Source organism: Pseudomonas sp. ICMP 10191, assembly GCF_001467335.1.
Taxonomy (GTDB): Bacteria; Pseudomonadota; Gammaproteobacteria; order Pseudomonadales; family Pseudomonadaceae; genus Aquipseudomonas; species Aquipseudomonas cerasi.
Window position 1 is genome coordinate 55,827 of the sequence record NZ_LKGW01000179.1, and the last position, 56,364, is coordinate 112,190.

The following is a 56,364-nucleotide window of genomic DNA, read 5'->3' on the forward strand; positions in this document are numbered from 1 at the left end:
AGGTCTTGAAGAGCTGAGTCAGCGCTACAAGGGGCAGGGGCTCGAGGTGTTGGGCGTGCCGTCCAATGATTTCAAACAGGAAGCCAAGGATGGTGAGGAGACCGCCAAGGTCTGCTACGTCAACTATGGCGTGACCTTCACCATGACCGAGCCGCAGGCGGTACGCGGTGACGATGCGACCCACTTGTTCAAGGTGCTGGCCGAGCAGAGCAGTGCGCCGCGCTGGAACTTTTACAAATACGTGGTTGATCGCCAGGGCAAGGTCATCGCCAACTTCTCCAGCATGACCAAGCCGGATGATCCGGAGCTGATCGCAGCCATTGAGAAGGCGATTGCGTCGAAGCCTTAGGGGGCAAAAAAGGGCGGTTTGAGTCTTGTCTGAATCGACCTGGCATCGCAAACCCTTGTGTGACGCGGAGCGCCACAAAGAGGACGCAGAGCGCCCAGAACTGCATGCCGACGTGGAGCATCGGCACGCTAGTCAATCAATGCAGGTCTGAGCGCTCCAGGCACGCAATAAAAAAGCCCGCAACCATCACTGGTTGCGGNTGGCAGTTGCTATCAGAAGCGATAGGTAACCGAAGTGCCCAGGCCGTGAGCGGTGTTGCGGTAGTCGGCGCTGTACGAGCCTTTAGACGGGCTGCTGTCGCGGATCTTGGTTTCGTCTTCACGCAGGTACGAATACGCCACGTCGATGGTCAGGTCGTCGGTCGGGCTCCAGCCTGCACCGAAGCTGATGATCTTGCGATCGCCGGTCGGGATGCGTGGGGAGCGGTTGACGTTGTTGGTCGGCGACTGATCAACGGAGAAGCCGGTGCGCAGCGTCCACTCTTTATTGACCTTATACGACGCACCGATGGCGTGTGCCCAGGTGTCGTGCCAGTTCTGTTCTTCGGTGATGGTGCCGATTGGGCCTGCGGAACCGCCCAGCAGGGCAGGGACGCCATCGTTGTTGACGGTGATGTCTTGCAGGCGGCTCCAGCGAGTCCAGGTACTGCCGGCGTAGACCGTCCAGTTCTCGTCGATCTGCTGGGTGATGGAGAAGTCCACGGACTCAGGCGTGGAGATGTCCAGCGAAGCGTCATACTTCTGACCGCCGAACGGACCAAAGCCCGAACCTTCGATCTTGGTCTTGCCCTTGAGCTTGTAATCGACCTTGGAGTGGTAAGTCAGGCCCAGGCGGGTGGTGTCGGTAGCCTGGACCAGAATGCCGGCATTGAAGCCGACTGCGGTGTCATCGCCTTCGATCTTCACCTTGCCGTCGTTACGGCCAAGCGAGCTAGTATTCAGGGTCGCAGAGGTCAGCTCGCCGTCGATACGGTTGATCGTCGGGCCGAAACCGATGGAGACCTTGTCGTTGAATGCATAACTGACGGTCGGCTGGAAGGTCACGACCTGGACGTGACTCTTGTCGCCAAAATAGCGGCCAGCGAAGCCTTTTTCGTAATCAGTGACCAGGCCGAACGGTACGTACACGCCCAGACCAAATGCCCAGTGATCATCGATTGGTTTGACGTAGTAGCCCATGGGTACGCCGACCACCGGAACCATATCGCCGTCGTTGCTGCCGCCAAATGTGCCACGACCGTTGTCGATGTCGGTCTTGGCGATCACGGCAGCTGCGCCGACGCTGATTTGTTCGCGTTTGATGCGGGACATACCGGCAGGGTTGCCGAATACGGTGCTTGCGTCATCGGCTGACGAGGAGCGACCTGCAAAGCCGGTGCCCATGCCGCTGATGCTTTGTTCGTTGAGGGCAAAGCCGGCAGCGAGCAGTTGAGAAGAGGCCAGACCCAATGCGAGTCCAAGCGTTGTCCGGTTCAGTGCTTTTGTCATTATTTTCATTATTAGAACTCCTTGTTGTTCACCGGTCGAAAATTACCAACATTTTCGACGGCGCGCTATAGGCTGAGGAGCCCGATTTAGAGCTATTCTTGTAGGACAATCCCATCAAGGGAGTAGGAATTGCAATTTAGAGCAAGTTCCAGTGCTGCAGGCATTGTGTGATGCAGACGATACAAAGCGCGCATAAAAAAAGCCCCGCCTTTGCAGTGCGGGGCTTTCGGCTTGCGGTGCAGCGTTTTCGTCAGGCGATGAGGGCCTGACGGGTACGCTCGATCACGGCCTGCAGCGGCTCGGCGCTGGCGTACTGATCGGGGTACAGGCGTTCGCTGTGGCGGGCGATGCCGTGTTCATTGACGATGGTGAAGCTGAAGCAGCCTTTGCGAGCGGCCATGATCAGGCAGTTCATCGGGGCAAAAGCATTGGTCAATGTGTGAATTGCATGTTGAGTCTGAGTATTCATATTCAAGGTGTTTCCTGAAGCAACACGGAACAATACCGTGCAAAAATAAAGATTCCAGTAAACGCGGGCCGACATTTGATACAAAAGCCTGGCTGGGCGGAGAACCTGACTGGAACAAAGACAGGCAGTTGAAGCGCGCTTTATCGTATGGCGCTCTGGCTGACCGGTAGGTACTTAGGAGGGCAGGCAACACAACAGGAGCAAAGGTTCTACGCTCCGGGTGAAGATCCTGATCAATTGCAGGCTGGTTGAAGCAGACCATGAGAGCCATGACTGCACTGTCACCCCAAATGGTGCATCAGCGCGAGAGGTTCATGTCTGGAAACCATCGAGGTGGTCGATCCCTTGTTGCCAACATTCTCGTCGCATGGAGGAGTGTCTGTCGGGGGACTTGTCGACCGGAATTGATTTTCAGCTTGGTACTAACGGCGGCGATATTACCCGCCTCATCGGAACATTGCAAGTGGCAGTGAATGAATCTTCACCAGTGCCCGACCAGTCGATAGATCAGTACGGTAACCGATGCAACCATCGAGCAGCCCAGCAGGTAGGCGGCTACGGTCAGCCGTAGTGACCTGCGGCTTTCGATGGCGCGCATGATATCGCCTGTCGCGTTGATACGCCCGTTGCTCAGATCGCTGCAGATGATCAGCATCAGGGCAATCGCCGACAGCAGCACGCTGTAGGCGAACACGCCGCCGTCCGGGGGTGGCAGTACGATACTGACTGCCAGGGCGACGAGGCAGACGGCCAACAACAGCAGGAAGAACCTGGCGATCTCCTTCATGGATTCCTTCACTGAATCGTTGGTGAATTAGGGTGAGGTGCATTTTTGCCAGTGCTTGGACCGCGGGTTGTGCAATTTGTCGCCTGCGTCGCTTTCATCGCCCCGAATAATGCTCGAAATGCGTCGTCAGCCCTGTCGATCCAGCACCTGAAAACCTGCTGAAAGCCTTGTATTCATTGAGAATACGTTGCAATTGAGCAAACATTACATGACGCGTGAAATGATGAAAAAGGGGCATGCTCATGAGTTGTGCACATTAGCGGCACAAGCTGCCACATCACTGTCACAACCGAAGCTAAGGGTTTGATTTATGATGGTGAATTATTAAGTCAATGAAAAACATCGTTTTTTTTAGCTGGTGAAAAAATCGTCAGTTTGAGCGCAGGCCCCATGCTGCTTGCGTTTGCGGAAGTTAAAGGGGGGTTGTCCACTGAGTTATCCACAGCTTCTGTGGATTGTCCCGCGCAAAATGTCCCCCTAATAGGGGCTGTGTGCCGCGCTGAAAACGCGTACAATCCGTTCCCCCGATTTACCCCCGCCTGTTGATCCCGTCTCACCCGAGACGATGTTTCTGCTGCACTATCACGCTCTACCCAAACTGCCGCTGGCCCTTATTATTCAGCCCGCATGGAGTCTTTATGGCACTGGACCTGAACAGCCTGTTACTGGGGCTTGGCGCAGCAGCATTGCCCTTGCTGGGCCTGCTCTGGCATTTGCAGCGCCGTCTGGCCGCTCGCCAGGCTGAGAGCGCCCTGCTCGACGAGCGTCTGAGCATGGCGCAAATGGCGCAGGAGGGTCTCAATGCCCAGCTGGATGCGTGCCGTGACGAGGTCAGCGACCTCAGTCAGGCCAATGCGGCCAAGCAGGCTGACCTTGCGGCATTGCGCCGCGAGGTCGAGTTGCTGCGCCAGGAAAGCGATAACGCGCGCGAAACGGCGCAGGACTGGAATCATGAACGTGCCGCCAGAGAGGCGGAGTTGCGCCGTCTTGATGCGCAGTGTGCCGCGCTTAACGCTGAGTTGCGCGAACAGCAGGATGGCCATCAGCAGCGCCTGAACGATTTGCAGGGTTCCCGGGATGAACTGCGCGCGCAGTTCGCCGAACTGGCGGGCAAGATTTTCGATGAGCGCGAGCAGCGCTTCGCCGAGACCAGCCAGCAGCAGTTGGGCCAATTGCTCACGCCGCTCAAGGAACGTATCCAGTCGTTCGAAAAGCGTGTCGAGGAAAGTTACCAGAACGAAGCGCGCGAACGCTTCTCCCTGGCCAAGGAGCTGGAACGTCTGCAGCAGTTGAATCAGCGTTTGAGTGATGAGGCGACCAACCTGACACGCGCCTTGAAGGGGCAGAAGACCCAGGGCAACTGGGGCGAGTTGATCCTGGAACGCGTGCTGGAGCATGCCGGGCTTGAAAAGGGCCGTGAGTACCAGACGCAAATCAGCCTCAAGGGGCCGGACGGTGAGCGCTTTCAGCCTGACGTGCTGATCATGTTGCCGGGCGACAAGCAGGTGGTGGTCGACGCCAAGGTCAGCCTGACGGCCTACCAGCAATATGTGTCTGCCGATGACGAGGTGATTGGACAGGCTGCGCTGAAGCAGCACGTACTGTCGTTGCGTAACCATGTCAAAGGCTTGTCGGGCAAGGATTACAAGCGTCTAGAAGGGCTTCACAGTCTGGATTTCGTTCTGCTTTTCGTGCCGATCGAAGCGGCTTTTTCTGCCGCCTTGCAGGCCGAGCCGAATCTGTTTCAGGAAGCCTTCGACCGCAACATCGTGATTGTCAGCCCCACGACCCTGCTGGCCACGTTGCGGGTGATTGACAGCTTGTGGAAGCAGGAGCGTCAGAGCCAGAACGCCCGTGAGATCGCCGAGCGGGCAGGCTGGCTATACGACAAGTTCGTATTGTTCATTCAGGATCTGGATGAGGTAGGCAACCGCCTGCAACAGCTGGATAAGGCCTATTCGGCAGCGCGCAACAAGCTCACCGAAGGGCGCGGTAACCTGATCAGCCGCAGCGAACAACTCAAACTGCTCGGTGCGCGGGCCAGCAAGAGTCTGCCCGCCGATTTACTGGAGCGGGCGATGACCGATAATGATGGCCTGATCAGCCCGCCGGACTGAGCTGCTCGAATCGTCGGCGTAATGTTCAGTAACAGGCCGTCCGTCGCAAAGACTAGAAGCGATCCTGCACAAATGTCACATTGGCTCCATCGGGAAAATTGTTTCTCGTTGCACTCGGCTAACAGTTCATTTGCTTCTATGATCTCTAGTGAGTGATGAGTACGGATTGACTGCCGGGTATTTCCCTCAAGGGGGCTCTATGAATAGCAAACTGCAAGAATGGCTCCACGATGTAGGCGTTGCACTGGGTCTGATAGAACGCCCAAAACTGCAACCCATTCCGGTTCGTGCCGATGACGATCGTCGCCGTCAACGCCGGTAAGCTTCTCGCCTGATCCTGGCCACAGGGTAGTGCGCATGTTGAGTTTCGTCGGGGCGCACAGGGCGTCCCGATACAAGAGCCGGCGCTAATGCTGATGCCCGGGCTCGTTCTTCGGCTCTATCGAGCCCTTTTCCGTCTCCTGCAATAAAATCAGTCCTATGATCCTGTGCAACGCAAACTGTCCGGGGCTGGCGATCACCGCTGTCCTGATGGTTTCCGTGAGTGTGAAGCCGAGGGCTTCCTTCAGTTCGAGGAAAAACAGCTCGATATCATCGTCATCAAGGGCCAGATCGGCGAGCGTGGCGTCATCCTGAATCGCGCTCTTGTCCACTAGAATGATGCCTAGGGCGTTGAATACCTTTTGCCTGATCTCTTCGCGATTCATGAAAGCCCCTGATGTGGATCTTGTCAGATACAACAGGCGTACTTCATTTCTCCAGCCCAGACCCATGAGGCTAGCTCAAATCGCCGTTGCGGCTGTGGATTGCCCCGCCGTTACGGTGCCGATTTGTTTAAAATGCAGGGCTGTTCGACAGGCGGTTGGTGGCAACGCTGATTCGTTGTGCCGTGCAGCACCTTTAACCTTGTGAGATTGACCGAGTACTGATCCATGTCCCGCGCCCGTTGTGAGCGTTGTCTGCGTCCTGCCACGCATTGTCTGTGCGCCCTGATTCCGCAGCTGGACAGCCGCACGCGAGTGTTGATCCTGCAGCATCCCGATGAAGTCGGCCATGCCTTGAACACCGCCCGACTGGCCGCGCTCGGTCTGGTCAACGCGCAGTTGTTGGTGGGCGAAGTGTTCGACGATCTGCAGCAGATTCTGAATCCGCCCGGCTATCAGCCTCGATTGCTGTTTCCGGGTGAGGCTGCGCAGACGCTGACGCCTTATGCGCAGGATTCACTGCCCATGCTGCTGGTCGTGCCGGATGGCACGTGGCGCAAGGCGCGCAAACTGCTGCACCTCAACCCCTTGCTCGCCGAGCTGCCAAGGGTGACGCCGGGCGACGTGCCTGTTTCGCGTTATCGCTTGCGCAAGGCGCCGGGCCCGGAAGCCTTGTCGACACTTGAGGCCATCGTGCATACCTTGCAGATGCTGGAAGCACCCACCTCGTTCGAGGCGTTGCTCAAGCCGTTCGATGCGTTGATCGAAGGTCAGATTCAGGCCATGGGCAGTGAGACCTACCAGCGCAATCACGGCGGCCAGCGGTAAGGAACACAATTTGCGCCGTTAACTGCATCCAGCTGTAACTGTTGCTTTGCCGATCAGCGCCTAGAATGAGTGTTCTGTTCTATCTCTTGCGGAAGTTGCGATGCACATCTCGTCTGGTCGCTGGGTCTATGGCCTTTGTCTGTCACTGTTGACCGCGCTGCTGTGGGGGATTTTGCCGATCAAGCTCAAGCAGGTGCTGCAGGTGATGGATCCGGTGACCGTGACCTGGTTCCGTCTGGCTGTGTCCGGGGCGCTGTTGTTCATCTGGCTGGCGTCGGTCAAACGCCTGCCCAGTTTCAAGGTGCTGGGACGCAAGGGCAGGGTGCTGGTCGGGCTGGCCGTGTTCGGTCTGGTCGGCAACTATGTGCTCTATCTCATTGGCTTGCGGTTGCTGAGCCCGGGTACCACACAATTGCTGGTTCAGGTCGGTCCGATTTTTCTGTTGATCAGCAGCATCTTTCTGTTCAAGGAGCGTTTCAGTCTGGGGCAGGGCATCGGTCTGGCGGTGCTGCTGGTGGGCTTCGGGTTCTTTTTCAATCAGCGGCTGGTGGAGCTTTTCACCTCGTTGGGCGATTACACCCTGGGCGTACTGGTGGTGCTCCTGGCCTCGACCATCTGGACGTTCTACGGGTTGAGTCAGAAGCAGCTTCTGACGGTATGGAATTCGCTGCAGGTGATGATGGTGATCTACCTGTTTTGCGCCCTGTTGCTCACGCCGTGGGCGCACCCTGCCGAGGCGTTGTTGTTAAGCCCGTTGCAGGGCTGGCTGCTGCTGGCCTGCTGTCTGAATACGCTGGTGGCTTACGGTGCCTTCGCTGAAGCGCTGGCGCACTGGGAGGCCTCGCGGGTCAGTGCGACGCTCGCGCTGACGCCCTTGGTCACGCTGACCGCCGTGGCGGTTGCCGCCTGGCTGTGGCCGGACTACGTGCAGGCTGAAGAGTTGAACATGCTGGGTTATGGCGGTGCGCTGCTGGTGGTGGCAGGGTCGGCGCTGACGGCGCTTGGCCCCTCGCTGGTCGCCGGGCTAAGGGCACGCAAGGCGCGGCTGGCGCAGGCCTGACGTGCGGGTGGTGGGGCAGATCAGCGTCTGCCCAGCCCCTGCGCCTGAATAATCCACTCCTGACGCTGCTGTTCGCTGGCGCTGTGTACCGGGGCAAACTCGGTCAGACGTTTGGTCTTTATCCCGCAAAAGCCGAGTATGGTCCGCACCATCTGCCGGTGAGCCGGCGCGCCGTATATCCAGTGAAAGTAGCGTGGCGGCGTGTCCATGGCGACCATCAGCTCCGCCGTCCGGCCTCGGAGCAGCTCATTGGATGAATGCTTGCGACCATGCACCTTGAACGCAAAACCGGGTGTCAGCACCCGGTCGAAAAAGCCCGTCAGTAATGCCGGCAAACCGCCCCACCAGACCGGATAGACGAAGACCAGATGCTCGGCCCAGTGGATCTGGCGCTGGGCTTCGAGCAGGTCGGGCTCAAGTGTCTGAGTCTGATCGTAGCCGTTGTGCAGAATCGGATCGAAGTCCAGTTCGCCGAGCTTGATAACCCGCACTACATGCCCTTCGCCCCGTGCCGTCTGCGCATACGCGTCACCCAGCGCGTGGCAGAAACTGATGGCCTTCGGCGTGCCGTAGACCATCAGGATTCGTTTGCCATTGCCCTCCAGAGGCGTTGCGCCGCTTCTGGCATCAGCCATTACTGCCTGCCTCGAGCATTTTGTCCGGCCGCACCCAAGCGTCGAACTCTTCATCGGTCAGGTAGCCGAGGGCCAATGCCGCTTCGCGCAGGGTCAGCCCCTCGGTGTAGGCTTTCTTGGCAATCTGCGCCGACTTGTCATAGCCGATATGCGGATTGAGTGCGGTGACCAGCATCAGGCCGCGCTCCAGGTGTTCAGCCATTTTTTCGCCATCCGGCTCCATGCCCGCGATGCAGTGCTCGTTGAAATTGCTGCAGCCATCGGCCAGCAGGCGAATCGACTGCAGAATGTTATGAATGATCACCGGTTTGTACACGTTGAGTTGCAGGTGACCCTGACTGGCGGCGAAACCGATGGTCACGTCGTTGCCCATGACCTGGCAGGCCAGCATCGACAAAGCCTCGCACTGGGTCGGGTTGACCTTGCCGGGCATGATCGAACTGCCGGGCTCGTTGGCGGGCAGTCTGACTTCTGCCAGCCCTGCACGCGGGCCTGAGCCCAGCAGGCGCAGATCGTTGGCAATCTTCATCAACGTACCGGCCAGCGTCTTCAGTGCGCCGGACAGCGCTGCGAGCGGCTCATGACCGGCCAGCGCGGCGAACTTGTTGGGCGCCGTGACGAACGGCAGACCGGAGAGGGCGGCGAGTTCTGCTGCAATGGCCTCGGCAAAGCCCTTGGGCGCATTGAGTCCGGTGCCGACTGCTGTCCCGCCCTGAGCCAGCTCGTAAACGGCGGGCAGGGCGGCGCGAATGGCTTTTTCCGCGTAATCGAGTTGCGCGACAAACCCGGACAGCTCCTGGCCGAAGGTGATCGGCGTTGCGTCCATCATGTGCGTGCGCCCGGTCTTGACCAGCTTCATGTGCCGCGCGGCCTGTTCGGCCAGCCCGCTGGACAATTCGGCGATGGCGGGCAGCAGCTGCGCCTTGACCGCCTGAGCTGTGGCGATGTGCATGGCCGTCGGGAAGCAGTCATTGGAGCTTTGCGAGCGATTGACATGATCGTTGGGGTGGACCGGCGACTTGCCGCCACGACCCTGGCCAGCCAGTTCGTTGGCGCGGCCTGCGATCACCTCGTTGACGTTCATGTTGCTTTGCGTGCCACTGCCGGTCTGCCAGACCACCAGCGGAAATTGCGCGTCATGCTGACCATCGAGCACTTCATCGGCGGCCTGTTCGATCAGGCGGGCGATGTCGGCAGGCAAGTCGCCATTTCGATCGTTGACACGTGCTGCGGCTTTCTTGATCAGGGTCAACGCGTGCAGGACGGGCAACGGCATTCGCTGGTCGCCAATCGCAAAATTGATCAGTGAGCGTTGGGTCTGCGCGCCCCAGTAGGCATCTTCGGGGACTTCGATCGGGCCAATGCTATCGGTTTCGGTGCGGCTCACTGGTCTTACTCCTTTAAGTGCGTTGCAGGGTTAGGTGTCCATATGCCCACAGGGTTCCCGCGCAGTGCTTTTTAACCGCTGGGTGAACCGGGGGTTGAGCCAAAAGCCCAGATAAGCGCAGAATGGTCGGCCCTGGGGTAATGCCTCGTTTGCTAGATAAGGAAACTCGATGACCCGTCTTCGTGCCATTTGTACCGCGGTAGCCCTGGTCTGTGCCAGCGGCCAGGTCTTCGCCGACACCGCCAGTCACAACGCGAGCGCCGAAACGTTCCTGAAGCTTGCCAACGCCGATCGCCTGGGCGCTCCGGTCTACGCTCAGGTTCAGCAGATGTTCGCTCAGCGTTTTGCTGAAACCAAGGCACCTGCATCGAAAAAAGCCCTGCTTGAAACCTATCAGGCCAAGGCCAACACCGCTCTGGACCAAGCCATTGGCTGGAACAAGCTCAAGCCCGAGATGGTCAAGCTGTACACCGCCAACTTCACCGAAAGCGAGCTGAAGGATCTGGTTGCGTTCTACCAGTCGCCACTGGGCAAGAAAGTGATGACCAAGATGCCTGAGCTGGCTCAGCAGTCGGCCCAGTTGACCCAGAGCAAGCTGGAAAGCGCTGTTCCGGTCGTCAACAAGCTGCTGGCTGACATGACTGCCGAACTGGAACCTGCCAAGGCAGCTGCTCCGGCTCCGGCCAAAAAGCCCTGACAGGCGATTTCCATCATGACCATGCAACAACGAATCGAGTCGGCGCTTGCGCTGCTGCAACCGCATCATCTGCAAGTGCTCGACGAGAGTCATATGCACAGTCGTGGCCAGCAGACCCATTACAAGGCTGTTCTGGTCAGTGATCAGTTTCAGGGCTTGAACTCGGTCAAGCGGCATCAGAAGGTCTACGCCACGCTGGGCCCGCTCATGGGCGAGTTTCATGCGCTGGCGTTGCACACTTACACGCCTGAAGAATGGTCGAAGGTCGGTGCAGCGCCTGCTTCGCCGACCTGCGCCGGCGGGCACTGATCAGGGCTTTTTACTGATCCGGCCCCCTTGCCGGGGGCGATTGCCCCGCCGAGCTGTCTGCTGTACTCCGGTTTTTGCTAGAATCCGCACCGCGCCGCCTGGCCGGTGCGTTTTTTTGGTCCGCAATTTTTTACCCGGTAGGCCCTTTGCGAGGGTCGCCACTGGAGAGATACATGACTCAAGAGCCGATGACTCAGCCGATCGTCGTGGCCGCGCTGTACAAGTTCGTCACCCTCAGCGATTACGTGCAGCTGCGCGAGCCGCTGTTGCAGGCGATGGTCGACAATGGCATCAAGGGCACGCTGTTGATCGCCGACGAGGGCATCAACGGCACCGTGTCCGGCAGCCGCGAAGGCATCGATGGTCTGATGGCGTGGTTGAAGAACGACCCGCGTCTGATCGACATCGATCACAAGGAATCCTACTGCGACGAGCAGCCGTTCTACCGCACCAAGGTCAAACTCAAGAAAGAGATCGTGACCCTCGGTGTCGAAGGCGTCGACCCGAACAAGAGCGTCGGTACTTACGTCGAGCCCAAGGACTGGAACGACCTGATCAGCGATCCCGAAGTGCTGCTGATCGATACTCGCAACGATTACGAAGTCTCGATCGGCACCTTCGAGGGCGCCATCGATCCGAAGACCACGTCGTTTCGAGAGTTTCCGGAATACATCAAGGCGCATTTCGACCCGGCAGTACACAAGAAGGTCGCCATGTTCTGTACCGGCGGCATCCGTTGCGAAAAAGCCTCGAGTTACATGCTTGGCGAGGGCTTCGAAGAGGTCTATCACCTCAAGGGCGGCATTCTCAAGTACCTGGAAGAGGTCCCCGAGCAGGAAAGTCAGTGGCGCGGCGAGTGTTTCGTGTTCGACAATCGGGTCACGGTGCGTCATGACCTGACCGAAGGCGATTATGATCAGTGCCACGCGTGTCGCACGCCCATCAGTGCCGAGGACCGCGCCAGCGAGCATTACTCGCCTGGCGTCAGTTGCCCGCATTGCTGGGATTCGCTGAGCGAGAAGACGCGACGTAGCGCCATCGACCGGCAAAAGCAGATCGAACTGGCCAAGGCACGTAACCAGCCTCATCCGATCGGTCGCAACTATCGTTTACCCTCCGAGGCCTGAGCCATGTCTGCCCGCCTGATCTATGTCATGGACCCGATGTGCTCCTGGTGCTGGGGTTTCGCCCCGGTTGCCGACGCGTTGGTGCAACAGGCTCGGGCGGCGGGTGTGCCGCTGCATCTGGTCATGGGCGGTCTGCGCTCCGAAGGTGCTGCGCTGGAGCCGGCCAAGCGTCGTTACATTCTTGAGCACTGGCAGGCGGTCGAAGAGGCCACCGGCCAGCCGTTTCTTCGTGAAGGTGCGCTGCCGGAAGGGTTTGTCTATGACACCACACCCGCTTGTCTGGCCGTCACTGCAGCAAGGCAGCTGGACCCTGACCGCGCCTGGGCACTGGTCGGGCTCATTCAGCGTGCGTTCTACAGCGAGGCCCGGGACGTGACGCGTCCGTCAGTGCTGGCCGAACTCGCCGAGCAGACGGGGCTGTCGCGTCAGGCATTTGCCGATGAGTTCGAAAGTCCGCAGCGGCAGGGGGCCACNATCTGGGCATCGCCGGATTCCCCACCCTGCTGGCCGAGCGCAACGGTCAGTTGGCGCTGCTGACCAACGGTTATCAGCCACTGAGCAGCCTTTCGCCCTTGCTGGGTCGATGGCTGGAGCGTGCAGCCAGTGCATGATGAAGTGCCTGAGGCTGCCCGACAGTCGCACACCACGCGCAGCGATGCGCTGAGCTGGGCCGAGATCCGTCGTCTCGCCCTGCGGCATAAAAAAGCCCTGTGGCTGGCCAATGGTGTCGCAGTGCTGGCCACGCTGTGCAGCGTGCCTATCCCGTTGCTGCTGCCGTTGCTGGTCGACGAGGTGTTGCTGGGCCGTGGCGATGCTGCGCTCAAGGTCATGGATCACTTGCTGCCTGGCAACTGGCAAAAGGCGGCGGGCTACATTGGTCTGATGCTGTCGTTGACACTGGTGCTGCGGGTCGGGGCGCTGGTGTTCAACGTGCTGCAGGCGCGGCTGTTCGCCGGGCTGGCCAAGGACATCGTCTATCGTATCCGGCTGCGGCTGATCGAACGGCTCAAGCGTATTTCCCTGCGTGAATACGAAAGCCTGGGCAGTGGCACGGTGACCACACACCTGGTCACCGATCTGGATACGCTGGACAAGTTCGTCGGTGAAACCCTCAGTCGTCTGCTGGTGGCCACGCTGACGCTGGCAGGCACTGCAGGCATTCTGATGTGGATGCACTGGAAGCTGGCGCTGCTGATCATGCTGTTCAACCCGCTGGTCATCCTGCTCACGGTGAAACTGGGCAAGCGCGTCAAGCACCTCAAGAAGCTGGAGAACGACAGCACGTCGCGGTTCACCCAGGCACTGAGCGAGACGCTGGATGCGATTCAGGAAGTTCGGGCGGGTAACAGACAAGGCTTCTTTCTGGGACGCCTGGGCGTACGTGCGCAGGAAGTGCGTGATTACGCAATCAATTCACAATGGAAAAGCGACGCCTCGGGCCGTGCCAGCGGTCTGCTGTTCCAGTTCGGTATCGATATCTTTCGCGCCGCAGCAATGCTTACCGTGCTGTTCTCGGACCTGTCCATCGGGCAGATGCTCGCGGTGTTCAGCTACCTGTGGTTCATGATGACGCCAGTCGAGCAATTGCTGAACCTGCAATACGCCTACTATGCCGCAGGCGGTGCCCTGACACGCATCAATGAGTTACTGGCGCGCGCCGATGAGCCGCAATATGCCGGCGGTATTGATCCGTTCGAGGGTAAGGAAACCGTCGGGGTCGAAGTGCGTGGCCTGACTTTCGGTTATGGCGAAGACCTGGTCCTGGACCAGTTGAACCTGAACATCGCGCCGGGAGAAAAGGTCGCCATTGTCGGTGCCAGTGGTGGCGGCAAGAGCACGTTGGTGCAGTTGCTGCTGGGGCTCTATACAGCGCGCACCGGGGTGATCCGTTTTGGCGGTGTCAGCCAGCAGGATATCGGCCTGGAAACCGTGCGCGAGAACGTCGCCGTGGTACTGCAGCATCCGGCGCTGTTCAACGACACCGTGCGCGCCAACCTGACCATGGGCCGCGACTGCAGCGATGAAGCCTGCTGGCGTGCGCTGGAAGTTGCGCAACTCGATTCTGCGATCCGCGATCTGCCACAAGGTCTGGACAGCGTGGTCGGACGCTCCGGGGTCAGAATGTCGGGTGGCCAGCGCCAGCGCATGGCTATCGCGCGCATGGTGCTGTCCGACCCCAAAGTAGTGATCCTCGATGAGGCCACCTCGGCGCTGGACGCTGCCACCGAATACAACCTGCATCAGGCGCTCGCACGTTTTCTGCGCAGTCGCACGACGCTGATCATTGCCCACCGCCTCTCGGCCGTGAAGCAGGCCGACCGGGTACTGGTGTTCGATGGCGGGCGTATTGTGGAAGATGGTGACCATCAGCAGTTGATTGCCGATGGAGGTCTGTACGCCAAACTGTACGGACATTTGCAACAAATCTGATGCGCGAAGCCTCTATCAGCGCACAGGTTGGCTCGATTGCGGGAGAATCACCTGCCATCATGGGCGAATTTAGCCTAGTCTCTGCGCTAGACGTTTATTCAGGCATGTGGTGACGTGAAACCCATGAAGCAACCATGGATCTTCTCCAAGCCCCGTCTGTTGGGCATCGTATGGCCTTTCATTGCCGTCGCGCTGTTTCAGGCGTTGCTGGGATGCGTCAGTCTCTACACCATGTCTGCCGTGCGCAGCTATGTGGCGGGGGAGAGTCTCTGGTCCAAGGGGCAGAAGGACGCCATCCACTACTTGAGCCTGTATGCCAACCGGCATGATGAGCGTGACTACCTCAAGTATCAAAAAGCCTTCTCCGTCCCCCAGGGCGGCCATGCGCTGCGCAAGGCTCTCGATCAGCCCAATCCGTCCCTGGCCGAGGCCAGAAGTGGAATCATTCAGGGCGGCAATCACCCGGATGACGTAAACGGCATCATCTGGATGTACCTGAATTTCCACAACTTCAGTTTCATGAAGCAGGTCATTCATTTCTGGGAAGTGGGTGACGGCTACCTCATGCAGCTCGACGAACTGGCCCGGCGCATCCATGAGCGGGTCGGGCAGGGCGCTGTGAGCGCCGCCGAAGTCGATCAGTGGCGCGAGCAGATCAATGTCATCAATGAAGGCGTAACGCCTGCTGCGCGAGCGTTCAGTGATGCGCTGGGCGAAGGCTCCAGGCTGATCCTCAACCTGTTGATAGCGGTCAACCTGGTCACCGCTGTGGTATTGATTCTTCTGGCGCTGCTGCGTGTGCGTCGTCTGATCGTCCAGCGACGTGTGTTTGCCGATGCCCTGCAACTCGAAAAGGAGCGCGCGCAGATCACGCTGGAGTCCATCGGCGACGGCGTGATCACTATCGATGTGGCCGGCGCCATCGTCTACATGAACCCTGCCGCCGAGGGCCTCACCCACTGGAAAAGCACTCAGGCCAGCGGGCTTCCGCTGGCTGCGCTGTTCAATCTGCTGGATGAAAACGATCAGAAGGACCAGTCAACGCTGGTCGAGCAGATCATCACCGGCAAGCTCAAGGGCGGCAGCGCCAACAGCAAGCTGATCCAGCGGCTTGATGGCAGCACGGTGCCGGTCGCGCTGGTCGGCACGCCGATCTACACCGAAGGCGTGATCAGTGGCGCGGTGCTGGTGTTGCATGACATGACTCAGGAGCAGCAGTACATCGCCGATCTGTCGTGGCAGGCTGCCCATGATCCGCTGACGGGCCTGGTCAACCGCAGTGAATTCGAACGCCGCTTGCAGCGAGTGCTCGACGAAGACTGCGGTCAGGGCCGCAGCCACTGCCTGATGTTTCTCGATCTGGATCAGTTCAAGCTGGTCAATGATACCGGTGGCCATGCGGCGGGTGATGAACTGCTGCGTCAGCTGTGCCGGGCCTTGCCGCAGGGCTTGCGTGACGGGGATACGCTGGCCCGGCTGGGAGGTGACGAGTTCGGTGTTTTGCTGGTCGATTGTCCCGCCGAAACAGCGCTGGATATTGCCGAGGCGTTGCGCGAGGTGGTGCAGCATCTGCATTTCATGTGGAAAGGTCGGCCATTCATGACTACCGTCAGTATTGGCCTGGTGCACCTCGGCGACACGCCTGCTTCTCTGGAGGGGTCATTGTCTGCCGCTGACATGGCCTGTTATATGGCCAAGGAAAGGGGGCGCAATCGGGTTCAGGCCTACAGTGTGGATGATCTCACGCTGTCAATGCGTTTCGGCGAAATGGCCTGGATACAGCGGCTGCACATGGCAATGGACGAGAATCGCTTTTGTCTTTATGCGCAGGAAATCGCGTCGATAAAGGGCGAAGTGGGCGAGGTGAGGCACATTGAAATCCTCCTGCGTCTGCGCGATGAGTCTGGGCGAATGGTCGTACCGGACAATTTCATTCCGGCCGCCGAGCGCTACGGACTCATGACCACGCTGGATCGCTGGGTGGTACACAATGTGTTCAAAGTCATAGCCCAGTGCCAGAGTGATGATCGGCATCAGGTACCGCAGGCACTATGTGCTATAAATTTGTCTGGATCGAGTATCGGTGATGATACGTTCCTCGAATATTTGAAACAGCAATTCAGCACGTTTGCCGTGTCGCCCGGGATGATCTGCTTCGAGATCACCGAGACCAGTGCGATTGCCGACCTGCAAAGTGCGATCAGATTCATCAACGAGTTGAAGGGATTGGGGTGTCAGTTTTCCCTTGATGATTTCTGCTCGGGTATGTCGTCTTTTGCCTATCTCAAGCACCTGCCGGTGGATTTCCTGAAGATTGATGGCAGTTTTGTAAAGGACATGCTCGACAACCCGATCAACAAGGCGATGGTCGAGGTGATCAATAACATCGGCCATGTCATGGGCAAACGCACCATTGCAGAGTACGTTGAAACGCCGCAGATCGAATCTGCATTGCAGGAAATGGGCGTGGATTTTGCACAGGGCTATCTGATTTCCCGCCCTGAATTGTTCACTTGCGAGAGTCTTTATATTCAGCCCGTACGGCCTGACCCCCTGATGTTCGGCGCGCCAGGAACGCTACGTTAATCAGTTGAAACCCTCATAAGGAGATACCCAGTGATCGACGCTTTCGATAGAACCGGTCCGCTCATGGAAGCCAGCAGTTATCCGGCCTGGGCGCAGCAGTTGATCAAGGATTGCAGCGCTGCAAAAGCACGCGTGGTCGAGCACGAGTTGTACCAGCAGATGCGTGACGCGAAGTTGAGTCCGCAGATCATGCGCCACTACCTGATCGGCGGCTGGCCAGTGGTCGAGCAATTCGCGGTGTACATGGCCAAGAACCTCACCAAGACCCGCTTCGGTCGTCACCCTGGTGAAGACATGGCGCGCCGCTGGCTGATGCGCAATATCCGCGTCGAACTCAATCACGCCGACTACTGGGTCAACTGGTGTGCGGCCCATGGCGTGACGCTTGAGGACTTGCATGATCAGCGGGTAGCGCCCGAGTTGCATGCGCTGAGCCATTGGTGCTGGCAGACCAGCTCGTCGGATTCGCTGGCCGTGGCGATGGCGGCTACCAACTATGCCATTGAAGGGGCGACCGGCGAATGGTCGGCCGTGGTCTGCTCCAGCGGTGTATACGCCGAAGCGTTTCCTGAAGAGACCCGCAAGAAAGCCATGAAGTGGCTCAAGATGCATGCACAGTATGACGATGCGCACCCTTGGGAGGCGCTCGAGATCATTTGTACGTTGGTGGGTAACAAGCCGAGTGTGCAATTGCAGGCCGAGCTGCGTCAGGCCGTTACCAAAAGCTACGACTACATGTACCTGTTTCTTGAGCGTTGCATGCAGCTGGACAGGGTCAAGCCGCGAGGACGTGTTGCCGCGCTGGAGGCGTAGGGGCGGGCGAGAAGGCAGGAAGAGTGCTAGCTGGCCATGGCGATACGATTGCGGCCTTCGCGTTTGGCGACGTACAGGGCATTATCGGCACGGCGCAGCAGGCTGTCCGCTGTTTCAGTCGGCAGCAGTGTCGAGCAACCCAGGCTGACGGTCATGGTCAAGGCCGGGCTGAGCTCGCGAAACTCGAGGTTTCGCACGGCCTGGCACAGCCGCTGACCAATCAGTTCAGCGGACTCTGCGCCAGTGTTGGACAGAATCACTACGAACTCCTCACCGCCATAGCGGAATACCCGATCAATATTGCGCAGTTGCGCCTTCAGGCTCTGCGCGACAGTCTTTAGCACATCGTCGCCGGTGTGATGACCGTACTCATCATTCACTTTCTTGAAGTGGTCGATATCCAGCATCAGCAAGGACAGGGGCTGTTTGTGGCGACGTGAAATCTCGATTTCACGGGCCAGGCCCTGATCCATGGCGATGCGGTTGCCGGTGCTGGTCAGTGGGTCACGCAGGGCAGTCTGTGTGGCAATGCGGTACAGCAGCGCATTCAGCAGCGGGTACACCAGGCAGACCAGCAGCGACTCAAGGTCGCTCAGTTGTCGGGTGTCGAATGGCCTGGCGCCCTGAAACTCCAGTTCGCCGATGCACTTGCCTTCATGACGCAGATGAAAACTGGCGCTGTCGGATGACATCTCGCCCAGACGCAGATGCAAGTCGCTCTCGATATGCCGATACATCAAGCCGCTCAATGGCAGGAAGCGTTGTACGCCCTGAAAAAACAGGGTCAGTATCCGCTCGGCTTCCAGACTGGTCTGCAGTTGTCGCCCAAGCTGATAGACCAGCTCGGGCAGTGACGGGGGTGGAAGTACTGCGTCAGGTCGATTTCTAAAACCGAGGCGTTGCAGTTCAGCCGTATCGAAGTCGATTGCATGGGTCTGGGTAGGAAAATTCATCTCTTCGCTCCTCAGCACATATTGCTGGCTTGGCTGGGTTAGAGGGGACGTGGTGCCATTCGGTTCATTTTTGGCCAGACTTATTAAAATCAGTGGTTTAGCTGACGCCATCTCTCTGACAGTGGCGTCGGATCGGCAATTCCTTGACTTGGAAAGCCGCTCGAAACAGCCTTTTTGACGGTTTTCCGTCACAACGGCTTTCTCCCTTCACTGGGCATTCAACGCCTGTCCGTTGATGCCTTTGCTGTCCGGCCCCATCAGGTACAGATACACCGGCATGATAGCTTCTGGCGTCGGATTATTCTGCGGATTTTCATCCGGGTAGGCCTGTGCGCGCATGCCGGTGCGGGTTGCGCCGGGGTTGATGCTGTTGGCGCGGACCGTACTGACGCCTTCCAGCTCGTCAGCGAGGGTTTGCATCAAGCCTTCGGTGGCAAACTTCGACACCCCGTAAGCTCCCCACTGTGCGCGTCCCTTGCGGCCCACGCTGCTGGAGGTGAAGGCTATCGATGCATCCGTCGAACGCTGCAGCAGGGGCAGCAGTGCCTGGGTGAGCATGAAGGTAGCATTGACGTTGACGTGCATGACCTGCATGAAGTCTTCGCCTGGCAGGTGTTCCACTGACGTGCGCGGTCCGATGATCGAGGCGTTGTGCAACAGCCCGTCCAGATGGCCGACTGTGCGCTCGATCATGGTCGCCAAGTCGTGATACTGCGCTGGGTCGGCGCTTTCCAGATCGAAGGGTATGACCAATGGCTGCAGGTGACCTGCTGCCTTTATCTCGTCATGGACCTGAGCCAGGCTGGCCTCGGTCCTGCCCAGCAGCAGGACAGTGGCGCCATGCGCTGCGTAGGTTTTGGCGGCTGCGGCACCGATGCCGCGAGCGGCGCCAGTGACCAGAATGACCCGGCCCTCGAGGAGTTCCGGGTGCGCGGAGTAATCAAACATGTAAAGCCTCGTTCAGCAGCTGCACAGAGCGTTATCCAGCACTTTGCGCAATTCCAGCGGATGATCGACCACCACGTCGGCACCCCAATGATCGGGGTTGTCGTCGGGGTGAATATAGCCGTAGCGCACGGCGGCGGTTTTTGTGCCGGCGTCGCGTCCGGACTCGATGTCGCGCAGGTCGTCGCCTACGAACAGAACGCTGGCCGGGTCGAGGTCAAGCATCCGGCAGGCCAGAATCATCGGCTCCGGGTGTGGCTTGCTGTGCGTGACATGGTCAGGGCAGATCAGCAGCGCCGAGCGTTCCGCCAGGCCGAGCCGCTCCATGATGGGCTGGGCGAATCGCACCGGCTTGTTGGTGACCACGCCCCAGATCAGACCCGCCTTCTCGATGTCGGTCAGCAGTTCGTCCATGCCGTCGAACAGTTTGCTGTGAACGGCGCAGTCACGCTGATAGCGCTCCAGAAACTCCAGGCGCAATGCCTCGAATTGTGGATCTTCAGGGGACATTGCAAAGGTGGCCGCCACCATGGCTCTGGCACCGCCGGAAACTTCGTCACGGATCAGTTTGTCCGGTACCGCAGGCAGGTTGCGGTCGGCAAGCATTGCCTGGGCAATGGCGATGAAGTCCGGTGCGGTGTCGAGCAGGGTGCCGTCCATGTCGAATAAAACCGCTCTGAGGCGCATCTGTCATGCCTCCCGCAGGGTCTGGATCATGTAGTTGACGCCGACGTCGGAGGTCAGCTTGTAATGCTTGGTCAGCGGATTGTAGGTCAGGCCGATAACGTCCTTGACTTGCAGACCGGCGTCACGGCTCCAGGCGCCCAACTCGGAAGGGCGGATGAATTTCTTGAAGTCGTGGGTGCCGCGTGGCAGCAGATTGAGGATGTATTCGGCGCCGACCACGGCGAACAGGTACGCTTTCGGGTTGCGGTTGATGGTCGAGAAGAACACCTGGCCGCCTGGCTTGACCATGCGGTAGCAGGCGCGGATCACCGAGGAGGGGTCCGGCACGTGCTCGAGCATTTCCAGGCAGGTCACCACATCGTACTGCTCGGGCATTTCTTCGGCCATGTCCTCGGCGGTGATCTGCCGATACTCGACGCTGACACCTGATTCGAGCTGATGCAGTTGTGCGACGGCCAGCGGCGCTTCGCCCATGTCGATGCCGGTCACCGTTGCGCCGCGCAGGGCCATCGCCTCGCTGAGAATGCCGCCGCCGCAGCCGACGTCGAGCACCTTCTTGCCTGCCAGGCCGACACGCTCGTCGATCCAGTTGACGCGCAGCGGGTTGATGTCATGCAGCGGCTTGAATTCGCTTTCGCGGTCCCACCAGCGATGGGCCAGGGCCTCGAATTTAGCGATTTCTGCGCGGTCGACGTTGCTCATGGGTGTCCCTCTTGAACTCAAAATTCTTTTTCATCAGTCAGGCTTATAGATAAGCCTGACTGGCATGTGTTCGGTCCGAATCGAATTATTCGGCTTTACCGGAAATACGCTGGCCCCACGCAATCGCGGTGTCGCGCAGTGCGGGTTCATCCATGCGAGTCAGCCGGCGAGCGTCGAGCAATTGCTTGCCGGCCACCCAGACATGGCTCACGCAATCGCGGCCAGTGGCATATATAAGCTGCGATACCGGGTCGTAGATCGGTTGCTGGGCCAGACCCGACAGGTCGAACGCGACCATGTCCGCCGCCTTGCCGATCTCCAGCGAGCCGGTCTCGGCCTGAATACCCAGGGCGCGAGCGCCGTTCAGCGTCGCCATGCGCAGCGCGCGGTGTGCGTCCAGCGCCGTGGCCGAGCCGGCAACAGCCTTGGCCAGCAAGGCGGCGGTGCGGGTTTCGCCGAGCAGGTCCAGGTCATTGTTGCTGGCGGCACCGTCGGTGCCTACCGCAACGTTCACACCGGCCTGCCACAATCGTTCGACCGGGCAGAAACCGCTGGCCAGCTTGAGATTGGATTCGGGGCAATGAATGACGTTGGTATTGCTTTCCACCAGCAGCGCCAGATCGTCGTCGCTGATCTGCGTCATGTGCACGGCCTGGAAGCGCGGCCCGAGCATACCCAGCCGGTTGAGGCGGGCGAGGGGGCGTTCCTGGCGCTGTTCGACAGCCTGCTCGACTTCAAATGCGGTCTCGTGGACGTGCATCTGGATCATGGCGTCCAGCTCGTCGGCGATCACCCGGACCTTCTCCAGGTTTTCGTCGCCCACGGTGTAGGGCGCATGCGGGCCAAAGGCGATCTTGATGCGTGGATGATGAGCGAGGTCGTTGAACAGTTCGATGCCGTTGTGCAGGGCTTCAGCCGTGGTGTGGGCACCTGGAATCGGAAAATCCAGCACCGGGACGGTGATCTGCGCGCGCATGCCGCTGGCGTGGACACGTTCGGCGGCCACCTTGGGGTAGAAATACATGTCGGAGAAACAGGTGATGCCGCCCTTGAGCTGCTCGGCGATGGCCAGGTCTGTGCCGTCACGCACGAAGTCTTCATCGACCCACTTGCCTTCGGCGGGCCAGATGTGGTCCTGCAGCCAGGTCATCAGTGGCAGGTCGTCGGCCAGCCCGCGAAACAGCGTCATCGCCGCATGGCCGTGGGCGTTGATCAGGCCGGGGCTGAGCAGCATGCCGGGCAGTTCCTGCACCTGCACGGCGTTTTGCCGCAGCGCTTCGGCGCGTGGACCGATATAGACGATACAGCCATCGCGGATGCCGATGCCGTGGTCCTTGAGCACGACGCCTGCGGGCTCGACCGGCACCAGCCAGGCGGGCAGGAGCAAAAGGTCGAGCGGTGCTGTAGCGTTCGGCATGAGAAGGTTTCCATCGTTTATTACGTTGATGACGAAGTATACCCGAGCGTCTTCGCAGGCGGCTCGCTATAATCAGCGGCTTTTGATGCTGGGTTTCGGATGTTCAAGATGGAGTTGGCGATGCGCGATCGACTGTTGGCTGCGGAGAAGGTTAAGGCCATCGATTGGCGGGACGACGCTCTGTACCTGCTGGACCAGCGGGTACTGCCGTTCGAGGAAGTCTGGCACCGCTATACCACCGCCGAGGGAGTCGCCGAAGCGATTCGCACGATGGTCGTGCGCGGGGCGCCGGCTATCGGCATCAGTGCCGCCTATGGTGCGGTGCTGGGCGCACGTGCGCGTATTGCGCAAGGTGGAGACTGGTATCCGGCGCTGGAAGAGGACATGCAGTTGCTGGCCGATTCGCGCCCGACTGCAGTGAACCTGTTCTGGGCGCTGAACCGGATGCGTGATCGTCTGATGCGCGTGAAGGACGGCGATGACCCGCTGGCGGCCCTCGAGGCCGAAGCCGTGGCGATTCACCTGAGCGACCGCGAGGCCAATCTGACCATGGCGCAGCTGGGCGCCGACCTGATCCGCAAGCACCAGGGCAATCTGCAGACGGTGCTCACCCACTGCAATACCGGGGCGCTGGCCACGGGCGGCTTCGGCACGGCGCTGGGCGTGATTCGTGCGGCGCATCTGGAAGGCATGATCGAACGGGTCTACGCCGACGAAACCCGGCCCTGGCTGCAGGGCTCGCGGCTTACCGCATGGGAGCTGGCCAACGAGGGCATCCCGGTGACGCTGAACGCAGATTCCGCCGCCGCGCACCTGATGCGCACCAAGGGCATCACCTGGGTCATCGTCGGCGCCGACCGCATCACGGCCAACGGCGACGTGGCGAACAAGATAGGCACCTATCAGCTCGCCGTTGCCGCCATGCATCACGGGGTGCGCTTCATGGTGGTCGCGCCGAGTTCGACCATCGACATGGAAATGGCCAGTGGCGACGACATCATCATTGAAGAGCGCGACGGCCGCGAATTGCTCGAAGTGGGCGGCCAGCGGGTCGGCGCCGAGGTCGAGGCTTTCAATCCGGTATTCGATGTGACGCCGGCAGACCTGATCGACGCCATCGTGACCGAAAAGGGGATTGTCGAACGTCCCGATACCGCGCGCATGGCTCAATTGATGAGTCGTAAACACCTTCACTGAGGCCGACAGGCCCGACCCGTCGCCGCTGTGCAATGCGGCTGGACGGGCCTGTAAGCCTTTCTCAGGCGTGTTATGCGTGTGCGGCTCGCTTTCAGCGCCTGCAAAGGATGTGAGCGCCTCGGCGATTGTGGTAATATCCGGCGGTTATCGGGGACACTGATTGTGGTCGCCCATGCTGCGTAGATTCATGGCATAACTCGTTGATTTGTCGTAAGTCGCTGCCCTGCACATGCTGGCAGCGGCGAGCTTCGTATACCCCGAATAGGTTTGCGAGGTTTCACCAGAAAAAGGAATCAGGCTTCTCATGGGCGAACTGGCCAAAGAAATCCTCCCGGTCAATATCGAAGACGAGCTGAAGCAGTCCTACCTCGACTACGCAATGAGCGTAATCGTCGGTCGCGCACTGCCCGATGCACGCGATGGCTTGAAGCCCGTGCACCGGCGCGTGTTGTTCGCAATGAGCGAGCTGGGTAACGACTGGAACAAGCCGTACAAGAAATCCGCCCGTGTGGTTGGTGACGTGATCGGTAAGTATCACCCGCACGGCGACACGGCGGTGTACGACACCATCGTTCGTATGGCTCAGCCATTCTCGCTGCGCTACCTGCTGGTAGACGGTCAGGGCAACTTCGGTTCGGTCGACGGCGACAACGCCGCCGCCATGCGATACACCGAAGTGCGCATGACCAAGCTGGCGCACGAGCTGCTGGCCGACCTGCACAAGGAAACCGTGGACTGGGTGCCGAACTACGACGGCACCGAGATGATCCCGGCGGTCATGCCGACCCGTATTCCCAACCTGCTGGTCAACGGTTCCAGCGGTATCGCCGTGGGCATGGCGACCAACATTCCGCCGCACAACCTCGGTGAAGTCATCGACGGCTGCCTGGCGCTGATCGACAACCCCGAGTTGACGGTCGACGAGTTGATGCAATACATCCCCGGCCCGGATTTCCCGACGGCGGCGATCATCAACGGTCGCGCTGGCATCATCGAGGCCTATCGCACAGGCCGCGGACGCATTTACATGCGTGCCCGCTCCATCGTCGAAGACATCGACAAGGTTGGCGGTCGCCAGCAGATCGTCATCACCGAGCTGCCTTACCAGCTGAACAAGGCGCGTCTGATCGAGAAGATCGCCGAGCTGGTCAAGGAAAAGAAACTCGAAGGCATCACCGAACTGCGCGACGAGTCCGACAAGGACGGTATGCGCGTGGTCATCGAGCTGCGTCGTGGCGAAGTGCCTGAGGTTATCCTCAACAACCTGTATGCCCAGACCCAGCTGCAAAGCGTTTTCGGCATCAACATCGTTGCCCTGATCGACGGTCGCCCGCGCATCCTGAACCTCAAGGACCTGCTGGAAGCCTTTGTTCGTCACCGCCGCGAAGTGGTGACCCGTCGTACCGTGTTCGAACTGCGCAAGGCGCGCGAACGTGGCCACATCCTTGAAGGTCAGGCGGTTGCGCTGTCCAACATCGACCCGGTCATCGCCCTCATCAAGGCATCACCGACACCTGCCGAAGCCAAGGAAGCGCTGATCAAGACGCCTTGGGAGTCGAGCGCAGTGGTCGAGATGGTCGAGCGTGCCGGTGCCGATTCGTGCCGCCCCGAGAACCTCGATCCGCAATACGGTCTGCGTGAAGGCAAGTACTTCCTGTCGCCGGAACAGGCTCAGGCCATTCTGGAACTGCGTCTGCACCGCCTGACCGGTCTGGAACACGAGAAGCTGCTGGGCGAGTACCAGGAAATCCTCAATCAGATCGGCGAGCTGATCCGCATCCTCAACAGCGCGACGCGCCTGATGGAAGTGATCCGCGAAGAGCTGGAACTGATCCGCTCCGAATACGGCGATGCCCGTCGCACCGAAATTCTCGATGCGCGTCTGGACCTGACGCTGGGTGACCTGATCACCGAAGAAGAGCGTGTGGTCACCATTTCCCACGGCGGTTATGCCAAGACTCAGCCACTGGCGGTCTATCAGGCTCAGCGTCGTGGCGGCAAGGGCAAGTCGGCCACCGGCATCAAGGATGAGGACTACATCGCTCACCTGCTGGTCGCCAACAGCCACACCACGCTGCTGATGTTCTCCAGCAAGGGTAAAGTTTACTGGCTCAAGACCTACGAGATTCCGGAAGCGTCGCGCGCTGCCCGTGGTCGTCCGCTGGTCAACCTGTTGCCGTTGAGCGACGGCGAATACATCACCACCATGCTGCCGGTCGATCTCGAAGCCATGCGCAAGCGTGCCGATGAAGAAGGCGAGGCCCTGGAAGGCGAGCTGGACGACGCGGAAAACAGCAGCGAGACCGAAGAGGAGCGCAAGGCCCGTATCAAGGCTGCCGACAAGAAGAAGGCTCCGTTCATCTTCATGTCCACCGCCAACGGTACTGTCAAGAAGACCCCACTGGTTGCATTCAGCCGTCAGCGCAGCTCGGGCCTCATCGCCCTTGAGCTGGACGAGGGCGACATCCTGATCTCTGCGGCCATTACCGATGGCGAGCAGGAAATCATGCTGTTCTCCGACGGTGGCAAGGTGACCCGCTTCAAGGAATCCGACGTGCGCGCCATGGGCCGTACCGCTCGCGGTGTTCGTGGCATGCGTCTGCCAGAAGGGCAAAAGCTGATTTCGATGCTGATCCCGGAAGAGGGCAGCCAGATTCTGACCGCTTCCGAGCGCGGCTACGGCAAGCGTACGGCCATCTCCGAGTTCCCCGAGTACAAGCGTGGTGGTCAGGGCGTCATCGCCATGGTCAGCAACGAGCGTAACGGCCGTCTGGTCGGTGCGGTTCAAGTGCTCGACGGCGAAGAAATCATGCTGATTTCCGACCAGGGCACACTGGTTCGTACCCGCGTCGGCGAAGTCTCCAGTCTGGGTCGTAACACCCAGGGCGTTACCCTGATCAAGCTGGCCAGCGACGAGAAGCTGGTCGGTCTGGAGCGTGTTCAGGAGCCGTCGGAAGTCGAAGGCGAAGAGCTTGAAGGCGAAGAAGTTATCGATGGCGTGATCGTCGATGGCGCTGAAGCTGAAGTGGACGATGCCGGTGAAGACCTGCAGGCAGATGCTGCGTCAGACGAAGACGAACCACAGAACTAAGCGGTAACGTAAATCAGGTAAGGGCTGGCTCGTCTGTGCATGCATCTGCATTCCAGGCAAGTCCAGCCCTTGCGGTATTCGGCCAGCCCTGCGGCCGGAGCAAGATTCCCGCAAGGAGCTGCCAGTCGCTGCGGCGTCTGTCTGCTCGTTGGCAAGCAACCAGAAACAAGCGCGTACAGACCCAACGTATTTGACGAGAGTGGATATGAGCAAGCGAGCCTTTAACTTCTGCGCAGGTCCTGCTGCGCTTCCTGAAGCTGTTCTGCTGCGTGCCCAGGCGGAACTCCTCGACTGGCACGGCAAAGGCCTTTCCGTCATGGAAATGAGCCACCGCAGTGATGAGTTCGTCTCCATTGCCACCAAGGCCGAGCAGGATCTGCGTGACCTGCTGTCCATTCCTTCGAATTACAAGGTGTTGTTCCTGCAAGGCGGTGCCAGCCAGCAGTTCGCCCAGATTGCGCTGAACCTGCTGCCTGAAGACGGCAAGGCCGATTACATCGACACCGGCATCTGGTCGCAGAAGGCTATCGACGAGGCGTCACGCTACGGCGCAATCAACGTCGCGGCCAGCGCCAAGGCCTACGATTACTTTGCCATTCCCGGCCAGAACGAGTGGAAGCTGTCCAAGGACGCGGCTTACGTCCACTACGCGCCGAACGAAACCATTGGCGGTCTGGAATTCAACTGGATTCCGGACACCGGCGACGTTCCGCTGGTTGCCGACATGTCTTCGGACATCCTCTCGCGTCCAGTGGACATCTCGCGTTTCGGCATGATCTACGCTGGCGCCCAGAAGAACATCGGCCCCAGCGGCATCGTGGTGGTGATCATTCGCGAAGACCTGCTGGGCCGCGCGCGCTCGCTGTGCCCGACCATGCTCGACTACAAGGTCGCTGCCGACAATGGCTCGATGTACAACACGCCGCCGACCCTGGCCTGGTACCTGTCCGGGCTGGTCTTCGAATGGCTGAAAGAGCAGGGCGGTGTCGAAGCGATCGGCAAGCGCAACGAAATCAAACAGCGCGCGCTGTATGACTTCATCGACGCCAGCGAGCTGTACAGCAACCCGATCAACAAGCCTGATCGTTCGTGGATGAACGTACCGTTCCGTCTGGCTGACGATCGTCTCGACAAGCCGTTCCTGGCCGGTGCCGATGCAAACGGCCTGCTCAACCTCAAGGGCCATCGCTCGGTAGGCGGCATGCGTGCATCCATCTACAACGCGATCGATATCAACGCCATCAACGCGCTGGTGGCCTACATGAAAGACTTCGAGAAGGAGCACGGCTGATGTCCGAGCAAGAACTCAAGGCGCTTCGCGTCCGTATCGACAGCCTCGATGAAAAGGTTCTGGAACTGATCAGCGAGCGTGCCCGCTGTGCCCAGGAAGTGGCCAGGGTCAAGATGTCCTCGCTGGCGGAAGGCGAAGTGCCTGTGTTCTACCGTCCGGAGCGCGAAGCTGCGGTGCTCAGGCGAGTCATGGACCGCAATCGTGGTCCGTTGAGCAACGAAGAGATGGCGCGTCTGTTCCGCGAAATCATGTCTTCCTGCCTCGCATTGGAGCAGCCGCTCAAAGTCGCCTATCTCGGGCCTGAGGGGACGTTCACCCAGGCCGCGGCGATGAAGCATTTCGGTCACGCCGTCATCAGTCTGCCGATGGCTGCAATTGACGAAGTGTTCCGCGAAGTGGTCGCTGGTGCCGTGAATTTCGGTGTGGTTCCGGTGGAAAACTCCACCGAAGGCGCGGTCAATCACACCCTCGACAGCTTCCTCGAACACGACATGGTGATCTGCGGCGAAGTCGAACTGCGCATTCATCACCATCTGCTGGTGGGCGAAAGCACCAAGACGGAAAGCATCACGCGCATTTATTCCCATGCCCAGTCACTGGCCCAGTGCCGTAAATGGCTGGATGCCCATTACCCGAATGTCGAGCGTGTCGCCGTTGCCAGCAACGCCGAAGCCGCCAAGCGGGTCAAGGGCGAGTGGAACTCGGCGGCCATCGCTGGCGATATGGCGGCAGGTCTGTATGGCCTGACCCGTCTGGCGGAAAAGATCGAAGATCGTCCGGACAACTCCACACGCTTTCTCATTATCGGCAATCAGGAAGTCCCGCCGACCGGCGATGACAAGACCTCGATCATTGTGTCGATGAGCAACAAGCCGGGCGCGCTGCACGAGTTGCTGGTGCCGTTCCACGAGAATGGCCTGGACCTGACGCGTATCGAGACCCGTCCTTCGCGCAGTGGCAAGTGGACCTACGTGTTCTTCATCGACTTCGTCGGCCATCACAAGGATCCGCTGGTCAAGGCCGTGCTGGAGCAAATCAGCAGCGAAGCCGTGGCCTTGAAGGTGTTGGGCTCCTACCCGAAGGCGGTTCTCTGAAGGTGCGGTCCATGATTCGTTTGTTTTTTACCTTGGCAGGCTGTCAGGTGTGTTCGCGTGGTTGATGTGATTGCAGAACAGTCGGTACGGCCGGTGATCGGTCGTCTGGTGGTTGTCGGGCTCGGGCTGATCGGCGGTTCCTTTGCCAAGGGTGTGCGCGAAAGCGGCCTGTGCCGCGAGGTCGTCGGCGTCGACCTTGATCCACATTCGCGACACCTGGCGGTCGAGCTGGGGGTTGTGGACCGTTGCGAGGCAGACCTTGCCACTGCTTGCCGTGGCGCTGATGTGATTCAGCTGGCGGTGCCGATACTGGCAATGGAAAAGCTGCTTGCCCTGCTGGCACCGATCGATCTGGGTCATGCCATTCTGACCGATGTCGGCAGCGCCAAAGGCAATGTGGTGAGGGCTGCGCGTCAGGCGTTCGGGCACATGCCGTCGCGCTTCGTGCCCGGCCATCCGATTGCCGGTTCCGAGCAGAGCGGCGTCGAGGCCTCCAATGCCGCGCTGTTTCGTCGCCATAAGGTCATTCTCACTCCGCTGGCTGAAACCGATCCTCACGCGGTGGCGATTGTCGACCAGTTGTGGTCAGCCCTGGGGGCCGATGTCGAGCACATGCAGGTCGAGCGCCACGACGAGGTGCTGGCTGCCACCAGCCATCTGCCGCACCTGCTGGCATTCGGTCTGGTCGATTCGCTGGCCAAGCGCAATGAAAACCTGGACATATTCAGGTATGCAGCAGGCGGGTTTCGTGACTTCACGCGCATCGCAGGCAGCGATCCGACCATGTGGCATGACATTTTCATGGCCAATCGTGATGCCGTACTGCGCACCCTGGACAGCTTTCGCACCGATCTCGACGCCTTGCGCGACGCTGTGGATGCTGGCGACGGCGCGCAGTTGATGGACGTATTTACCCGCGCGCGCGCAGCGAGGGAGCACTTCGGCAGAATCCTCGCCAGCCGTGCCCGTGTCGACACCGCACCCGGCGAGCCTCGTGCCATTCACGGCGGGTCTGCGGAGGGTGTCAGTCATCGCATCAAGGGGCCGGTGGATGTGACGTCTGCGGTGCTGTTCATGGTCGCGACGTCGATCAGTGAAGGCTGCGACCTGTTGCTGGAGGACGTTCCCGTCAGTTCATTGTGCGAGGGTGCGATCGATATTTTGCGCCTGATGGGCGGCGATATCGTGCTGCAGAACGTCCGCAAACTGGCGGGTGAAACGGTCGCAGGCCTGCACGTTCGCTCGACCCGGCTCAAAGGCGCTGACATCCCCGAAGCGTTGGTGCCGCTGGCACTGAATGCATTTCCGGTGCTTCTGGTTGCCGCAGCCTGCGCAGAAGGGCGTACCATTCTGCGCGGCGCGCAGGCCCTGCAAGCCGATGAGTCGGAGTGCGTCAGGCTGATGGCTGACGGTTTGCTGGCTCTCGGCATCGAGGCCGAGCCCGTGCTGGATGGCATCATTATCGAAGGCGGTGTGCCGGGTGGCGGCGAGGTTGATGCTCGCGGTGATCAGCGTATCGTCATGGCGTTTCGCGTTGCATCGTTCAGGGCTTCGGCGCCCATCCGTATTCAGGCGTGCGCGGATGCCGCCGCATTGTTTCCCCATTTTCTGGCGCTGTGCGCTCAAGTTGGCATGCGTGTAGCGCAAGAGGACAAAAAGTGAAAATCAAAGCTCCTGTTATTACCATCGACGGACCCAGCGGTTCCGGAAAGGGCACGGTCGCCGGATTGCTGGCCAGGAAACTCGGTTGGTGCCTGCTCGACTCCGGTGCGCTGTATCGCCTGCTGGCTTTCGCGGCGCGCAATCACGGTGTCGACCTGACCAATGAAGAAGCGCTCAAGCTCCTGGCCGCTCATCTGGATGTTCAGTTCGAGGCGACTGCGGCAGGGCAGGGGCAGCGCATCATTCTTGAAGGCGAGGACGTCACTCACGCCATTCGCAACGAGCAGGTCGGCAGCGGCGCATCGCAGGTGGCCTCGCTGCCGGCGGTGCGCGATGCGTTGCTGTTGCGCCAGCGCGCGTTTCAGGAAGAGCCGGGTCTGGTCGCGGACGGTCGCGACATGGGCACCGTGGTCTTCCCGGATGCACCGCTGAAGATATTCCTTACCGCCAGTGCCGAGGAGCGTGCGCGTCGACGTTACTTGCAGTTGAAGGCCAAGGGCGATGATGTTAGTCTGTCGAGTCTGCTAGATGAGATATGTGCACGCGACGAGCGTGACACCCAGCGAGCGGTAGCCCCGCTGAAGCCGGCGCATGACGCCATACAGCTGGATTCCACTGAATTGTCCATCGAACAGGTGCTGGAACGCATTCTGAGTGAAATCGCGCTTCGCGGTATTGCCGGATGACGAAGAAGCGTGTGGGAGACCAGTCATAGTCCCGCAGGCTTTCTTTTACTTGAACGAAACCCACGTTGTCTGGAGCGTGGCAGATGGGCGTATCCTTCGCCCTTGATCAACAGGAATTAAAATGAGCGAAAGCTTTGCAGAACTTTTTGAAGAAAGCCTAAAGACCCTCAACCTTCAGGCCGGTTCGATCATCACCGCGATCATCGTTGATATCGATTACCAGGCAGGTTGGGTTACGGTTCACGCCGGTCTGAAATCTGAAGGCCTCATCCCGCTGGAACAGTTCCACAACGACGCTGGCGAGCTGACCATCAAGATCGGTGATGAAGTTCACGTTGCGCTGGACGCGGTCGAAGATGGCTTTGGCGAAACCAAGCTGTCCCGCGAAAAAGCCAAGCGTGCCGAGTGCTGGATCGTTCTGGAAGCGGCTTTCGCAGCTGAAGAAGTGGTCAAGGGCGTTATCAACGGTAAGGTTAAAGGCGGCTTCACTGTCGACGTTAACGGCATCCGTGCGTTCCTGCCTGGTTCTCTGGTTGACGTCCGCCCTGTGCGTGACACGACTCACCTGGAAGGCAAAGAGCTCGAGTTCAAGGTCATCAAGCTGGACCAGAAGCGCAACAACGTTGTCGTTTCCCGTCGCAGTGTCCTGGAAGCCGAGAACAGTGCCGAGCGCGAAGCTCTGCTCGAGTCCCTGCAGGAAGGTCAGCAAGTCAAGGGTATCGTCAAGAACCTCACCGACTACGGCGCATTCGTCGATCTGGGTGGCGTCGATGGCCTGCTGCACATCACCGACATGGCCTGGAAGCGTATCAAGCATCCATCGGAAATCGTCAACGTTGGCGACGAGATCGATGTCAAGGTCCTGAAGTACGATCGCGAGCGCAATCGTGTTTCCCTGGGTCTGAAGCAACTGGGTGAAGACCCATGGGTTGCTATCAAGGCTCGCTACCCGGAAAGCACCCGCGTTACCGCGCGTGTTACCAACCTGACCGACTACGGCTGCTTCGCAGAGCTGGAAGAAGGCGTGGAAGGCCTGGTACACGTTTCCGAAATGGACTGGACCAACAAGAACATCCACCCTTCGAAAGTCGTTCAGGTTGGCGACGAAGTGGAAGTCATGGTTCTGGACATCGACGAAGAGCGTCGTCGTATCTCCCTCGGCATCAAGCAGTGCAAATCCAACCCATGGGAAGATTTCTCTGGCCAGTTCAACAAGGGCGATAAAATCTCCGGCACCATCAAGTCGATCACCGATTTCGGTATCTTCATTGGTCTGGACGGCGGCATCGACGGTCTGGTTCACCTGTCCGACATCTCCTGGAACGAAGTGGGCGAAGAAGCCGTACGTCGCTTCAAGAAGGGCGACGAGCTCGACACTGTGATCCTGTCGGTTGATCCTGAGCGTGAGCGTATCTCGCTGGGTATCAAGCAGCTGGAAAGCGATCCGTTCTCCGAGTACGTCACTGTCAATGACAAGGGCGCGATCGTTCGCGGTATCGTTAAGGAAGTTGACGCCAAAGGCGCCATCATCACTCTGGCCGACGACATCGAAGCGACCCTCAAGGCTTCCGAAATCAGCCGTGACCGCGTTGAAGACGCGCGTAACGTTCTGAAGGAAGGCGAAGAGATCGAAGCCAAGATCATCAGCGTTGACCGCAAGAGCCGCGTAATCAGCTTGTCCATCAAGTCGAAAGACGTTGAAGACGAGAAAGAAGCGATCCAGAGCCTGCGTAGCAAGCCTGAAGTCGCTGAAAGCACTGGTCCTACCACTATTGGTGACTTGCTGCGCGCGCAAATGGAAAAACAGAACTAAGTTCTGCTTGACCAAAAAAAGGACGACTTCGGTCGTCCTTTTTCGTTTCTGCCGTTCAGGCCCTACAGGTTCGGATGCGCCTGGATTGCTCTCACGCACAGTGTGAGTCGCTAAACGTCTCCAGTAGCCTCTCAGGCCGTCTCGTTTCGCCTATTGCTCAAGCTCCCTTCCCGTATCTGTCTCCTGTCATGTCGCTGTAATCTGTTCATGCCTGGTTAGACGGTATTGAACATAAGTCAATAGATGGGCTGTTCAAATTCATCCGGTCATGCTAAAACCTTCCAAGCGCTGATCTAGCTGCTTGAAAAAGAAGGGAAAAATATGACGAAGTCGGAGTTGATCGAACGAATTGTCACCCATCAAGGGCTGCTCTCATCCAAGGATGTCGAGCTGGCCATCAAGACCATGCTTGAACAAATGTCCCAGTGCCTGGCAACCGGTGACCGAATCGAGATTCGGGGCTTTGGCAGCTTTTCGCTGCATTACCGTGCACCACGGGTAGGGCGCAACCCGAAGACCGGACAATCGGTCAGTCTCGATGGCAAGTTTGTTCCGCATTTCAAGCCGGGCAAGGAGCTGCGGGATCGGGTCAACGAGGATGAAGAAGAGGGCCTTTAAAGCCATCCACCACAGGATTACCAGATGCGTATCTTCAAACGAGTCATTCTGATCGTCGCCGTGTTGCTCGCTGTTTTGGCAACAACCGTGTTTGTGCTTGAGAACCGGCAGTCTGTTGCCGTGACGTTTTTCGGTTGGTCGGCGCCTCAGCTCCCTCTGGCATTGCCTGTTGTCCTTGCGTTGCTCTTGGGCATGGTCATCGGCCCGATACTGGCATGGATAGCCAGTCTTCGTAAAAAGCGCACACCTTCCCCTCGCTCTGTCTGAGCAGCGTCGATCATGCGTCGTCGGAGATTGATCTGGCGACACGATAGCGCGCGTTTTTTACCCCTTTCTGTTCAATAAAGCCGCATGCGATGCTTCGGGGCTGGCGTGCTTCGTTGTGCTTTCGCGCGTTTTTATCGAAAAAAGAGCCTTATAGTTTTGTCAGTTTATTCTTCGCTTATATAGAGAATAGTTGCTCAGGCGTGTAGGAATATTCGCTTTTTTAATTCGTGTACCCATTTTAAAGGGGGTGCGGGTTATATTCATTTTCAGTGTTGATTACTGCTGCCCTGACTGCCTTGTGTCAAGGCTTGAAAATGAATCGTTCAAGTGCAGAATGCGCCGAAACTTAATGTTCAGACCTGCTGCCGGATGTACCGCGTATTCAGAGCAGGCTGGCAAGAAAAGGTGACTGCATGTCTTATCCGCAAATCATTCATCACGGCGCTGTCGATACAGTCACGGGTTCGTGTCATCAATTGCACATGGATGCATCGAGCAGCCTGCTGATTGACTGCGGGTCGGTGCAGGAGCGCGGCAGGCAGTCCGGGACCGCTTCATTCGGATTCGACCCGGAGGCTGTCAGAGCGTTATTGATCAGCCATGTGCACAATGACCATGTCGGGCGCATTCCCGAGTTGCTGGCATCCGGTTACAAGGGGCCGATACTGTGCAGTGAGCCCAGTGCCCACCTGTTGCCACTGGTCATGGAAGATCTTCTGAAAATCGAATTTGCACACGACCCCGGGCAAGTCGGACGCTACCTGGATGTCATCAACAAGAGAATCATCGCTCTGCCATTCGATGAATGGTTCAGCCTGGTCGACAACGAATCCCTGCATTGCCGGGTCCGTTTGCAGCGTGCCGGGCACATACTGGGATCTGCCTATATAGAATGCGATCTTCAATACCCTGCACAAACGCGTTCTGTGCGCGTGGTGTTTTCCGGTGACCTGGGGGCGAGTCATACGCCGTTTCTGCCTGCGCCGAAGCCGCCCGAGCGCGCGGATGTGCTGGTGCTGGAAAGCACCTATGGCAATCGTGTTCACGAAGATCGCAGCACTCGTCAGCAAGGGCTTGAGCGCATCATAGACAAGGCGCTGGAGGATAACGGCACCGTCCTGATACCGGCCTTCAGCATCGGCCGAACCCAGGAATTGCTCTACGAGCTGGAAGACATACTGCGACGCAAGATGCCATCGAATCATGCCGTCGAAAACGGTAGGCAGCCGGGTGACGGTGATCCGGACTGGTCGAGGTTGCCGATCATCCTTGATTCGCCTCTGGCGAGTCGCTTTACCAAGGTCTATCAGTCGTTTGAAGACTACTGGGATGAGGGCGCGCGGTTAAGGCTCGACGTCGGCAGAAAGCCGTTGGGCTTCGAACAACTGGTTACCGTCGACACCCATGAGGAACATCTGCGCACTGTCAATTACCTGGCCAGTACGGCGCGTCCGGCCATCGTGATTGCCGGTAACGGTATGTGTGCCGGAGGCAGGATCGTCAATTACCTGAAAGCCATGCTCGGTGACACACGGCATAACGTGGTATTTGTCGGCTATCAGGGCAAGGGAACGCCGGGCGAGGCCATTCAGTTGCACGGCCCGTCGGGCGGCTATGTAGAGCTGGACCGCGAGCGCTTCGATATAAATGCCGGGGTCCACACCGCAAAAGGCTATTCTGCCCACGCTGATCAGGTCGAACTGGTCGAGTTCGTGACGGGGATGAAAGAGTGGCCGACGCAGATCAGGCTGGTGCATGGCGAGGCGGCCGCGAAAAAGGTTCTGGGCAATATTCTGAGTCGCAAGTACTCGCTCAAGAAACGCCCGTTGGAACTGTTTATCCCTTGAAGGCGCGATGAGCACGTTAGTTGTCGGCTGATGCGGTAATCGAATTCTTGCAAGTGAGTGCCAATGCATGATTATCGTGCATTGTCCCTGGGGTACGTTGAACGTCATCGTGAAAGTTATAAAATGGTTTGAACATATTTCAGTTGTCAAAACGCGTTACTTAAGCAATATTTGGCCGATTTGGAAGGGCGTGTTTGCATGAGCGGTGATGTTGCATTGGTTGCAATAACAGGTGCGACAGGTTTCGTGGGCAGTGCTGTGGTTCGCCGACTGATCGAACGCACAGGCTGCTCTGTGCGGGTTGCGGTCCGGGGCGCCTATGCTGCTTCCGACTCGCGCATCGATGTTGTCAGTGCACAATCATTGGCGCCGGACAATCAATGGGCAAGTTTTGTAACTGGCGCGGACGTGGTGATTCATTGTGCTGCCCGGGTGCATGTACTCAACGAGACCGCTGACGCTCCGGATCAGGAATACTTCCGCGCCAATGTCACCGCAACGCTGAATCTGGCCGAGCAGGCCTCAGCGGCAGGCGTCAGACGCTTTATCTTTATCAGTTCCATCAAGGCCAATGGCGAGTCTACGCTTCCGGGCGCGCCATTCAATGCGAGCGACCCGTGCAATCCACTGGATGCCTATGGCGTGTCAAAGCACAGGGCCGAAGAGGGCTTGCGCGAGTTGTCTGCCCGCACCGGTATGCAGGTGGTGATCATTCGACCGGTATTGGTCTATGGTCCGGGGGTCAAGGCGAACTTCAGAAGCATGATGCGCTGGCTGGACAAAGGGCTGCCGTTGCCGCTCGGGGCCATCGATAATCGTAGAAGCCTGGTGGCGGTGGATAACCTGGCAGACCTGGTGACGGTCTGTGTCGATCATCCTGCTGCGGCTGACCAGACGTTTCTGGTCAGTGACGGTGATGATCTGTCCACGGCCAGGCTGCTGCGCGAAATGGGCAAGGCCCTGGGCAAACCTGCCCGGCTGCTGCCGGTGCCGACCGTGCTGTTGAACGCGGCTGCAGCACTGTTGGGCAAGAAGGCTTTTTCACAACGGCTGTGCAACTCGCTGCAGGTCGATATCAGTAAAACCTGTACGATGCTGGATTGGCTTCCACCTGTGAGTATTGAACACGCCATGCAGGACACCGCTCGATATTATCTGGAACACGACAAGCATGATTGAGTGGCTGTCGGTCATCGCTATTGCCTTTCTGTCTCTGATTCTAACGGCGTTGTTGCGCAAGTATGCGCTCGCCAAAAGTCTGATCGACATTCCAAACGCTCGAAGTTCGCATTCCATACCCACGCCCAGAGGTGGCGGCGTTGCCATCGTCATCACTTTCGTCATGGCGATGGCTTTGCTGGGGTGGGCCGGCTATCTGCCTTGCTCTGCGCTTGTTGCCATCGCCGGTTCGGGCGGCTTGGTGGCGGTGATCGGTTTCATGGACGATCACGGGCATATCGCCGCACGATGGCGCCTGCTGGGGCATTTTACTGCGGCTGCATGGGCCTTGTTCTGGCTGGACGGTCTTGCCCCGCTTGACGTCATGGGCTGGACGGTCGACCTGGGGCCATTCTGGCAAGTACTCGCGGCGTTCTATCTGGTGTGGATGCTCAACCTTTACAACTTCATGGACGGAATAGACGGTATCGCCGGTATCGAGGCGGTCACTGTATGCCTGGGCATGAGCATCATCTATGCCTTGGATGGCCACGCCGGACTGTCCTGGGAAGTGCTCATGCTGGGCGCTGCCGCAGCAGGTTTCCTCTACTGGAACTTCCCGCCGGCGAAGATATTCATGGGCGACGCGGGCAGCGGCTTCCTCGGGATAGTGCTCGGTGTGCTATCCATTCAGGGTTCCTGGGCCTCACCTCAGTTATTCTGGTCCTGGTTGATTCTGCTGGGAGTGTTTATCGTCGACGCGACCGTGACCCTCGTGCGACGCCTGTTACGCAAGGAAAAGCTCTACGAGGCACATCGCAGCCACGCGTATCAGTTTGCGTCGCGTCATTACGGCCGGCATGTGCCGATTACGCTTGCAGTGGGGCTGATCAATCTTGTCTGGTTGCTGCCGATTGCACTATGGGTTGCGCTGGGCGATGGAGAAGGGCTTATATGGGCGGTAGTTGCTTACTGCCCGCTGATTCTACTGGCGCTGAGGTTCCGCGCCGGCAAGGCAGAATAAGGTAACGAAGTGTTTTTCTGGTTGTCTCAGACACGTAGCTGTTTCACAGGTACCGATTTCAGATCATGTTGCAACCGGTAGCATAACGGAGCATTAAAAAATTGATGAGCAGGTTGCGGACCAGATTACTGGCTCTACCACGCCGCAAAAAACGAATAATTCAGGTGGCTGCCGACGTCCTGTTGGTCTGGCTGGCTCTATGGATGGCGTTTGTCGTACGACTGGGTATCGATGAGCTGATCAATCCGCTCGAGAAGCACACGTGGCTGTTCATCAGTGCGCCCGTTGCGGCTATCCCGCTGTTCATCCGGTTCGGCATGTATCGCGCAGTGATGCGCTATTTCGGCAATGATGCGCTGATTGCCATCATCAAGGCCGTGACGATGTCGTCGCTGATCCTTGGGTGCATGGTCTACGTTTACAGTAACCACCAGCAATTGGTCCCGCGTTCGGTGATCTTCAATTATTGGTGGCTGAGCATGGTCATGATCGGCGGTCTGCGACTGGCCATGCGGCAGTATTTTCTCGGCGACTGGTTCGCTGCGGCGCAGCACGTACCTTTCGCCAAGAGCGACAACGGTTTGCAGAAGGTTGCCATCTACGGCGCTGGCGCTGCGGGAAACCAGTTGGTCGCCGCATTGCGCATGGGCCGTCTGATGCATCCGGTGGCGTTCATCGATGATGATGAATCGATTTCCAACCGGGTTATTTCCGGTCTTCAGGTCTACAAACCGCGAAACATCCAGCGAATGATCGATTCCACGGGGGCTCAGGAAATCCTCCTGGCAATCCCTTCATCGTCGCGTGGACGTCGTCGGGAAATCCTCGGTTTTCTGGAAGGCTTTCCGCTGCACGTACGAAGCGTTCCGGGCTTCATGGATCTGGCCGCTGGCAGGGTCAAGGTCGATGACCTTCAGGAAGTCGACATTGCAGACCTTCTGGGGCGCGATGCAGTCCCGGCCCGCGATAACCTGCTTGAGCACTGCATCAAGGGCAAAACGGTGCTGGTGACCGGCGCTGGCGGCTCGATTGGCTCCGAGCTGTGCCGACAGATATTGCTGCTGCAGCCTACCCAGTTACTGTTGCTGGACCACAGCGAGTTCAATCTCTACAGCATTCTTTCCGAGCTTGAACAGCGCTCGGCCCGTGAGTCACTTTCGGTGAAATTGCTGCCCATACTCGGTTCGGTGCGCAACCACCCCAAATTGCTGTCGATCATGAAAACCTGGAAGGTCGACACGGTCTATCACGCTGCGGCCTACAAGCATGTGCCCATGGTCGAGCACAATATCGCCGAAGGCGTCATCAACAACGTTGTGGGCACGCTCAATACCGCCCAGGCGGCGTTGCAGGCAGGCGTGTCCAACTTTGTCCTGATCTCTACCGACAAGGCGGTCCGCCCGACCAATGTAATGGGCAGTACCAAGCGTCTCGCCGAATTGATATTGCAGGCACTGAGCCGCGAAACCGCACCAGTGATCTTCGGCGACAAGGCCAATGTCTATCAGGTCAACAAGACCCGCTTTACCATGGTTCGCTTTGGCAATGTGCTTGGCTCGTCCGGTTCGGTGATCCCGCTGTTCCACAAGCAGATCCAGTCAGGCGGGCCGCTGACGGTGACGCATCCCAAAATCACCCGCTACTTCATGACCATCCCCGAAGCCGCTCAATTGGTCATTCAGGCGGGCTCCATGGGGCATGGCGGCGACGTGTTCGTTCTCGATATGGGTGAGCCGGTCAAGATTGTCGAACTGGCCGAGAAGATGATCCACCTGTCCGGTCTGGCCATTCGCTCGGAGAAAAATCCGCACGGTGATATCTCCATTGAGTTCACCGGGCTGCGTCCTGGCGAAAAACTCTATGAAGAGCTGTTGATCGGCGACAACGTGGTTGCCACCGAGCACCCGATGATCATGAGTGCAAACGAAGATTGCCTGCCGTGGGATGTATTGAAAGGCCGCCTGACAAAACTGCTGGACGCGGTCGACCGCGACGATTACACCAGTGTGCGTCAGTTGCTGCGCGAAACGGTAAACGGTTATACGCCAGAGGGCGAAATCGTTGACTGGATGTATCAGGAACGCAGCGGCGAAACGTGATTTCATCAGCACCGCCGGGGCTCTGGGCAGAGGCGGAAATACGTTGAACGATCCGGCAACAGGCAGCAACGCTCGAGTGCTTTTCCAGGAGGGGACGCTGGTCTAAGTTTCAGGCACAGCATGTGGATGCTGCCTTGAACTGCTATGGAGCTTTATCTATGCGAACCCCTATTTTCAGTGCCCTGATCTTTGCCTTGCTCACCAGTGCCTCGGTTGCGGTCAATGCCGCCCCTGTGTCTCAGCCCGCCACATCGGCGCCCTCGGTATCCCATTTGCCGATGATGGAGGACACCGCGCCCACTGCGGCGCATGAGCAACGCAAGGACAGGGTCAATCTCAATACTGCCGATGCGCAAACACTGCAGAAAGAACTGGCAGGTATCGGGAAGAACAAGGCCGATGCCATTGTGGCTTACCGGGAAGCCAACGGTGAGTTCACGTCGATTGATGAGTTGATAGAGGTCAAGGGGATCGGCAAGGCCATTCTGGAGAGGAATCGCGAAAAACTTGCGATCGACTGAGCAGCGTTTCAGCCAGTAAAAACACAGGCCGATCAATGATTGGCCTGTGTTTTTATAAACTCTCGCTGAGACGCTCCCCGCGAAAGTGTCTGTACCAGAGGGTCAGTTGGTGCTCTTTTTTATCTCCTGTTTGAGATAGTCGCGGGTCGTGTCCAGAATGCGCTGTGACAGCTCCTCGTCAAAAGCGCTGCGGGCGAGTGCCAGACCACCCACCAGTGCGGACAGCACCGGCAGGCTTTTGGACTCCATTCCATTCTCCGCGAGGGGCTTGTCGAACTGCTCCAGCAGGTGAAGGATGATTTTATCCGTCGTCATGCTGGGCTGATCGCGCTGGCCCAGTTCCAGGCACATGGTCGGTAACGGGCAACCCCCGTCCTCCGCATCGCGGCTGGCTATCGATAGGTAGAGATCAATGAATTCACTGAGCGAGTCCTGTCTGGCGAAAACGTCGCTGGTGATTCCTTTTACATTGTCGAGGGCGTGACTCAATGCCTGTTCAACAAGATCATCCTTGGATTTGAAATGCGCGTAGAACCCGCCATGGGTCAAGCCAAGTGCCTTCATCAAAGGTTGCAAGCCCGTAGCACCAATGCCGTCACGACGGAAGCGCATGGACGCTTCCTTGACAATGCGTTGGTGCGTTTGGGCCTTATGATCGAGCGCGTAACGCATGCGCTGAGTCTCCAGAGAGGGCCAATGTGTCAGCGCATTTATACATGGATAGATGAAACGTTGCAGCAGGCTTTCGCTCGCAATGAGAACTTCAGCTCAATCAGTCAGGTGAATACCTGACTATTTATCAAGGTAATGAGTGAGGCTGGCGCTGGACAATTCGCCCAGATGGCTACCGATCAGGCGTCCGTCCGGCGAATAGAAGAGAGTGGTGGGCAGCGCCGCCGAACCGACCTGGCGGGCGAACTCGCCGTGCGGATCCAGAAAACTGTTGCTCAGCACCAGTTGCTGTTTGGACAGATAGTCGCTGACTGTCCCGGCGCTTTCGGCCTGATTGACGAACAGAAATGTAATGTCCTTGCGTTCCCGTTGCATGTCGCGCAGCACCGGCATTTCGCGGCGACACGGAGGGCACCAGGTGGCCCACAGGTTGATGACCACCGATTTGCCCCGGTAGTCGGACGCCCTGACCGGCTCGCCAGTCAGCGTCCGAAGTGTTGTATCAGGCAGTGAAATACGCTTTTGATAATGATCCAGAATCAAGCCGCCCGATACCCAGATCGCCAGTCCGATGCCCATCCCGAACGTCAGGGCGCGACGCTGTTCGGGACGGCGCCAGCCGATGATCAAGGCGCCCAGCAGGGCGCAGATAACCCCGGGCCAGACCAAAAAGCCGCCATCACGGATGTCCAGTGCCTTCCAGGGAGTGTCGCTGTACTGTGCGAAATAGGTCAGGACGAACGCGATACGTGCGCTGGCGACACCCAGAATGAAGAGTCCGAACACGGCGGTCTTTCTGGACAGGGTATGCCGGACAAGCTGCGCCTCTATCCAGGTGGCCGTCATCAAGGCGCCCAACAACAACAGGTGGGGTATGGCGAGGGCGAACGGCCCGGCGTTGATGCTCAACATCGTTTTGGGTCCTTGAAGGGGTTTTTGCCGGGATCACATTCAGCTGCCGGTGCGCTTATCTGCCTGACGACCATCCATTGCGCACTGCACAGGCGCGGCATGGTATCGCTGCCGGCCCCTCCAGGAAAACGCAGAACTGTTCCCGGATGTCAGGCCGCGTGGGCGGCTTGATTGAGCCTGTAAGCTGTTGAAACACTAATTCCTCGACAAGAGGTCGACCGTCCTCCAGCCCTTTGTACAAAAGGCGTGCGCTCGAATGCCGACTTGTTGTGGAAGAAACTATTGTCCTACAAGCCTTTGACTTCTGGCGTCAATCCCGGAGAATCTCGCCCGCTGTTTTCGAGGGGGGCGCTGAACTGCCGGTTTTTTCGACGCGTTTCCCTTTTTGATAAACCGGCCACGGAGAGTCGACCGGATGAATGATCAGGCTAATGGCGTCGTAGAACGTCTGGATGTAGCTCCCGAGAGCATCGCGTCGTGGAATCGTAATGACACGACCTGGATGCTCGGATTGTTCGGTACCGCCATCGGTGCGGGTACCCTGTTTTTGCCAATCAACGCAGGTATCGGCGGTTTCTGGCCATTGATGGCGCTGGCGCTGCTGGCGTTTCCCATGACCTTCTACGCCCACCGCGGGTTGACGCGCTTTGTGCTGTCAGGGCGTGAAGGTGCCGACATCACCGATGTGGTCGAACAGCATTTCGGCAAGAGTGCCGGTGCGATGATCACCTTGTTGTACTTCTTCGCAATCTTCCCGATCCTGCTGATCTACAGCGTGGCCCTCACCAACACCGTTGGCAGTTTTCTTGAGCATCAGTTGCACATCATGCCACCGCCACGCGCCGCACTGGCGTTCGTGCTGATCATGGGCCTGCTGGCCGTGGTGCGTTGCGGCGAGCGGTTCATCGTCAAGGCCATGAGCCTGATGGTTTATCCGTTCATCGTCGCTCTGTTGTTTCTCGCGGTATTCCTCATCCCGCACTGGACCGGCGGCATTCTGAGTACCGCTACGACGTTCCCCGAGCTATCGGCGTTCATACCTACGCTGTGGCTGGCCATCCCGGTGATGGTGTTCTCTTTCAACCACACACCGATCATCTCGGCCTTTGCCGTTGATCAGAAGCGCCAGTATGGTGAAAACGCAGAGGTACGCAGCTCGCAGATTCTGGCCCGCGCCCACGGTCTGATGGTGGTGATGGTGCTGTTCTTCGTGTTCAGTTGCGTGTTGACACTGTCACCTGCTCAACTGGCCGAGGCCAAGGCACAGAACATTTCGATCCTGTCCTACCTGGCCAACCACTTCAATAACCCGACCATCGCCTTTGTCGCACCGCTGATTGCGTTCGTGGCTATTTCCAAGTCGTTTCTGGGTCATTACATCGGTGCAAGCGAGGGCTTGAAAGGCCTGGTTCTGAAAGCGGGTCGTCGTCCTGCACCCAAGGCGCTGGACCGTATGACCGCGGCGTTCATGCTGGTGGTGTGCTGGCTGGTGGCAACGCTTAACCCAAGCATTCTGGGCATGATCGAAACCCTGGGCGGGCCGGTGATTTCGGCTCTGCTGTTCCTGATGCCGATGTACGCTATCCACAAAGTCCCGGCCATGCGCAAATACGCTGGCGCATGGTCCAACTACTTTGTGGTTGCCGCCGGTGTGGTGGCGATTTCAGCACTGATCTTCTCGCTGGCCCGCTGAATCCGGCAAGCGAAACCTCCAGGTCTGCGCCGATTCAACGGCGCAGACTTTGATCAGGTTATGCGATCGTGATCAATCCACTGGCTCGGGATACAGCGGCCTGGATAAGTGCATGATGCTCGCATAGTCGTAAACGTACTGCCGTCCCGCATGGCTGGTCGAACGCAGTTGGTCGATCAGTTGTCGTTCTTTCTTGTTCAAGTATCTCAACGCCGGATCTTGGCTGGACTTCAGGCGATCACGTTCATGGGCGTCAGGGAATGCGATGACGTTCGTCATGAAAAATCTCCTTGGGTTTTAGTCCTTGTTTGCTTTGATGTTGCCCCGGTTGCGGTGGTGATGGCGACGGTTCACCTTACCCACAAAAACTTGATGCGATCAACCCTGTAGATGCCGGGTGTGTCACAACGTTTGTGTGATCTCGTAGGATTGTCGGCTGCCGTTGATGACAATCTGTACAGCATCGTCTTCGAATTTGCCCAGCAGGTTCTGCCCGAGGGGGGCTCTGGCAGTAATGACGGTGACCAGTTGATCGCCTGCGCTGACCTTCAGCCCGGCAGCATCGGGGCCGAGGAACAGATAGTGTGTCTGCCCGCCCGCATCCTCGACAACTATCAGATCACCGGTCTGAATACCGCGCGATTCATCGAATGGCTTGAGCGACCATTTTCGATAAAGCGCCAGCGACTGACGAATTTCCTCGACGCGGCGTGCCTGTCCGGCTGCCAGATAAGAGGCCTCCAGCCCTAGCGTGTCGTACTTGTTCTCGGCGATGTTCTCTTCGTGGGTTGCCGTTTCGTAGGCGGTCTGCGCCGCTCGTTCGGCGATGTCCAGATCGATGTTCAGTTTATCGATGATCAGTTGCAGTACATCCCGTTTATTCATGGTTCATCCGCAATACTGATCGATGCTGGCACGGCTTTTCTCGCTTGGTGCGGTGCGATCCTGCTGTATCCAGAAATCACACTTCGAACGGTTGAAGGTACGCTGTTGTTGCTCCTGAGCCTGTTCACGCGCCTGGCGGGCCTCGCTTTCACGCAGGCTTTGCTCATATTTGCGAAACATCTCGGTCTCCGGCGCAGACGGGGAGGCGGCATTTTGCGCGGGCGGTGCAGTCAACTGCGCGGCGGCATTGTCCAGCGCCTGGGCCTGGGCCTGGGTCGGTGGCAGGCTTTTGTAGTAGAGCAGGGCGGTCAGAAACACCGCCAGGGCGCCCAGCCAGATGCCCAGCGCAATGCACACGATCAATTTCAACGACACGTACAGGTCGCGACGGCGGGTGGGAAATGACATGGCTGAACTCCTTGCAGGCCAACAGATGTGATTGTGCCATGCCTGATGCCCAGGCATGAAAACTGTGCAGCATGTTTGCCTGGCGGCACCAGGCTGGTGACAACGTGCCGTTCTGAACGACAATCAGCGTTTTTTGCCATCCAGCCTCAGGGAGTCAGGATGAAAGCCTCGTGGGATATTTTTTGCAGCGTAGTCGACAACTACGGTGATGCGGGTGTGACCTGGCGGCTGGCGCGCCAGCTGGCTGCCGAGCACGGCCTGCAGGTGCGTTTATGGATCGATGATCTGTCGGCTTTCGTTCGCTTGTGCCCCGGTGCAGATCCACAGGCCCGGCAACAGTGGCAAGAGGGCGTGAGCGTCTGCCAGTGGCCGACCGACTGGGTGAGTACCGATATTCCTGACGTGGTCATCGAAGCCTTCGCCTGCCGCTTGCCGACGCGCTACACCGAATCGATGCTGCAGCGTTCGCCAAGGCCGCTGTGGCTGAATCTCGATTACCTCAGCGCCGAAGACTGGGTGTCCGGCTGCCACGGCCTGCCTTCGCCACAGTCGAACGGTTTGAAGAAGTTCTTTTTCTTCCCGGGCTTTTCCGAGGCCACGGGTGGGTTGCTGCGCGAAGCAAACCTGATCGAGCAGCGTCAGGTGTTTCAGCGAGACATGGCTGCGAAACAGGGCTTTCTGAAGGGGTTGGGTATCGAAGCGTTGGCCGAGGCGCGGTTGATCTCGGTATTTGCCTATGAAAACCCCGCGCTCGGCAGTTGGCTTGACGTCCTGGCCAGCGACAACCGGCCGACGCATCTTCTGGTGCCGGAGGGACGCATTCTCGGCGACCTGCAGCGCTGGCTGGGTATCGACGATCCGCTGTACGCCGGGTTCATTCAGGTCCGCGGGGGGCTGACGGTTCAGGTCCTGCCGTTCATCCGTCAGGAGCTTTACGACCAACTGCTCTGGAGCTGTGATTTCAACATTGTGCGCGGCGAGGACTCGTTCGTGCGTGCGCAGTGGGCGGGGCGGCCGATGCTCTGGCACATCTATCAGCAGGAAGAAGACGCGCATCTGCCCAAGCTCGATGCGTTTTTAACGCTCTACCTCGCGGGTCTTTCCCCGGCGGCCGCTCAAGCGGTGAATCAGTTTTGGCAGCGCTGGAATGTCGGCGGCGACCTTGGCGAGTGCTGGACGGCACTGGCAGAACACTGGCCGCAGATCAAGCGACATGCCGAACGCTGGTGCCAGCAACAAGCCGCACAGACTGATCTTGCCACGGCGCTGGTGCAGTTTTATGTAAATTCGCTATGATACGCGGCCTTGATACAAGGCTCTGTACGAAAAAGGCCTGCGCAGGTTGTTTCTCGTACAGAGCCTTTGGTTAATTCCATCCAAATTCGGATATATGCAATGAAAACTGGTAAAGAGCTGAAACCCGGTACCGTGATCCGTCTCGAAAACGATCCTTGGCTGGTTCAGAAAGCTGAATTCACCAAATCCGGTCGTAACAGCGCGATCATGAAGACCAAGCTGAAAAACCTGCTGACCGGTTACAAGACCGAGATCGTTTACAGCGCCGACGACAAGCTGGACGACGTGATCCTGGATCGCAAGGAAGCCACCCTGTCGTTCATCAGCGGTGACACCTACACGTTCATGGACACCACTGACTACACCATGTACGAGCTGAACGCCGAAGACATCGAAAGCGTTCTGCCTTTCGTCGAAGAAGGCATGACCGACGTCTGCGAAGCCGTGTTCTTCGAAGACCGTCTGGTTTCCGTAGAACTGCCGACCACTATCGTGCGTCAGGTCGACTACACCGAAGGCTCCGCTCGTGGCGACACGTCGGGCAAGGTCATGAAGCCTGCCAAACTGAAAAACGGCACCGAGCTGAGCGTTGCTGACTTCATCGAAATCGGCGACATGATCGAGATCGATACCCGTGAAGGCGGTTCCTACAAAGGCCGTGCGAAGTAAGCATGGTTTTGTAACCCCGTTACGCAAAAAACCCGCATCGCTGCGGGTTTTTTTGTGCCTGGGATTCTTGCCGGACAGCGGTCACTCAGGCGTCCGACAGGATCAGACCGTTACATGCAGGCGCACATCGACGTTACCGCGAGTGGCGTTGGAGTAAGGGCAGACCACGTGAGCGGCATCGACCAGTTGCTGAGCGTCGGCTTGTTCCAGACCTGGCAGGCTGACATGCAGATCGATGTCCAGACCGAAACCGCCCGGGATCTGGCCGATGCCTACATGGGCGGTGATCGAGGTGTCTGCCGGAATGCTGCGTTTGCTCTGGCCGGCCACGAACTTCAATGCACCGATGAAACAGGCCGAATAACCGGCAGCAAACAGCTGCTCAGGGTTGGTGGCTGCGCCGCCAGCACCGCCGAGCTCTTTCGGGGTCGCCAGCTTGACGTCGAGAATCTTGTCGTTGGAGACAGCACGACCATCACGGCCGCCGGTGGCGGTTGCAACTGCGGTGTAAAGAGTGTCCATGATCTTTCCTCGTTCAATGAAGGTTTGATTGCGCTAAATACTTGCGCGCTAACTAATCGCAGGACAAAGGTAGTCCAGGGATAGTTTGCGCGCAAGCTAATTTTGCAAAAAAGTTCGAGGCTGGTCGTTGGCGGGCGAGGCAACAGGCTTGAAGGGCCTGCCAGACCTCACGCGTGGTGGCCGGGCATGACGAGAGCCGGGTAACGCTTTTTCTAGAGACTATGGTGCAGGTGCTCGCGCAGCTCCAGCAACTGGGCCTGCAGGTCGCGAAGCTTTTCCATGGTCAGCCCGCTCGACGAGAGAATGCAACCAGGTACGCTCAAGGCCTTTTGTTGCAATTCGCGTCCCTGTGCGGTGAGGTGAAGCAACACCACCCGCTCGTCTTCCTTGCTGCGCGTACGGCTGATGAAGCCTTCGCCTTCGAGGCGTTTGAGCAGCGGCGTCAATGAGCCCGGATCGGTAAGCAGACGCGTGCTGACGTCCCCTACAGTAAGCCCGTCCTTTTCCCACAGCACCATCATCGCCAGATACTGTGGATAGGTCAGCCCGAGCGCCTGCAGCAGCGGCTTGTAAACCTTGGTCATCATCAATGAGGTGGAATACAGGGCAAAACACAATTGGTTATCCAGCAGCAGCGAATCGCAATCGGCAGGTGCGGAGCGGGTCGGGCTTTCGTCGGCACTCATATCAGGTCCTCAAACTCAGTCGAATGAGTTTAACTTAGTGTTGCACTCTTTAATGCGCCAGATAATTTCGCTCGTGCATGCTCGAAGCGCCTGCATTGTGCGTGACGCGTGAAAAAAACGGCGTCATCGGGTGTCGGTCCAGAGCAGGACTGCGTAGCATTTGGTCATTGACCGGGTGGGGACGCAGTGTGATTGAAATTGTGATGTTTGTATTGCTGGGTGCAGCGATGGGCACCCTGGGAGGGTTGTTCGGCATCGGTGGTGGTCTTGTGGCAATTCCCGCGCTCGGGGTGCTGTTCGGTCTGGATCAGCAACTCGCTCAAGGGACCGCCTTGTTGATGGTCCTGCCCAATGTGTTGCTTGCCTTGTGGCGTTACAACCAGCGCAACCGGATTCTGCTGCGTAATGCGCTGATGTTGATCATCCCCAGTTTCATTTTTGCCTGGCTGACCTCACTGCTGGCGGTCCGCGTCGACCCGCAGGGCATGCGCCTGGGCTTCGTCGGTTTTCTGGTGGTGCTGACCGTGTTCAACGTTGCGCAGATGTATTGGCGCAGCAAGCAGGCCGCTGGCGGGTTGCGTCATGAGAAGTGGTTATGGCTCCTGGGCGTCGGGTCCGGCGTGACCGGTGGCCTGTTTGGCGTTGGCGGCGGGGTAGTGGCGACGCCGATCCTTACCAGCGTCTTCGGCACGACCCAGGTCGTGGCCCAGGGGCTGGCGCTGTCCCTGGCGGCGCCGAGCACCGGCATCACGCTGGTGACCTACGCGCTGCACGATCACGTCAACTGGTCGATGGGCATTCCGCTGGCCATCGGCGGCCTGGCCAGCATCAGTTGGGGCGTGAAACTGGCGCATTCGTTACCCGAGCGAACCCTGCGCCTGATGTTCTGCGTGTTTCTGGTGCTCTGTGCGGTCATTCTCGCGCTCAAGGTTTGAAACCGGCGATGATGTAATCGGCCATGCATTCGGTGATGGGCGAGGGATTTTCAGGGTTGCGCAGCAGGACGATGCTGGCGGTCGGCAACTGTGGCAATTGTTCCGCCTCGCCGAGGATACGCAAATCCGCTGTGGCCAGGCTCTGGAACTGTGCGGTGACTGCCAGGCCCGCGCTGACCACTGCGGTGATCGCTGCCATGCTCGAGCTGCTGTAAGCGATGCGGTAATCGCGCCCCGCGCCGTCCAGCGCATTGCAGGCCCAGTCACGACAGAAGCAGTGGGTGTTGAACATCGCCAGCGGAATGGGCGTTTGCTCATGTGGGGCAAAGCCGATGGCTTCCATCCACATCAGACGCTCCTGACGCAGCAGTGTGCCGATCTCAGTGCCGGGCTTGCGCGTGACGATGGTCAGATCAAGGTCGCGGCGTTGCAGCAGAAGGTCCGATGGCTCGCAATGCACTTCCACCTGAACCAGCGGATAGGCCTGGGCGAACTGCGCCAGAATGCCGGGCAGGAAGCGCATCACGTAATCGTCCGGCGAGCCGATTTTTACCACGCCGATCATGTGCGGCTCGCGCAAGGTGTTGAACACCTCGCTGTGCAGCTTGAGGATCCGTCGTGCGTAACCGAGCAGTACCTGGCCCTCGGCAGTCAGGTTCAGAACCCGACCTTCACGCTGAAACAGCGGGCGCTGCACGACGTCTTCCTCAAGACGCTTCATCTGCATGCTGACCGCCGACTGCGTGCGATTGACGGCTTCGCCTGCACGGGTAAAACCGCCGTGATCGGCAATCGCCACGAAGGTGCGCAACAGTTCGGTATCAATGCTCGGGTAGGTGGCCAATACATCAATCTCCCGGATGGAAGGCATAAGAAACATTCGTTGGATTGATCCTACGCCCGGCGAGAGACTTTCGTCATCCCAAATGGAGGGCAGGATGATGAAAGGTCAGAAACAATGCGTGTTGGTGGATGGGGTCAATGGAAGGGCGCAGTCAGGCGCAGTGTTCTCAGTGCTTAAGCGTCATCTGCAACGCTGGCTTGAACTGCACCGCCAGCGTCACTTGCTGGCGCAGATGAGTGACGGAACACTGAAGGACCTAGGTTTGAGCCGTGCCGACATTCAACAGGAAGCCGAGCGTCCTTTCTGGGACGACCCGCTCAAGCATTGAGCGGGCCGTTGCACCGGGGTTTTTTGTTTAGCGCCTGACCTGCTTGAGGGTCTCGGCAATCAGGAAGGCCAGTTCCAGTGACTGATCGGCGTTCATGCGTGGGTCACAATGCGTGTGATAGCGATCCGAAAGGCCATCTTCAGTGATCGGACGGGCGCCACCGATGCATTCGGTGACGTTCTGTCCGGTCATTTCGATGTGGATGCCGCCGGCGTATGTGCCCTCGGCCTGATGCACCTGGAAGAACTGTTTCACTTCGCCAAGGATCTGCGCAAAGTCACGGGTCTTGTAGCCACTGCTGGCCTTGATCGTGTTGCCGTGCATCGGGTCCGAGCTCCACAGCACCTTGCGGCCTTCGCGCTCGACGGCGCGGATCAGCTGCGGCAAGTGATCACCCACCTTATTGGCGCCCATGCGCGCGATCAGGTTCAGGCGGCCCGGGTCGTTGTCCGGGTTGAGGATGTCGATCAGGCGAATCAGGTCGTCGGTGTTCATGCTCGGGCCGACCTTGACGCCGATCGGGTTGTTGACCCCACGCAGGAACTCGACATGCGCGCCGTCCAGTTGGCGGGTACGGTCGCCTATCCACAGCATGTGCGCCGAGCAATCGTAGTAATCGTTAGTCAGGCTGTCGCGCCGCACGAAGGCTTCTTCGTAATTGAGCAGCAGCGCCTCGTGAGCGGTGAAGAAGCTGGTTTCGCGCAGTTGCGGCGAGCTGTCCATGCCGCAGGCGCGCATGAACGCCAGGGTTTCATCGATACGCCCCGCCAGTTGGCTGTATTTCTCGGCCAGCGCCGAGTTGGCGATGAAGTCCAGGTTCCATTTATGGACCTGATGCAAGTCGGCGAAACCGCCCTGAGCGAAGGCGCGCAGCAGGTTCAGGGTGGCAGTGGACTGGTTATAGGCCTGCAACAGGCGCTCCGGGTCCGGTACACGACTCTTTTCGTCGAACCCGATACCGTTGACGATATCGCCGCGGTACGCCGGGAGCGTCACGCCGTCGATGATTTCGTCGTTGGCCGAGCGTGGCTTGGCAAATTGCCCGGCCATGCGTCCGACTTTCACCACCGGGCAGCCGGCGGCAAACGTCATCACGATTGCCATCTGCAGCAGAACCTTGAACGTATCGCGAATCTTGGCGGCGGAAAACTCCATGAAGCTTTCCGCGCAGTCGCCGCCCTGCAGCAAGAACGCACGCCCCTGGGTTACTTCGGCAAACTGACGGCGCAACTCCCGGGCCTCGCCGGCGAATACCAGCGGCGGATAACTGGCCAGCGTCTGTTCGACCCTGTGCAGGTGCTCGGCATCAGGGTAGTGAGGTTGCTGCTGAATCGGCAGTGCCCGCCAGCTGTCGGGGCTCCAGGGTTGGCTCATTATTGGCTCTAGGGTTGTGCAATCGGATCGGCATGTTAGCAGTTCGTCGTTGCTCTGCCAGTCTGGGGCGGACCATTGGAGCGGCGCCGCACGCCACAACGTGTGACAAAGCCGCGCGCTTGCCCGACAATTCGTATTTTGCGCTCAGCGCAGACAACCAGGAACGGTGATGACGGAAGAGCGTGAGCGCGTAGAGCGGATCCTGGCCGAGGTCCACGACGACTTCGGCATGATTCGCGTGCTGGAAGTGGAGGACTACCGCTTTCTGGAGTTTGGCGATGCCATCGAGCAAAGCTGCACCTTTACAGCCGATCCGAGCTGGCTGGAGTACGACTACACCCGGGCGATGCTGATCGGCGCGCTGTGCCATGACGCGCCGGAAAGCGCGCTGTTTCTGGGGTTGGGTGCCGGCACGCTGACCCAGGCCTGCATGAAGTTCCTGCCGCTTGAAGACGTGGAGGTCATCGAGCTGCGCCCGGATGTGCCACGTCTGGCCATGGAGTTCATGGGGCTCGACGACGATCCGCGTCTGTATATTCGCATCGGCGATGCGCTGGACCTGCTGGACAGTACAGAGCCTGCCGACCTGATCTTTGTCGACCTGTACACCGATGTCGGGCCGGGGGTCGGGCACCTGGCCTGGAATTTCCTGCAGAGCTGTCAGCAGCGTCTGAATCCGGGCGGCTGGCTGATCATCAATCAGTGGGCCACCGACGACGGCAAGCCGCTCGGAGCTGCCCTGCTGCGCGGCTTGTACCACCGTCATTACTGGGAGCTGCCGGTGAAGGAGGGCAACGTCATTCTGCTCGTGCCGGCCGACCTGGATCAGACGCTGGATATCGACGCGTTGAGCGGGCGAGCCGAGGCACTTGCGGCGCATCTGGGTTACTCGCTGGCGTCGTTGATCGGGGCGATTCGTTCCGCGACCTGAGCAGGCGAAAAGTGAGGCGATTGTGCCGAAAACGGGGTGGGACAATTCGCCACACCTCGAAGGTCGGGATGCTGGCGATGCGCAGGAATAGGTTAAACGTTTAAGCAGTAATGCCCGCAATCTCGGGCCCGCGCCCCGATCAGGCGGCCTTCTGCCCGGCCTCAGGGCCTGCCGCCGCTCAAGAATGGCGCAACGTTTCGTAAAAAAAGACTCACTAAGGTGCGTATTTCCGGTATAGTGCGCGCCGGCCTTAACACGGCCCTCGTCAAGGTATTGCAGTTCCCCGAAGCCAGCTTCGGTTGCTTGTTCGCACAACGGACTAGCCTGGACGATCCATTCATCAAACGTTTTCGCAAATCCCCGCCGACAAAGCAGCCAGGGTGACCTCAAGGTCGTACACGGCACGCGCAGCTTTGAAGCATGGGTCTTTGCGGATGCACTAGAGGCAGACCCATGACCCAGGAAATCGGCGGCTTCGCCGCTCTCGAACTTCATCCCAATATCGTTGCAGCAGTCGTCGCCACTGGCTACGAAGAGCCTTCGGCCATTCAGCAGCAATCGATCCCGATTATTCTCGCCGGTCACGACATGATTGGTCAGGCGCAAACCGGTACGGGTAAAACCGCCGCGTTCGCACTGCCTATCCTGCATCGTATCGACCCGAGCAAGCGCGAGCCGCAAGCACTGATCCTGGCCCCGACCCGCGAACTGGCACTTCAGGTTGCCACCGCGTTCGAGACCTACGCAAAACAAATGCCGGGCGTGACCGTTGTAGCGGTCTACGGCGGCGCGCCGATGGGCCCTCAGCTCAAGGCTATCCGCAACGGCGCACAAATAGTCGTCGCTACCCCGGGCCGTCTCTGCGACCACCTGCGTCGTGACGAGAAAGTCCTGGCGACCGTGAACCATCTGGTTCTCGACGAAGCGGACGAAATGCTCAAACTGGGCTTCATGGACGACCTCGAAGTCATCTTCAAGGCCATGCCTGAGTCCCGTCAGACCGTACTGTTCTCGGCCACGCTGCCACAGTCGATCCGTGCCATCGCCGAACGCCATCTGCGCGATCCGAAGCACGTCAAGATCCAGACCAAGACCCAGACCGTTACCGCGATCGAGCAGGCTCACCTGCTGGTTCACGCTGACCAGAAAACCTCGGCCGTACTGAGCCTGCTGGAAGTCGAAGACTTTGACGCCCTGATCATGTTCGTCCGCACCAAGCAGGCGACCCTGGATCTGGCCAGCGCCCTTGAAGCCAAAGGCTACAAGGCTGCCGCACTGAACGGCGACATCGCCCAGAACCAGCGCGAGCGCGTTATCGAATCCCTCAAGGATGGCCGTCTGGACATCGTTGTGGCGACCGACGTTGCTGCCCGTGGCCTTGACGTTCCGCGTATTACCCACGTGTTCAACGTGGACATGCCGTACGATCCAGAGTCCTACGTTCACCGTATCGGCCGTACCGGTCGTGCCGGTCGCGAAGGTCGCGCACTGCTGCTGGTGACGCCTCGTGAGCGCCGCATGCTGCAAGTGATCGAGCGTGTTACCGGTCAGAAGGTTGCGGAAGTCCGCCTGCCGGATGCCCAGGCCGTTCTGGATGCACGCATCAAGAAACTGACCAACAGCCTGTCGCCACTGGTCGCTGATGCCGAATCGACTCACGGTGATCTGCTCGATCGTCTGACTGCCGACATCGGCTGCAGCCCTCGTGCCCTTGCCGCTGCACTGCTGCGCAAGGCTACCAACGGTCAGGCACTGACCCTGGCAGCCATCGAGCGCGAGCGTCCACTGGTTCCGAACAACGCCCCGCGCGGTGATCGTCCAGAGCGCAGCAGCGACCGTGGTGATCGTCCTGAGCGTGAGCGTCGTGCGCCGGTTCCATTGGCCGAAGGCCGTGCTCGTTGCCGTACCGCGCTGGGTGCGCGTGATGGTATCGCTGCCAAGAACCTGCTGGGTGCCATTCTCAACGAAGGCGGCCTGGCCCGCGAAGCGATCGGCCGTATCCAGGTTCGTGACAGCTTCAGCCTGGTCGAACTGCCGGAAGATGGTCTTGAGCGTCTGCTGACCAAACTCAAGGACACCCGCGTTGCTGGCAAGCAGCTCAAGCTGCGTCGCTATCGCGAAGACTGATCGGCTCTTGAGCTGATCGGCCAATAAAAAATCCCCGACTGGTTCGGGGATTTTTTTGCTTCGAATTCGGGCAGTCGGATGCTTTCGGGATCAATCGAAGCGGTAGATATCCATCCCTAGCGCGCCCATGGTGAAGCCCTGATAGGCAATGCCGAAGGCACCGCCAGCGCCGCGTGCGAAATACAGCGGTAGCAGGTGTTCGTCACTGGGGTGCGCTCTGGCCGCATGAGGAGCCAGGCTGCGGTAGTCGTGCAGTGCGGCTTCATCGTCGTCTTGTAGCTTGTCGATCATCCAGTCACGAAAGGCTGCAGCCCAGGGCTCGATACTTTCGGGGCCGGCGTTCCAGTCAAGGTCGCGCAGGTTATGCGTGATGCTGCCTGAACCGATGATCAGCACACCCTGTTCACGCAGGCTGGCCAGTGCCCGGCCCACGCGGGTCTGCAATTGCGGCCCCTGGCGGCTGGGCAGCGAAACCTGCACCACCGGAATATCGGCGTCCGGGTACATAAGCGACAACGGCACCCAGACGCCGTGGTCGAAGGGACGTCTGCTGTCGATGCGTGCAGGCAGGTTACTGGCGGCAAGCAGTTCAACCACCTCGCGCGTCAGCTCCGGCAGCCCTTGCGCCGGGTACTGAACTGCAAACAATTCGGGCGGAAAGCCACCGAAGTCATGCCATGTCTCGGGTTGTGGATTGCCGTTGACGATCAGTTCATGACTTTCCCAGTGGGCAGACACCATCACGATGGCGCGAGGCCGCGGCAGGCTGGCAGCCAGTCGCTTCAGGGCCGGGCCGCTTTCGCCGGGTTCCAGCGCCAGCATGGGGGAGCCATGGGAAATAAACAGGCTGGGGAACATTTAAAGCTCCAGAATAGAGGGATGACTCATAGTCGGTCATTTTTATGATCTAAATCTAATATAAGTTCTGGCGCTTTTTTATCGAATTTTCAGGAGGTTTCATGCAGGCGGATTTTTGGCTGCAGCGCTGGGGTGCCGGGCAGATCGGCTTTCACCAGTCAGAGGTCAATAAGGACCTGCAACAATATTGGTCCTCGTTGAATGTTGCGCCAGGAGCGCGGGTTCTGGTGCCGTTATGTGGCAAGAGCCAGGACATGAGCTGGCTGAGGGGGCAGGGGTATCATGTGGTGGGCGCCGAGCTCTCCGAGGCGGCGGTAGAGAGCTATTTCACTGAGCGTAGTGAGCGGCCGCACATTACGTCACATGG

Annotated in this window: 54 protein-coding genes and 1 pseudogene (2 of these 55 running past the window's edge); 34 read left to right on the top strand and 21 right to left on the bottom strand. The window is 58.8% G+C overall.

Annotated features, from left to right (window positions below; all coding sequences use genetic code 11):
- Positions 1-349, top strand: the 3' portion of a protein-coding gene (locus tag AO388_RS25750; protein ID WP_003369669.1) for a glutathione peroxidase. It extends 203 nt beyond the left edge of the window; 349 of the gene's 552 nt are visible here — the last part of the coding sequence; its start codon lies beyond the left edge, outside the window; it ends in the stop codon at positions 347-349.
- Positions 350-561: 212 nt separating this feature from the next.
- On the opposite strand, the gene AO388_RS25755 is transcribed toward AO388_RS25750, so the two are convergent.
- The 3 genes from AO388_RS25755 to AO388_RS25765 all read right to left on the bottom strand — a co-directional run bounded on the left by AO388_RS25755 (position 562) and on the right by AO388_RS25765 (position 3,092).
- On the bottom strand, positions 562-1,845 hold the full coding sequence (locus AO388_RS25755) for an OmpP1/FadL family transporter (protein ID WP_074808934.1): 1,284 nt from the start codon (positions 1,843-1,845) through the stop codon (positions 562-564).
- Between the two features lie 241 nt (positions 1,846-2,086).
- Positions 2,087-2,305: a hypothetical protein gene (locus AO388_RS25760; protein ID WP_002554588.1), complete on the bottom strand. Its 219-nt coding sequence runs from the start codon at positions 2,303-2,305 to the stop codon at positions 2,087-2,089.
- A 481-nt stretch (positions 2,306-2,786) separates the two neighbouring features.
- Positions 2,787-3,092 (bottom strand): hypothetical protein, encoded by a 306-nt coding sequence (locus tag AO388_RS25765; RefSeq protein WP_003369674.1) that lies wholly within the window; start codon positions 3,090-3,092, stop codon positions 2,787-2,789.
- A 752-nt stretch (positions 3,093-3,844) separates the two neighbouring features.
- Here AO388_RS25765 and rmuC point away from each other — a divergent pair.
- Positions 3,845-5,209 carry a DNA recombination protein RmuC gene (rmuC, locus tag AO388_RS25770; RefSeq protein WP_161429162.1) on the top strand — a complete coding sequence of 455 codons (1,365 nt, stop codon included), beginning with the start codon at positions 3,845-3,847 and terminating at the stop codon, positions 5,207-5,209.
- A 199-nt stretch (positions 5,210-5,408) separates the two neighbouring features.
- The gene (locus AO388_RS29975; protein ID WP_003418154.1) at positions 5,409-5,531 is read left to right on the top strand and encodes a PA1414 family protein; all 123 of its coding nucleotides are present in this window, start codon (positions 5,409-5,411) and stop codon (positions 5,529-5,531) included.
- 85 nt (positions 5,532-5,616) lie between these two features.
- Here the strand turns inward: AO388_RS29975 and AO388_RS25775 are convergent, their stop codons facing one another.
- Positions 5,617-5,916 (bottom strand): hypothetical protein, encoded by a 300-nt coding sequence (locus AO388_RS25775; protein WP_003369678.1) that lies wholly within the window; start codon positions 5,914-5,916, stop codon positions 5,617-5,619.
- A 225-nt stretch (positions 5,917-6,141) separates the two neighbouring features.
- Here AO388_RS25775 and AO388_RS25780 point away from each other — a divergent pair, with 225 nt between their 5' ends.
- Positions 6,142-6,741, top strand: coding sequence for a tRNA-uridine aminocarboxypropyltransferase (locus AO388_RS25780; RefSeq protein ID WP_058417418.1), 600 nt, complete (start codon positions 6,142-6,144; stop codon positions 6,739-6,741).
- 100 nt (positions 6,742-6,841) lie between these two features.
- Entirely contained in the window at positions 6,842-7,801 is a 960-nt protein-coding gene (locus AO388_RS25785; protein WP_003434388.1) for a DMT family transporter, read from the top strand.
- Positions 7,802-7,821: 20 nt separating this feature from the next.
- Here the strand turns inward: AO388_RS25785 and AO388_RS25790 are convergent, their stop codons facing one another.
- Together AO388_RS25790 and AO388_RS25795 are read right to left on the bottom strand one after the other, a co-directional pair.
- A complete protein-coding gene (locus tag AO388_RS25790; protein ID WP_003369682.1) occupies positions 7,822-8,436 on the bottom strand; it encodes an NAD(P)H-dependent oxidoreductase in 615 nt (204 codons plus the stop codon).
- Positions 8,429-9,823 carry a class II fumarate hydratase gene (locus tag AO388_RS25795; RefSeq protein ID WP_003434389.1) on the bottom strand — a complete coding sequence of 465 codons (1,395 nt, stop codon included), beginning with the start codon at positions 9,821-9,823 and terminating at the stop codon, positions 8,429-8,431. Before AO388_RS25795 ends, AO388_RS25790 begins: the two co-directional genes overlap by 8 nt.
- A 169-nt stretch (positions 9,824-9,992) precedes the next feature.
- Between AO388_RS25795 and AO388_RS25800 the strand changes: the two genes are divergently transcribed.
- The 7 genes and pseudogenes from AO388_RS25800 to AO388_RS25830 all read left to right on the top strand — a co-directional run bounded on the left by AO388_RS25800 (position 9,993) and on the right by AO388_RS25830 (position 17,785).
- Positions 9,993-10,520, top strand: coding sequence for a DUF2059 domain-containing protein (locus AO388_RS25800; RefSeq protein WP_003314637.1), 528 nt, complete (start codon positions 9,993-9,995; stop codon positions 10,518-10,520).
- Positions 10,521-10,535: 15 nt separating this feature from the next.
- Entirely contained in the window at positions 10,536-10,829 is a 294-nt protein-coding gene (locus AO388_RS25805) for a BolA family protein (RefSeq protein WP_003369688.1), read from the top strand.
- 188 nt (positions 10,830-11,017) lie between these two features.
- Positions 11,018-11,956 (top strand): oxygen-dependent tRNA uridine(34) hydroxylase TrhO, encoded by a 939-nt coding sequence (gene trhO / locus AO388_RS25810; protein ID WP_003434391.1) that lies wholly within the window; start codon positions 11,018-11,020, stop codon positions 11,954-11,956.
- Between the two features lie 3 nt (positions 11,957-11,959).
- Positions 11,960-12,567 (top strand): annotated as a pseudogene (locus tag AO388_RS25815) (DsbA family protein).
- Positions 12,560-14,386 (top strand): ABC transporter ATP-binding protein, encoded by a 1,827-nt coding sequence (locus AO388_RS25820; protein ID WP_003434394.1) that lies wholly within the window; start codon positions 12,560-12,562, stop codon positions 14,384-14,386. The pseudogene AO388_RS25815 and the gene AO388_RS25820 overlap by 8 nt, the downstream one beginning before the upstream one ends.
- A 123-nt stretch (positions 14,387-14,509) precedes the next feature.
- On the top strand, positions 14,510-16,972 hold the full coding sequence (locus AO388_RS25825) for an EAL domain-containing protein (protein WP_003369698.1): 2,463 nt from the start codon (positions 14,510-14,512) through the stop codon (positions 16,970-16,972).
- A gap of 30 nt (positions 16,973-17,002) precedes the next feature.
- A complete protein-coding gene (locus AO388_RS25830; protein WP_003369700.1) occupies positions 17,003-17,785 on the top strand; it encodes a TenA family transcriptional regulator in 783 nt (260 codons plus the stop codon).
- Between the two features lie 26 nt (positions 17,786-17,811).
- Here the strand turns inward: AO388_RS25830 and AO388_RS25835 are convergent, their stop codons facing one another.
- The 5 genes from AO388_RS25835 to AO388_RS25855 all read right to left on the bottom strand — a co-directional run bounded on the left by AO388_RS25835 (position 17,812) and on the right by AO388_RS25855 (position 22,489).
- Positions 17,812-18,738, bottom strand: coding sequence for a GGDEF domain-containing protein (locus tag AO388_RS25835; protein ID WP_003369702.1), 927 nt, complete (start codon positions 18,736-18,738; stop codon positions 17,812-17,814).
- 207 nt (positions 18,739-18,945) lie between these two features.
- Positions 18,946-19,686: a YciK family oxidoreductase gene (locus AO388_RS25840; protein WP_003434395.1), complete on the bottom strand. Its 741-nt coding sequence runs from the start codon at positions 19,684-19,686 to the stop codon at positions 18,946-18,948.
- 12 nt (positions 19,687-19,698) lie between these two features.
- Complete coding sequence (gene mupP / locus AO388_RS25845) at positions 19,699-20,370, bottom strand: N-acetylmuramic acid 6-phosphate phosphatase MupP (protein ID WP_011268565.1); 672 nt, start codon at positions 20,368-20,370, stop codon at positions 19,699-19,701.
- A gap of 3 nt (positions 20,371-20,373) precedes the next feature.
- On the bottom strand, positions 20,374-21,072 hold the full coding sequence (ubiG, locus tag AO388_RS25850) for a bifunctional 2-polyprenyl-6-hydroxyphenol methylase/3-demethylubiquinol 3-O-methyltransferase UbiG (protein WP_003369710.1): 699 nt from the start codon (positions 21,070-21,072) through the stop codon (positions 20,374-20,376).
- An 85-nt stretch (positions 21,073-21,157) separates the two neighbouring features.
- Complete coding sequence (locus tag AO388_RS25855; RefSeq protein WP_003434399.1) at positions 21,158-22,489, bottom strand: TRZ/ATZ family hydrolase; 1,332 nt, start codon at positions 22,487-22,489, stop codon at positions 21,158-21,160.
- 120 nt (positions 22,490-22,609) lie between these two features.
- Here AO388_RS25855 and mtnA point away from each other — a divergent pair, with 120 nt between their 5' ends.
- From mtnA to AO388_RS25925, 14 genes are all read left to right on the top strand, one after another.
- Positions 22,610-23,686, top strand: coding sequence for an S-methyl-5-thioribose-1-phosphate isomerase (gene mtnA, locus AO388_RS25860; protein ID WP_003434400.1), 1,077 nt, complete (start codon positions 22,610-22,612; stop codon positions 23,684-23,686).
- 304 nt (positions 23,687-23,990) lie between these two features.
- Positions 23,991-26,777 (top strand): DNA gyrase subunit A, encoded by a 2,787-nt coding sequence (gene gyrA / locus AO388_RS25865; RefSeq protein WP_058417419.1) that lies wholly within the window; start codon positions 23,991-23,993, stop codon positions 26,775-26,777.
- A gap of 205 nt (positions 26,778-26,982) precedes the next feature.
- A complete protein-coding gene (gene serC / locus AO388_RS25870; RefSeq protein ID WP_058417420.1) occupies positions 26,983-28,068 on the top strand; it encodes a 3-phosphoserine/phosphohydroxythreonine transaminase in 1,086 nt (361 codons plus the stop codon).
- Entirely contained in the window at positions 28,068-29,162 is a 1,095-nt protein-coding gene (pheA, locus tag AO388_RS25875; protein ID WP_003369723.1) for a prephenate dehydratase, read from the top strand. Before serC ends, pheA begins: the two co-directional genes overlap by 1 nt.
- Before the next feature lie 57 nt (positions 29,163-29,219).
- Complete coding sequence (locus AO388_RS25880; RefSeq protein WP_058417421.1) at positions 29,220-30,824, top strand: prephenate dehydrogenase/arogenate dehydrogenase family protein; 1,605 nt, start codon at positions 29,220-29,222, stop codon at positions 30,822-30,824.
- On the top strand, positions 30,821-31,510 hold the full coding sequence (gene cmk, locus AO388_RS25885; RefSeq protein WP_002554563.1) for a (d)CMP kinase: 690 nt from the start codon (positions 30,821-30,823) through the stop codon (positions 31,508-31,510). Before AO388_RS25880 ends, cmk begins: the two co-directional genes overlap by 4 nt.
- 121 nt (positions 31,511-31,631) lie before the next feature.
- Positions 31,632-33,323 (top strand): 30S ribosomal protein S1, encoded by a 1,692-nt coding sequence (gene rpsA / locus AO388_RS25890; protein ID WP_002554562.1) that lies wholly within the window; start codon positions 31,632-31,634, stop codon positions 33,321-33,323.
- Between the two features lie 321 nt (positions 33,324-33,644).
- The gene (gene ihfB / locus AO388_RS25895; protein ID WP_003369729.1) at positions 33,645-33,941 is read left to right on the top strand and encodes an integration host factor subunit beta; all 297 of its coding nucleotides are present in this window, start codon (positions 33,645-33,647) and stop codon (positions 33,939-33,941) included.
- A gap of 24 nt (positions 33,942-33,965) precedes the next feature.
- Positions 33,966-34,208 (top strand): lipopolysaccharide assembly protein LapA domain-containing protein, encoded by a 243-nt coding sequence (locus AO388_RS25900; RefSeq protein ID WP_003369732.1) that lies wholly within the window; start codon positions 33,966-33,968, stop codon positions 34,206-34,208.
- Positions 34,209-34,621: 413 nt separating this feature from the next.
- Positions 34,622-36,055, top strand: coding sequence for an MBL fold metallo-hydrolase RNA specificity domain-containing protein (locus AO388_RS25905; protein WP_058417422.1), 1,434 nt, complete (start codon positions 34,622-34,624; stop codon positions 36,053-36,055).
- 198 nt (positions 36,056-36,253) lie between these two features.
- Complete coding sequence (locus AO388_RS25910; protein ID WP_058417423.1) at positions 36,254-37,234, top strand: UDP-glucose 4-epimerase family protein; 981 nt, start codon at positions 36,254-36,256, stop codon at positions 37,232-37,234.
- Entirely contained in the window at positions 37,227-38,237 is a 1,011-nt protein-coding gene (locus tag AO388_RS25915) for an MraY family glycosyltransferase (protein WP_058417424.1), read from the top strand. The genes AO388_RS25910 and AO388_RS25915 overlap by 8 nt, the downstream gene beginning before the upstream one ends.
- Positions 38,238-38,341: 104 nt before the next feature.
- The gene (locus AO388_RS25920; RefSeq protein WP_003434424.1) at positions 38,342-40,336 is read left to right on the top strand and encodes a polysaccharide biosynthesis protein; all 1,995 of its coding nucleotides are present in this window, start codon (positions 38,342-38,344) and stop codon (positions 40,334-40,336) included.
- A gap of 158 nt (positions 40,337-40,494) precedes the next feature.
- Complete coding sequence (locus AO388_RS25925) at positions 40,495-40,857, top strand: ComEA family DNA-binding protein (protein ID WP_003369742.1); 363 nt, start codon at positions 40,495-40,497, stop codon at positions 40,855-40,857.
- A 102-nt stretch (positions 40,858-40,959) separates the two neighbouring features.
- Here AO388_RS25925 and AO388_RS25930 read toward each other — a convergent pair whose 3' ends face one another.
- Both AO388_RS25930 and AO388_RS25935 read right to left on the bottom strand, forming a co-directional pair.
- A complete protein-coding gene (locus tag AO388_RS25930) occupies positions 40,960-41,529 on the bottom strand; it encodes a TetR/AcrR family transcriptional regulator (protein ID WP_003369744.1) in 570 nt (189 codons plus the stop codon).
- 120 nt (positions 41,530-41,649) lie between these two features.
- The gene (locus AO388_RS25935) at positions 41,650-42,441 is read right to left on the bottom strand and encodes a TlpA disulfide reductase family protein (RefSeq protein ID WP_058417425.1); all 792 of its coding nucleotides are present in this window, start codon (positions 42,439-42,441) and stop codon (positions 41,650-41,652) included.
- A gap of 415 nt (positions 42,442-42,856) precedes the next feature.
- Between AO388_RS25935 and AO388_RS25940 the strand changes: the two genes are divergently transcribed.
- Positions 42,857-44,134, top strand: coding sequence for an aromatic amino acid transport family protein (locus AO388_RS25940; protein ID WP_058417426.1), 1,278 nt, complete (start codon positions 42,857-42,859; stop codon positions 44,132-44,134).
- Positions 44,135-44,206: 72 nt separating this feature from the next.
- Here the strand turns inward: AO388_RS25940 and AO388_RS25945 are convergent, their stop codons facing one another.
- The 3 genes from AO388_RS25945 to AO388_RS25955 form a co-directional block, all read right to left on the bottom strand.
- Complete coding sequence (locus AO388_RS25945; protein WP_002554553.1) at positions 44,207-44,413, bottom strand: hypothetical protein; 207 nt, start codon at positions 44,411-44,413, stop codon at positions 44,207-44,209.
- Positions 44,414-44,536: 123 nt separating this feature from the next.
- Positions 44,537-45,019: a GreA/GreB family elongation factor gene (locus AO388_RS25950; RefSeq protein WP_003369752.1), complete on the bottom strand. Its 483-nt coding sequence runs from the start codon at positions 45,017-45,019 to the stop codon at positions 44,537-44,539.
- A 3-nt stretch (positions 45,020-45,022) separates the two neighbouring features.
- Entirely contained in the window at positions 45,023-45,427 is a 405-nt protein-coding gene (locus AO388_RS25955; RefSeq protein ID WP_058417427.1) for a hypothetical protein, read from the bottom strand.
- Between the two features lie 159 nt (positions 45,428-45,586).
- Between AO388_RS25955 and earP the strand changes: the two genes are divergently transcribed.
- Positions 45,587-46,723: an elongation factor P maturation arginine rhamnosyltransferase EarP gene (earP, locus tag AO388_RS25960; protein ID WP_058417428.1), complete on the top strand. Its 1,137-nt coding sequence runs from the start codon at positions 45,587-45,589 to the stop codon at positions 46,721-46,723.
- A 99-nt stretch (positions 46,724-46,822) separates the two neighbouring features.
- Complete coding sequence (locus tag AO388_RS25965; RefSeq protein ID WP_002554550.1) at positions 46,823-47,392, top strand: elongation factor P; 570 nt, start codon at positions 46,823-46,825, stop codon at positions 47,390-47,392.
- 102 nt (positions 47,393-47,494) lie between these two features.
- On the opposite strand, the gene AO388_RS25970 is transcribed toward AO388_RS25965, so the two are convergent.
- Together AO388_RS25970 and AO388_RS25975 are read right to left on the bottom strand one after the other, a co-directional pair.
- A complete protein-coding gene (locus tag AO388_RS25970; protein ID WP_003434440.1) occupies positions 47,495-47,914 on the bottom strand; it encodes an organic hydroperoxide resistance protein in 420 nt (139 codons plus the stop codon).
- A 212-nt stretch (positions 47,915-48,126) separates the two neighbouring features.
- Positions 48,127-48,600 carry a MarR family winged helix-turn-helix transcriptional regulator gene (locus tag AO388_RS25975; protein WP_003369762.1) on the bottom strand — a complete coding sequence of 158 codons (474 nt, stop codon included), beginning with the start codon at positions 48,598-48,600 and terminating at the stop codon, positions 48,127-48,129.
- Positions 48,601-48,788: 188 nt separating this feature from the next.
- Between AO388_RS25975 and AO388_RS25980 the strand changes: the two genes are divergently transcribed.
- Positions 48,789-49,535, top strand: a complete 747-nt coding sequence (locus AO388_RS25980; protein WP_032703082.1) for a sulfite exporter TauE/SafE family protein — start codon at positions 48,789-48,791, stop codon at positions 49,533-49,535.
- Here AO388_RS25980 and AO388_RS25985 read toward each other — a convergent pair.
- The gene (locus tag AO388_RS25985) at positions 49,525-50,379 is read right to left on the bottom strand and encodes a LysR substrate-binding domain-containing protein (RefSeq protein ID WP_003434445.1); all 855 of its coding nucleotides are present in this window, start codon (positions 50,377-50,379) and stop codon (positions 49,525-49,527) included. The genes AO388_RS25980 and AO388_RS25985 overlap by 11 nt on opposite strands.
- 94 nt (positions 50,380-50,473) lie before the next feature.
- Here AO388_RS25985 and AO388_RS25990 point away from each other — a divergent pair, with 94 nt between their 5' ends.
- Positions 50,474-50,707 (top strand): DUF1127 domain-containing protein, encoded by a 234-nt coding sequence (locus tag AO388_RS25990; protein ID WP_058417429.1) that lies wholly within the window; start codon positions 50,474-50,476, stop codon positions 50,705-50,707.
- Between the two features lie 27 nt (positions 50,708-50,734).
- Here the strand turns inward: AO388_RS25990 and AO388_RS25995 are convergent, their stop codons facing one another.
- Complete coding sequence (locus tag AO388_RS25995) at positions 50,735-52,081, bottom strand: class II 3-deoxy-7-phosphoheptulonate synthase (protein ID WP_003418074.1); 1,347 nt, start codon at positions 52,079-52,081, stop codon at positions 50,735-50,737.
- Between the two features lie 169 nt (positions 52,082-52,250).
- Between AO388_RS25995 and AO388_RS26000 the strand changes: the two genes are divergently transcribed.
- On the top strand, positions 52,251-53,012 hold the full coding sequence (locus AO388_RS26000) for a spermidine synthase (RefSeq protein ID WP_003369776.1): 762 nt from the start codon (positions 52,251-52,253) through the stop codon (positions 53,010-53,012).
- 420 nt (positions 53,013-53,432) lie between these two features.
- Complete coding sequence (locus tag AO388_RS26005; protein ID WP_170846046.1) at positions 53,433-55,139, top strand: DEAD/DEAH box helicase; 1,707 nt, start codon at positions 53,433-53,435, stop codon at positions 55,137-55,139.
- 90 nt (positions 55,140-55,229) lie between these two features.
- Here AO388_RS26005 and AO388_RS26010 read toward each other — a convergent pair whose 3' ends face one another.
- Positions 55,230-55,997, bottom strand: coding sequence for a DODA-type extradiol aromatic ring-opening family dioxygenase (locus AO388_RS26010; protein WP_003369780.1), 768 nt, complete (start codon positions 55,995-55,997; stop codon positions 55,230-55,232).
- A gap of 101 nt (positions 55,998-56,098) precedes the next feature.
- Between AO388_RS26010 and AO388_RS26015 the strand changes: the two genes are divergently transcribed.
- On the top strand, positions 56,099-56,364 hold the start of the coding sequence (locus tag AO388_RS26015; RefSeq protein WP_058417430.1) for a thiopurine S-methyltransferase. It continues 391 nt past the right edge of the window; only the first 266 of its 657 coding nucleotides appear in the window; it begins with the start codon at positions 56,099-56,101; the stop codon falls past the right edge of the window.

Coding starts and splice junctions, on each gene's coding strand:
- AO388_RS25775 (WP_003369678.1), bottom strand. CDS start 5,916: ATGAATCGCGAAGAGATCAGGCAAAAGGTATTCAACGCCCTAGGCATC.
- AO388_RS25970 (WP_003434440.1), bottom strand. CDS start 47,914: ATGGACACTCTTTACACCGCAGTTGCAACCGCCACCGGCGGCCGTGAT.
- AO388_RS25920 (WP_003434424.1), top strand. CDS start 38,342: ATGAGCAGGTTGCGGACCAGATTACTGGCTCTACCACGCCGCAAAAAA.
- trhO (WP_003434391.1), top strand. CDS start 11,018: ATGACTCAGCCGATCGTCGTGGCCGCGCTGTACAAGTTCGTCACCCTC.
- AO388_RS25910 (WP_058417423.1), top strand. CDS start 36,254: ATGAGCGGTGATGTTGCATTGGTTGCAATAACAGGTGCGACAGGTTTC.
- AO388_RS25900 (WP_003369732.1), top strand. CDS start 33,966: ATGCGTATCTTCAAACGAGTCATTCTGATCGTCGCCGTGTTGCTCGCT.
- AO388_RS25855 (WP_003434399.1), bottom strand. CDS start 22,489: ATGCCGAACGCTACAGCACCGCTCGACCTTTTGCTCCTGCCCGCCTGG.
- AO388_RS25950 (WP_003369752.1), bottom strand. CDS start 45,019: ATGAATAAACGGGATGTACTGCAACTGATCATCGATAAACTGAACATC.
- ihfB (WP_003369729.1), top strand. CDS start 33,645: ATGACGAAGTCGGAGTTGATCGAACGAATTGTCACCCATCAAGGGCTG.
- AO388_RS25805 (WP_003369688.1), top strand. CDS start 10,536: ATGACCATGCAACAACGAATCGAGTCGGCGCTTGCGCTGCTGCAACCG.
- ubiG (WP_003369710.1), bottom strand. CDS start 21,072: ATGAGCAACGTCGACCGCGCAGAAATCGCTAAATTCGAGGCCCTGGCC.
- AO388_RS29975 (WP_003418154.1), top strand. CDS start 5,409: ATGAATAGCAAACTGCAAGAATGGCTCCACGATGTAGGCGTTGCACTG.
- AO388_RS25955 (WP_058417427.1), bottom strand. CDS start 45,427: ATGTCATTTCCCACCCGCCGTCGCGACCTGTACGTGTCGTTGAAATTG.
- AO388_RS25935 (WP_058417425.1), bottom strand. CDS start 42,441: ATGTTGAGCATCAACGCCGGGCCGTTCGCCCTCGCCATACCCCACCTG.
- serC (WP_058417420.1), top strand. CDS start 26,983: ATGAGCAAGCGAGCCTTTAACTTCTGCGCAGGTCCTGCTGCGCTTCCT.
- AO388_RS25975 (WP_003369762.1), bottom strand. CDS start 48,600: ATGAGTGCCGACGAAAGCCCGACCCGCTCCGCACCTGCCGATTGCGAT.
- AO388_RS25785 (WP_003434388.1), top strand. CDS start 6,842: ATGCACATCTCGTCTGGTCGCTGGGTCTATGGCCTTTGTCTGTCACTG.
- AO388_RS25760 (WP_002554588.1), bottom strand. CDS start 2,305: ATGAATACTCAGACTCAACATGCAATTCACACATTGACCAATGCTTTT.
- AO388_RS25905 (WP_058417422.1), top strand. CDS start 34,622: ATGTCTTATCCGCAAATCATTCATCACGGCGCTGTCGATACAGTCACG.
- AO388_RS25940 (WP_058417426.1), top strand. CDS start 42,857: ATGAATGATCAGGCTAATGGCGTCGTAGAACGTCTGGATGTAGCTCCC.
- AO388_RS25800 (WP_003314637.1), top strand. CDS start 9,993: ATGACCCGTCTTCGTGCCATTTGTACCGCGGTAGCCCTGGTCTGTGCC.
- AO388_RS25945 (WP_002554553.1), bottom strand. CDS start 44,413: ATGACGAACGTCATCGCATTCCCTGACGCCCATGAACGTGATCGCCTG.
- AO388_RS26005 (WP_170846046.1), top strand. CDS start 53,433: ATGGGTCTTTGCGGATGCACTAGAGGCAGACCCATGACCCAGGAAATC.
- pheA (WP_003369723.1), top strand. CDS start 28,068: ATGTCCGAGCAAGAACTCAAGGCGCTTCGCGTCCGTATCGACAGCCTC.
- AO388_RS25915 (WP_058417424.1), top strand. CDS start 37,227: ATGATTGAGTGGCTGTCGGTCATCGCTATTGCCTTTCTGTCTCTGATT.
- AO388_RS26000 (WP_003369776.1), top strand. CDS start 52,251: ATGACGGAAGAGCGTGAGCGCGTAGAGCGGATCCTGGCCGAGGTCCAC.
- AO388_RS25930 (WP_003369744.1), bottom strand. CDS start 41,529: ATGCGTTACGCGCTCGATCATAAGGCCCAAACGCACCAACGCATTGTC.
- earP (WP_058417428.1), top strand. CDS start 45,587: ATGAAAGCCTCGTGGGATATTTTTTGCAGCGTAGTCGACAACTACGGT.
- AO388_RS25835 (WP_003369702.1), bottom strand. CDS start 18,738: ATGAATTTTCCTACCCAGACCCATGCAATCGACTTCGATACGGCTGAA.
- AO388_RS25780 (WP_058417418.1), top strand. CDS start 6,142: ATGTCCCGCGCCCGTTGTGAGCGTTGTCTGCGTCCTGCCACGCATTGT.
- mupP (WP_011268565.1), bottom strand. CDS start 20,370: ATGCGCCTCAGAGCGGTTTTATTCGACATGGACGGCACCCTGCTCGAC.
- mtnA (WP_003434400.1), top strand. CDS start 22,610: ATGCGCGATCGACTGTTGGCTGCGGAGAAGGTTAAGGCCATCGATTGG.
- gyrA (WP_058417419.1), top strand. CDS start 23,991: ATGGGCGAACTGGCCAAAGAAATCCTCCCGGTCAATATCGAAGACGAG.
- AO388_RS25965 (WP_002554550.1), top strand. CDS start 46,823: ATGAAAACTGGTAAAGAGCTGAAACCCGGTACCGTGATCCGTCTCGAA.
- AO388_RS25990 (WP_058417429.1), top strand. CDS start 50,474: ATGATGAAAGGTCAGAAACAATGCGTGTTGGTGGATGGGGTCAATGGA.
- AO388_RS26010 (WP_003369780.1), bottom strand. CDS start 55,997: ATGTTCCCCAGCCTGTTTATTTCCCATGGCTCCCCCATGCTGGCGCTG.
- rpsA (WP_002554562.1), top strand. CDS start 31,632: ATGAGCGAAAGCTTTGCAGAACTTTTTGAAGAAAGCCTAAAGACCCTC.
- AO388_RS25925 (WP_003369742.1), top strand. CDS start 40,495: ATGCGAACCCCTATTTTCAGTGCCCTGATCTTTGCCTTGCTCACCAGT.
- AO388_RS25790 (WP_003369682.1), bottom strand. CDS start 8,436: ATGGCTGATGCCAGAAGCGGCGCAACGCCTCTGGAGGGCAATGGCAAA.
- AO388_RS25755 (WP_074808934.1), bottom strand. CDS start 1,845: ATGAAAATAATGACAAAAGCACTGAACCGGACAACGCTTGGACTCGCA.
- AO388_RS25825 (WP_003369698.1), top strand. CDS start 14,510: ATGAAGCAACCATGGATCTTCTCCAAGCCCCGTCTGTTGGGCATCGTA.
- AO388_RS25840 (WP_003434395.1), bottom strand. CDS start 19,686: ATGTTTGATTACTCCGCGCACCCGGAACTCCTCGAGGGCCGGGTCATT.
- AO388_RS25995 (WP_003418074.1), bottom strand. CDS start 52,081: ATGAGCCAACCCTGGAGCCCCGACAGCTGGCGGGCACTGCCGATTCAG.
- AO388_RS25765 (WP_003369674.1), bottom strand. CDS start 3,092: ATGAAGGAGATCGCCAGGTTCTTCCTGCTGTTGTTGGCCGTCTGCCTC.